56 protein-coding genes and 1 other RNA gene (1 of these 57 running past the window's edge) are annotated in these 56880 nt (G+C 55.0%); 29 read left to right on the top strand and 28 right to left on the bottom strand.

The features are described from left to right. Both dsbC and xerD read right to left on the bottom strand, forming a co-directional pair. Nucleotides 1-688: the 5' portion of a bifunctional protein-disulfide isomerase/oxidoreductase DsbC gene (dsbC, locus tag OMR58_RS04910; protein ID WP_105592332.1), read on the bottom strand. Its footprint begins 14 nt before the window's first position; 688 of the gene's 702 nt are visible here — the first part of the coding sequence; its start codon is at nucleotides 686-688; its stop codon lies off the left edge, out of view. A 45-nt stretch (nucleotides 689-733) separates the two neighbouring features. Beyond that, nucleotides 734-1627 carry a site-specific tyrosine recombinase XerD gene (xerD, locus tag OMR58_RS04905; RefSeq protein WP_264545372.1) on the bottom strand — a complete coding sequence of 298 codons (894 nt, stop codon included), beginning with the start codon at nucleotides 1625-1627 and terminating at the stop codon, nucleotides 734-736. A 100-nt stretch (nucleotides 1628-1727) separates the two neighbouring features. Between xerD and fldB the strand changes: the two genes are divergently transcribed. After that, on the top strand, nucleotides 1728-2246 hold the full coding sequence (gene fldB / locus OMR58_RS04900) for a flavodoxin FldB (RefSeq protein ID WP_200560265.1): 519 nt from the start codon (nucleotides 1728-1730) through the stop codon (nucleotides 2244-2246). A 97-nt stretch (nucleotides 2247-2343) separates the two neighbouring features. Here the strand turns inward: fldB and OMR58_RS04895 are convergent, their stop codons facing one another. Both OMR58_RS04895 and sdhE read right to left on the bottom strand, forming a co-directional pair. Then, nucleotides 2344-2757, bottom strand: a complete 414-nt coding sequence (locus OMR58_RS04895; protein ID WP_264545371.1) for a protein YgfX — start codon at nucleotides 2755-2757, stop codon at nucleotides 2344-2346. Then, nucleotides 2738-3004: an FAD assembly factor SdhE gene (sdhE, locus tag OMR58_RS04890; RefSeq protein ID WP_105592339.1), complete on the bottom strand. Its 267-nt coding sequence runs from the start codon at nucleotides 3002-3004 to the stop codon at nucleotides 2738-2740. The genes OMR58_RS04895 and sdhE overlap by 20 nt, the downstream gene beginning before the upstream one ends. Nucleotides 3005-3214: 210 nt before the next feature. Between sdhE and ygfZ the strand changes: the two genes are divergently transcribed. After that, nucleotides 3215-4201, top strand: coding sequence for a tRNA-modifying protein YgfZ (gene ygfZ / locus OMR58_RS04885; protein WP_264545370.1), 987 nt, complete (start codon nucleotides 3215-3217; stop codon nucleotides 4199-4201). 35 nt (nucleotides 4202-4236) lie between these two features. Here ygfZ and trhA read toward each other — a convergent pair whose 3' ends face one another. After that, entirely contained in the window at nucleotides 4237-4890 is a 654-nt protein-coding gene (gene trhA, locus OMR58_RS04880) for a PAQR family membrane homeostasis protein TrhA (protein WP_200560095.1), read from the bottom strand. Between the two features lie 208 nt (nucleotides 4891-5098). Between trhA and OMR58_RS04875 the strand changes: the two genes are divergently transcribed. Continuing rightward, the gene (locus OMR58_RS04875; protein ID WP_264545369.1) at nucleotides 5099-5707 is read left to right on the top strand and encodes an HD domain-containing protein; all 609 of its coding nucleotides are present in this window, start codon (nucleotides 5099-5101) and stop codon (nucleotides 5705-5707) included. 24 nt (nucleotides 5708-5731) lie between these two features. On the opposite strand, the gene OMR58_RS04870 is transcribed toward OMR58_RS04875, so the two are convergent. The 4 genes from OMR58_RS04870 to gcvT all read right to left on the bottom strand — a co-directional run bounded on the left by OMR58_RS04870 (nucleotide 5732) and on the right by gcvT (nucleotide 11116). Beyond that, nucleotides 5732-6475 (bottom strand): SDR family oxidoreductase, encoded by a 744-nt coding sequence (locus OMR58_RS04870; protein WP_264545368.1) that lies wholly within the window; start codon nucleotides 6473-6475, stop codon nucleotides 5732-5734. A 69-nt stretch (nucleotides 6476-6544) separates the two neighbouring features. Further along, on the bottom strand, nucleotides 6545-9418 hold the full coding sequence (gcvP, locus tag OMR58_RS04865) for an aminomethyl-transferring glycine dehydrogenase (RefSeq protein WP_264545367.1): 2874 nt from the start codon (nucleotides 9416-9418) through the stop codon (nucleotides 6545-6547). Between the two features lie 117 nt (nucleotides 9419-9535). Next, a complete protein-coding gene (gene gcvH, locus OMR58_RS04860) occupies nucleotides 9536-9922 on the bottom strand; it encodes a glycine cleavage system protein GcvH (protein WP_200560098.1) in 387 nt (128 codons plus the stop codon). Nucleotides 9923-10018: 96 nt separating this feature from the next. After that, entirely contained in the window at nucleotides 10019-11116 is a 1098-nt protein-coding gene (gene gcvT, locus OMR58_RS04855; RefSeq protein ID WP_200560099.1) for a glycine cleavage system aminomethyltransferase GcvT, read from the bottom strand. Between the two features lie 1095 nt (nucleotides 11117-12211). Here gcvT and OMR58_RS04850 point away from each other — a divergent pair. After that, nucleotides 12212-12358, top strand: coding sequence for a hypothetical protein (locus OMR58_RS04850; protein ID WP_264545366.1), 147 nt, complete (start codon nucleotides 12212-12214; stop codon nucleotides 12356-12358). A gap of 114 nt (nucleotides 12359-12472) precedes the next feature. On the opposite strand, the gene ubiI is transcribed toward OMR58_RS04850, so the two are convergent. The 4 genes from ubiI to OMR58_RS04830 are packed head-to-tail and all read right to left on the bottom strand — an operon-like array spanning nucleotide 12473 to nucleotide 16815. Beyond that, on the bottom strand, nucleotides 12473-13675 hold the full coding sequence (gene ubiI, locus OMR58_RS04845; protein WP_200560100.1) for an FAD-dependent 2-octaprenylphenol hydroxylase: 1203 nt from the start codon (nucleotides 13673-13675) through the stop codon (nucleotides 12473-12475). Nucleotides 13676-13688: 13 nt separating this feature from the next. Beyond that, nucleotides 13689-14867: a 2-octaprenyl-6-methoxyphenyl hydroxylase gene (ubiH, locus tag OMR58_RS04840; protein WP_264545365.1), complete on the bottom strand. Its 1179-nt coding sequence runs from the start codon at nucleotides 14865-14867 to the stop codon at nucleotides 13689-13691. Beyond that, nucleotides 14864-16180: a Xaa-Pro aminopeptidase gene (gene pepP, locus OMR58_RS04835; protein ID WP_264545364.1), complete on the bottom strand. Its 1317-nt coding sequence runs from the start codon at nucleotides 16178-16180 to the stop codon at nucleotides 14864-14866. Before pepP ends, ubiH begins: the two co-directional genes overlap by 4 nt. 56 nt (nucleotides 16181-16236) lie before the next feature. Next, nucleotides 16237-16815, bottom strand: a complete 579-nt coding sequence (locus OMR58_RS04830) for a YecA/YgfB family protein (protein WP_264545363.1) — start codon at nucleotides 16813-16815, stop codon at nucleotides 16237-16239. A 172-nt stretch (nucleotides 16816-16987) separates the two neighbouring features. Between OMR58_RS04830 and zapA the strand changes: the two genes are divergently transcribed. The 3 genes from zapA (at nucleotide 16988) to OMR58_RS04815 (ending at nucleotide 18223) form a co-directional block, all read left to right on the top strand. Next, nucleotides 16988-17317: a cell division protein ZapA gene (gene zapA / locus OMR58_RS04825; protein ID WP_105592351.1), complete on the top strand. Its 330-nt coding sequence runs from the start codon at nucleotides 16988-16990 to the stop codon at nucleotides 17315-17317. 42 nt (nucleotides 17318-17359) lie between these two features. Further along, nucleotides 17360-17544: non-coding RNA, 6S RNA (gene ssrS, locus OMR58_RS04820), on the top strand. Between the two features lie 91 nt (nucleotides 17545-17635). Continuing rightward, nucleotides 17636-18223 carry a 5-formyltetrahydrofolate cyclo-ligase gene (locus tag OMR58_RS04815; RefSeq protein WP_264545362.1) on the top strand — a complete coding sequence of 196 codons (588 nt, stop codon included), beginning with the start codon at nucleotides 17636-17638 and terminating at the stop codon, nucleotides 18221-18223. A gap of 84 nt (nucleotides 18224-18307) precedes the next feature. On the opposite strand, the gene serA is transcribed toward OMR58_RS04815, so the two are convergent. Beyond that, on the bottom strand, nucleotides 18308-19546 hold the full coding sequence (gene serA, locus OMR58_RS04810; protein WP_105592353.1) for a phosphoglycerate dehydrogenase: 1239 nt from the start codon (nucleotides 19544-19546) through the stop codon (nucleotides 18308-18310). Nucleotides 19547-19891: 345 nt separating this feature from the next. Continuing rightward, complete coding sequence (gene rpiA, locus OMR58_RS04805; RefSeq protein WP_205066014.1) at nucleotides 19892-20551, bottom strand: ribose-5-phosphate isomerase RpiA; 660 nt, start codon at nucleotides 20549-20551, stop codon at nucleotides 19892-19894. Nucleotides 20552-20752: 201 nt separating this feature from the next. Here rpiA and OMR58_RS04800 point away from each other — a divergent pair, with 201 nt between their 5' ends. After that, on the top strand, nucleotides 20753-21652 hold the full coding sequence (locus OMR58_RS04800) for a LysR family transcriptional regulator ArgP (protein ID WP_105592355.1): 900 nt from the start codon (nucleotides 20753-20755) through the stop codon (nucleotides 21650-21652). Between the two features lie 67 nt (nucleotides 21653-21719). On the opposite strand, the gene OMR58_RS04795 is transcribed toward OMR58_RS04800, so the two are convergent. From OMR58_RS04795 to tkt, 7 genes are all read right to left on the bottom strand, one after another. Then, nucleotides 21720-22445 (bottom strand): oxidative stress defense protein, encoded by a 726-nt coding sequence (locus OMR58_RS04795; RefSeq protein ID WP_105592356.1) that lies wholly within the window; start codon nucleotides 22443-22445, stop codon nucleotides 21720-21722. 151 nt (nucleotides 22446-22596) lie between these two features. Beyond that, complete coding sequence (gene argO, locus OMR58_RS04790) at nucleotides 22597-23217, bottom strand: arginine exporter ArgO (RefSeq protein WP_200560105.1); 621 nt, start codon at nucleotides 23215-23217, stop codon at nucleotides 22597-22599. A 243-nt stretch (nucleotides 23218-23460) separates the two neighbouring features. Continuing rightward, nucleotides 23461-24333: a small-conductance mechanosensitive channel MscS gene (mscS, locus tag OMR58_RS04785; protein WP_200560106.1), complete on the bottom strand. Its 873-nt coding sequence runs from the start codon at nucleotides 24331-24333 to the stop codon at nucleotides 23461-23463. A gap of 181 nt (nucleotides 24334-24514) precedes the next feature. Beyond that, entirely contained in the window at nucleotides 24515-25594 is a 1080-nt protein-coding gene (gene fbaA, locus OMR58_RS04780; RefSeq protein WP_105592360.1) for a class II fructose-bisphosphate aldolase, read from the bottom strand. Nucleotides 25595-25676: 82 nt separating this feature from the next. Continuing rightward, a complete protein-coding gene (gene pgk, locus OMR58_RS04775) occupies nucleotides 25677-26840 on the bottom strand; it encodes a phosphoglycerate kinase (protein ID WP_105592361.1) in 1164 nt (387 codons plus the stop codon). Nucleotides 26841-26861: 21 nt separating this feature from the next. Continuing rightward, entirely contained in the window at nucleotides 26862-27908 is a 1047-nt protein-coding gene (gene epd / locus OMR58_RS04770) for an erythrose-4-phosphate dehydrogenase (protein WP_264545361.1), read from the bottom strand. Between the two features lie 559 nt (nucleotides 27909-28467). Continuing rightward, a complete protein-coding gene (tkt, locus tag OMR58_RS04765) occupies nucleotides 28468-30459 on the bottom strand; it encodes a transketolase (protein ID WP_200560109.1) in 1992 nt (663 codons plus the stop codon). Nucleotides 30460-30748: 289 nt separating this feature from the next. On the opposite strand from tkt, the gene OMR58_RS04760 reads away from it, so the two are divergent. Continuing rightward, the gene (locus OMR58_RS04760) at nucleotides 30749-31507 is read left to right on the top strand and encodes a M48 family metallopeptidase (RefSeq protein ID WP_200560110.1); all 759 of its coding nucleotides are present in this window, start codon (nucleotides 30749-30751) and stop codon (nucleotides 31505-31507) included. A gap of 464 nt (nucleotides 31508-31971) precedes the next feature. Further along, nucleotides 31972-33243, top strand: a complete 1272-nt coding sequence (locus OMR58_RS04755; RefSeq protein WP_264545360.1) for an OprD family porin — start codon at nucleotides 31972-31974, stop codon at nucleotides 33241-33243. 75 nt (nucleotides 33244-33318) lie between these two features. Here the strand turns inward: OMR58_RS04755 and speB are convergent, their stop codons facing one another. Then, entirely contained in the window at nucleotides 33319-34239 is a 921-nt protein-coding gene (speB, locus tag OMR58_RS04750; protein WP_200546319.1) for an agmatinase, read from the bottom strand. Nucleotides 34240-34518: 279 nt separating this feature from the next. Between speB and OMR58_RS04745 the strand changes: the two genes are divergently transcribed. The 3 genes from OMR58_RS04745 to OMR58_RS04735 are packed head-to-tail and all read left to right on the top strand — an operon-like array spanning nucleotide 34519 to nucleotide 35570. Then, nucleotides 34519-34821, top strand: coding sequence for a DUF4258 domain-containing protein (locus OMR58_RS04745; protein ID WP_200560112.1), 303 nt, complete (start codon nucleotides 34519-34521; stop codon nucleotides 34819-34821). Further along, entirely contained in the window at nucleotides 34799-35221 is a 423-nt protein-coding gene (locus OMR58_RS04740) for a ribbon-helix-helix domain-containing protein (RefSeq protein WP_200560113.1), read from the top strand. The genes OMR58_RS04745 and OMR58_RS04740 overlap by 23 nt, the downstream gene beginning before the upstream one ends. 1 nt (nucleotide 35222) lies before the next feature. Then, on the top strand, nucleotides 35223-35570 hold the full coding sequence (locus tag OMR58_RS04735; RefSeq protein ID WP_200560114.1) for a hypothetical protein: 348 nt from the start codon (nucleotides 35223-35225) through the stop codon (nucleotides 35568-35570). Nucleotides 35571-35688: 118 nt separating this feature from the next. Here the strand turns inward: OMR58_RS04735 and speA are convergent, their stop codons facing one another. Further along, nucleotides 35689-37665: a biosynthetic arginine decarboxylase gene (gene speA, locus OMR58_RS04730; RefSeq protein WP_105592370.1), complete on the bottom strand. Its 1977-nt coding sequence runs from the start codon at nucleotides 37663-37665 to the stop codon at nucleotides 35689-35691. A gap of 864 nt (nucleotides 37666-38529) precedes the next feature. Between speA and metK the strand changes: the two genes are divergently transcribed. The 8 genes from metK to ruvX all read left to right on the top strand — a co-directional run bounded on the left by metK (nucleotide 38530) and on the right by ruvX (nucleotide 46867). Continuing rightward, nucleotides 38530-39684, top strand: a complete 1155-nt coding sequence (metK, locus tag OMR58_RS04725) for a methionine adenosyltransferase (RefSeq protein WP_105592372.1) — start codon at nucleotides 38530-38532, stop codon at nucleotides 39682-39684. Nucleotides 39685-41102: 1418 nt separating this feature from the next. Beyond that, nucleotides 41103-42500 (top strand): sugar porter family MFS transporter, encoded by a 1398-nt coding sequence (locus OMR58_RS04720; RefSeq protein WP_105592373.1) that lies wholly within the window; start codon nucleotides 41103-41105, stop codon nucleotides 42498-42500. 69 nt (nucleotides 42501-42569) lie between these two features. Further along, entirely contained in the window at nucleotides 42570-43082 is a 513-nt protein-coding gene (locus OMR58_RS04715) for a SprT family zinc-dependent metalloprotease (protein WP_105592374.1), read from the top strand. 120 nt (nucleotides 43083-43202) lie between these two features. After that, complete coding sequence (gene endA / locus OMR58_RS04710) at nucleotides 43203-43916, top strand: deoxyribonuclease I (RefSeq protein ID WP_264545359.1); 714 nt, start codon at nucleotides 43203-43205, stop codon at nucleotides 43914-43916. 82 nt (nucleotides 43917-43998) lie between these two features. Further along, nucleotides 43999-44730, top strand: coding sequence for a 16S rRNA (uracil(1498)-N(3))-methyltransferase (gene rsmE / locus OMR58_RS04705; RefSeq protein WP_105592376.1), 732 nt, complete (start codon nucleotides 43999-44001; stop codon nucleotides 44728-44730). Nucleotides 44731-44849: 119 nt separating this feature from the next. Then, complete coding sequence (gene gshB / locus OMR58_RS04700; RefSeq protein WP_105592377.1) at nucleotides 44850-45794, top strand: glutathione synthase; 945 nt, start codon at nucleotides 44850-44852, stop codon at nucleotides 45792-45794. 90 nt (nucleotides 45795-45884) lie between these two features. Continuing rightward, nucleotides 45885-46448 carry a YqgE/AlgH family protein gene (locus OMR58_RS04695; RefSeq protein ID WP_264545358.1) on the top strand — a complete coding sequence of 188 codons (564 nt, stop codon included), beginning with the start codon at nucleotides 45885-45887 and terminating at the stop codon, nucleotides 46446-46448. Further along, nucleotides 46448-46867 carry a Holliday junction resolvase RuvX gene (gene ruvX, locus OMR58_RS04690; protein ID WP_264545357.1) on the top strand — a complete coding sequence of 140 codons (420 nt, stop codon included), beginning with the start codon at nucleotides 46448-46450 and terminating at the stop codon, nucleotides 46865-46867. The genes OMR58_RS04695 and ruvX overlap by 1 nt, the downstream gene beginning before the upstream one ends. A gap of 99 nt (nucleotides 46868-46966) precedes the next feature. Here the strand turns inward: ruvX and OMR58_RS04685 are convergent, their stop codons facing one another. Next, nucleotides 46967-47959, bottom strand: a complete 993-nt coding sequence (locus tag OMR58_RS04685; RefSeq protein ID WP_264545356.1) for a type IV pilus twitching motility protein PilT — start codon at nucleotides 47957-47959, stop codon at nucleotides 46967-46969. 15 nt (nucleotides 47960-47974) lie between these two features. On the opposite strand from OMR58_RS04685, the gene OMR58_RS04680 reads away from it, so the two are divergent. The 4 genes from OMR58_RS04680 to hemW all read left to right on the top strand — a co-directional run bounded on the left by OMR58_RS04680 (nucleotide 47975) and on the right by hemW (nucleotide 51042). Further along, entirely contained in the window at nucleotides 47975-48685 is a 711-nt protein-coding gene (locus tag OMR58_RS04680) for a YggS family pyridoxal phosphate-dependent enzyme (RefSeq protein WP_264545428.1), read from the top strand. A gap of 8 nt (nucleotides 48686-48693) precedes the next feature. Next, nucleotides 48694-49233 (top strand): YggT family protein, encoded by a 540-nt coding sequence (locus tag OMR58_RS04675; RefSeq protein ID WP_105592381.1) that lies wholly within the window; start codon nucleotides 48694-48696, stop codon nucleotides 49231-49233. A gap of 86 nt (nucleotides 49234-49319) precedes the next feature. Beyond that, nucleotides 49320-49913, top strand: a complete 594-nt coding sequence (locus tag OMR58_RS04670) for an XTP/dITP diphosphatase (RefSeq protein ID WP_264545355.1) — start codon at nucleotides 49320-49322, stop codon at nucleotides 49911-49913. Further along, nucleotides 49906-51042, top strand: coding sequence for a radical SAM family heme chaperone HemW (gene hemW / locus OMR58_RS04665; RefSeq protein ID WP_105592383.1), 1137 nt, complete (start codon nucleotides 49906-49908; stop codon nucleotides 51040-51042). The genes OMR58_RS04670 and hemW overlap by 8 nt, the downstream gene beginning before the upstream one ends. A gap of 99 nt (nucleotides 51043-51141) precedes the next feature. Here the strand turns inward: hemW and OMR58_RS04660 are convergent, their stop codons facing one another. From OMR58_RS04660 to trmB, 3 genes are all read right to left on the bottom strand, one after another. After that, nucleotides 51142-51858, bottom strand: a complete 717-nt coding sequence (locus OMR58_RS04660) for a YggN family protein (protein ID WP_105592384.1) — start codon at nucleotides 51856-51858, stop codon at nucleotides 51142-51144. Between the two features lie 100 nt (nucleotides 51859-51958). Next, nucleotides 51959-52285: a YggL family protein gene (locus OMR58_RS04655; RefSeq protein WP_105592385.1), complete on the bottom strand. Its 327-nt coding sequence runs from the start codon at nucleotides 52283-52285 to the stop codon at nucleotides 51959-51961. Continuing rightward, the gene (trmB, locus tag OMR58_RS04650; RefSeq protein WP_200546307.1) at nucleotides 52285-53004 is read right to left on the bottom strand and encodes a tRNA (guanosine(46)-N7)-methyltransferase TrmB; all 720 of its coding nucleotides are present in this window, start codon (nucleotides 53002-53004) and stop codon (nucleotides 52285-52287) included. The genes OMR58_RS04655 and trmB overlap by 1 nt, the downstream gene beginning before the upstream one ends. Before the next feature lie 299 nt (nucleotides 53005-53303). Between trmB and mutY the strand changes: the two genes are divergently transcribed. From mutY to OMR58_RS04630, 4 genes are all read left to right on the top strand, one after another. After that, nucleotides 53304-54392, top strand: a complete 1089-nt coding sequence (mutY, locus tag OMR58_RS04645; protein ID WP_205066152.1) for an A/G-specific adenine glycosylase — start codon at nucleotides 53304-53306, stop codon at nucleotides 54390-54392. Then, a complete protein-coding gene (locus tag OMR58_RS04640) occupies nucleotides 54392-54664 on the top strand; it encodes an oxidative damage protection protein (RefSeq protein WP_200546306.1) in 273 nt (90 codons plus the stop codon). The genes mutY and OMR58_RS04640 overlap by 1 nt, the downstream gene beginning before the upstream one ends. Nucleotides 54665-54743: 79 nt before the next feature. Then, a complete protein-coding gene (mltC, locus tag OMR58_RS04635) occupies nucleotides 54744-55823 on the top strand; it encodes a membrane-bound lytic murein transglycosylase MltC (protein WP_200560120.1) in 1080 nt (359 codons plus the stop codon). A 448-nt stretch (nucleotides 55824-56271) separates the two neighbouring features. Further along, entirely contained in the window at nucleotides 56272-56880 is a 609-nt protein-coding gene (locus OMR58_RS04630; RefSeq protein WP_264545354.1) for a TetR/AcrR family transcriptional regulator, read from the top strand.

The following is a 56880-nucleotide window of genomic DNA, read 5'->3' as shown; positions in this document are numbered from 1 at the left end:
TCTGGCTGTCGAGGTATTTCTTCATGTCCTGTGGCCCCTGATAGCCAGGGATCATGGCACCGTTTTGCAGCAGAATGGCCGGAGTACCCTGAATACCGAACAGAATGCCGAGCTTGTACTGCTGGCCGATATCCACTTTGCAATCCGCAGGCTGCACTTCTTCACCTTTCATTGCGGCATCAAATGACTTACGGCGATCGGCGGTGCACCAGATCGACTTCATCTCTTTCGCTACCTGCCCGTTCATCCCTTCGCGCGGGAAAGCCAGATAGCGTACGGTAATACCCAACGCGTTGTAGTCGGCCATCTGCTCGTGCAGTTTGCGGCAGTAGCCGCAGGTAATATCGGTAAAGACGGTAATGACGTGCTGCTCTTTCGCCGCCTTGTAGACAATCATGTCCTTGCTCAGCGCTTCGACTTTCTTTTCCAGCAGCTGATTGGTGACGTTGACCGGCTGCGCGCCGCTGACGTCATACAGAGGACCCTGCATAAAATGCTTACCGTCTTCGGTGACGTACAGCACGCCGCTTTCAGACAGAACGGTTTTGAAGCCCGGCAGCGGCGACGGCTGAATTTCCGTTTGCTGCAGGCCAAGACGATTCAGCGACTGCTGGATTGCCGCATCGTCAGCGTGGGCCAGTCCAGCGATCGACGCGATCAGAAAAGAAAGTAACAGGCGGGTCTTCATTTTATATCCTTATAGGCTCCTGAAAGGAGCCATATTGTCAATCACTTAAGCACGCGGGTGATGCTGCTGATGCAGCTGGCGCAGACGTTCTGTCGCCACGTGCGTATAAATCTGGGTCGTTGAAAGATCGCTGTGCCCCAGTAACATCTGTACGACACGCAAATCCGCGCCGTGGTTCAGAAGATGGGTCGCAAAAGCATGACGCAACACGTGCGGCGACAGCTTTTCACTGTCGATCCCCGCCAGTGTGGCGTAATGTTTGATACGATGCCAGAAGGTTTGTCGGGTCATATGCTGCGCGCGGTTGCTGGGGAAAAGCACATCCAGCGCCTGTCCATTTAGCAGCCACGGGCGACCATATTCAATAAACCGTTCTATCCAGTATATCGCCTCTTCGCCCATCGGCACCAGCCGCTCCTTGTTGCCTTTACCGATCACCCGCACCACGCCCTGCCGCAGACTCACGTCGCTCAGCGTCAGTCCCACCAGCTCGCTGACGCGCAGACCGGTGGCGTACAGCAGTTCAAGCATGGCTTTATCACGTAGCTCGATCGGTTGTTCTTCGCCGGGTGCCTGAAGCAGTCGGTCAACCTGTTCCTCCGAAAGATCCTTCGGCAAACGCTGCGGCAGTTTGGGGGATGACAGCAGTGCGCTCGGGTCGTCAGCACGCAGCTTTTCACGATAGAGATACTGGAACAGGCGCCGCATGGCACTTAGCAAGCGTGCCGAGCTGCTGGCCTTATAGCCGCCTTCCAGCCTTTCGGCGAGGAAGCTTTGCAGATTAACGGTATCCACGTCCAGCAGTGTCAGCTGTTGACTGGCGAGCCAGTCGGTCATCGATCGCAGATCGAGCCGGTAGGAGATGACGGTATTTTTCGCCAGATTGCGCTCGATCCATAGGGCATCGAGAAATTGTTCAATCAGATCGCTGTCCTGCACGCTATTTCCTCCAGGTCAGGGTTTACGGCGATTATGCCTTATTGTTACCCATATCTGGTATTATCGCTGCCATGCCTGAAGAAAAATGAGTTTTACTTCCATGAATATTGGTCTGTTTTACGGCTCCAGCACCTGTTACACCGAGATGGCGGCCGAGAAAATTCGCGATTTTATCGGCGAAGATTTGGTGACTCTGCATAACCTGAAAGATGATTCACCGCTGCTGATGGAGCAGTATGATTTGTTAATTCTGGGTATCCCGACCTGGGATTTTGGTGAATTGCAGGAGGACTGGGAAGCGATTTGGACCGATCTGCCAAACCTGAATTTACGCGGTAAAATCGTCGCACTTTATGGCATGGGCGATCAGGGCGAATACAGCGAATGGTTCCTGGATGCGCTTGGCATGCTGCATGAAGTACTGGCTCCGATTGGCGTTCAGTTCGTTGGCCGCTGGCCGATTGAGGGCTACGAGTTTACCAGCAAAAAACCTCTGACCGCCGACGGCCAGCAGTTTGTCGGCCTGGCGCTGGATGATGTGAATCAGTTTGAGTACACCGATGAGCGTATCGCCCAATGGTGTGAGCAGATCCTGACGGAAATGGCCGAACTGCTTTAAGTGCTGCCGAGGGCAAATTTTCTAAACGGTTTGCCCTCGGCCAGGCTACTCCTCCGCGCACGAAAAACGGGGGAGCGTACAAATCTATTTCGCACAGCTAAGTATCAGCCGACTGCCCCGGTATAAGCAGATGCTGCCGCAGCAGACGCCACTCGGCGTTCTCCATACTGTCGATGCCCAGCCACAGCCACTCGCGCTTCACTTCCGCAGAGCGTAATGGCAGCATGATCGCCCAACGCCCAATCCATGGTTTTGCAACGAGAAACCACTGTTGCCGCCGCCAGTGGAACTGTCTTGAGGACAGCAGTTCAATCGGCCCGGCACGTGAAAGGATGCGCCGCTGACTGCGGATACTCTCCATAAGCACCAGCGTCAATAGCACGATCCAAACCAGGGTATAGCTACCGGGCCAGGGGATCAGCAACAGCAGCAAAATCACTACGCCGTGTATCAGCAAAGACTGCCACTGCGCCGCCCAGGAAACTCTCAGTTCACATCGCCACAGGACCACGTTGCTGATTTCTCTCCTGAATCAGTGCCACCATTCGCCTAAGCTCAGGATCGGCCGGCGCTCCATGGTTCATCAGCCAGTTAAACAGGTCAGGATCGTCGCTCTCCAGCAGACGAACGAACACTTTTTTGTCACCGTCGCTCAGCGAATCAAACTCATACTCAAAAAAAGGCATGATTGAGATGTCGAGCTCCCGCATGCCACGACGGCATGCCCAGTGAATGCGTGATTTATTGGTAATATCCATGTTACTCAGCGTCAGTTAATCAAACAGGCTTCCAGTGTACCCCTTTTTACCCCGCTGTTGATGCAGCAATTTATAGCTTGCGAGACATCACGCAAAGCTTGCAGGGTTATCACGCCTTTTGTGCCGCTTTTGCCGGAAACTGGTTGCAAAGCAATGCGTCTCTCTTAACATGAGAAGTATTGTTAATATTTTTCAATTCAGGACTGAATCATGCCAATTATTGCTTTTCCGCCTCGCCAGCCACAGGCATCCGCGCAGCTTCCACTGACGCTGATTTCACTGCAAGAGTGGGCGCTGGTTACCGCCACGGGCCAGGACCGGGTAAGCTATCTGCAGGGGCAGGTGACGCTGGATGTGGCAGCGCTGGGAGCCGATCGCCATCTGCCTGCCGCCCACTGCGATGCGAAAGGTAAAATGTGGAGTACGCTGCGCCTGTTCCATCGCGGAGAAGGCCTTGCCTATATTGAGCGCCGCAGCCTGCGTGATACCCAACTGACTGAATTGAAGAAGTATGCCGTATTCGCCAAAGTGACCCTGGCCGCCGACGATGAGTCGGTGCTGCTCGGTCTGGCGGGTGCACAGGCGCGTGAAGCACTGGCGGAGATTTACGCCGTGCTGCCGGATGCCGATGCGCCGGTCGTCCAGCAGGATGAGAGCACGCTGCTGTGGTTCGATCTGCCCGCCGAACGTTTTCTGCTGGTAACCAGTGAAGGCAAAGCCGCTGAGATCCAGCAAAAGCTGGCCGATAAAGCCGCATTGAACAACAGCAATCAGTGGCTGGCGCTGGATATCGAGGCCGGTTTCCCGATTATCGATGCGGCCACCAGCGCGCAGTTGATTCCACAGGCGACCAATGTTCAGGCACTGAACGGCATCAGCTTTAAAAAAGGCTGCTACACCGGTCAGGAAATGGTGGCACGCGCCAAGTTTCGCGGTGCCAATAAGCGCGCACTTTACTGGCTGGCAGGCAAAGCGGGCAGCGTTCCCGAAGCTGACAGCGCGCTGGAAATGCAGATGGGTGAAAACTGGCGTCGCACCGGTACGATTCTGGCAGCCTGCCAGCTTGAAACGGGCGAAGTCTGGGTGCAGGCGGTGCTGAATAACGATCTGGAAGCCGATACGATTCTGCGCGTACAGGGTGACGAAGGCGGCAGGCTGACCATTCAGCCGCTGCCGTACGAAATTACCGCCGGCTGATTACGTACAGGCTGGCCGGTTCCCGGCCATCCTGTTTACATGACGTAAAGGTAGATAGCGAAGAAGTGGCACAGGCTGCCACCCAGAACAAAACCGTGCCAGATGGCGTGATTGTAGGGTATGCGCTTCGCCACGTAGAAAATCACCCCCAGCGAATAAATCACGCCCCCCGCCGCTAGAAGCCACACGCTGCCCGCAGGCAGTTTCGTCACCATCTGATAGATAACAATCAGCGACAGCCATCCCATCAGCAGATAGGTCACCAGCGACAGCGCCTCAAAACGATGGGCGAAAGCCAGTTTAAATACGATACCTGCCAGCGCCAGGCTCCAGATCACCACCATCAGGCCGTGAGCCAGCGGTGACTTCAGCCCTACCAGCAAGAAGGGCGTATAGGTGCCTGCAATCAGCAGATAAATCGCCGAATGATCGAGTTTTTTCAGCCAGTATTTTGCCCGCTGATGCGGAATGGCATGGTAGAGGGTCGAGGCCAGAAACAGCAGGATCATGCTGCCGCCGTAAAGGCTGTAGCTGGTGATGGCCAGCGCACCGGCACGGCTTTCAATAGCCTGAGTCAGGAGTAAAACCAGGCCGATAATCCCGAAAAGGCAGCCCACGCCGTGACTGATGCTGTTGGCGATTTCTTCCGCCAGCGAGTAGCCACGCGTCAGTATTTTCTGATGAACCATATCAGTTCGTTCTCTCTTATTAATCATCATGCGGCCAGCAAAAGCCGTGGTCGATAAATCATCATCAGCCTAGCTGAGAACAATTTCAGAGTACACATGTAAGCTTAAAAAATTCTGTGAAACCATGTAACACACATTCTCCCGTGTGCCAGGCAAACGTTTCCCTTAAACTATCCGTGAACTTTTATCAGAGAATAAGCGAGTCATTATGTCTGACAGGGTAGCAACCTTAGATTTCGGTGCGATGACCGAAGTCGTGCAGTTTTTAATGGAATTGGACAAGCTTAAAAGCGTTGAGCGCCGCACCCGGCTGCTTGACAATGCGCGGCAGGAGAACTCCGCCGAGCACAGCTGGCATCTGGCGATGGCCGCCATGAGCCTGGCACCTTTTGCCACCGAAACCATTAACGTGCAGCACGCCGTCCAGCTGGCGCTGGTGCATGATGTGGTGGAAATCGATGCCGGGGACGTACTGGTGTATGACCTTGCCGCGCGCGAAGCCGTGCAGGAACAGGAAATGGCCGCAGCCGAGCGCATTTTCGGCCTGTTGCCTGCCGCGCAGAGCCAGCAGTTCCGCGCGCTGTGGAACGAATATGAAGACGGGGACACTGCCGAATCGCGCTTTGCTAACATGCTCGACCGCGCGCTGCCGATTATGCTTAACCTGCACAATGAAGGACAGAGCTGGAAAGAAAACGGCATCCGTCTTGAGCAGGTAAAAGCGCGCAATGTGAAGCTGGCAGAGCAGTGGCCGGAACTGTGGAACCATCTACAACATCATCTGGATAACGCCCACGCCAGAGGCTGGCTGCTGTAGTAACCGGCCCGGCATTGCCCGTATTTATCTGCCCCCTGCCGCGTCAACGATCGTCCCGGTCACATAGGACGCATCGTTGCTCAGCAGCCAGGCGATAATGCGGGCGATCTCTTCCGGCTGGCCGCCGCGCTGCATCGGAATAGCCGACGCCACGCGATCTACCCGCCCCGGCTCACCGCCATCGGCGTGCATCTCCGTGTAGATAAACCCCGGACGCACGCCGTTCACCCGAATTCCCTGCGCCGCTACCTCAAGAGATAAACCTTTGGTCAGCGTATCCATCGCGCCTTTTGAGGCCGCGTAATCAACATATTCTCCCGGTGAGCCCGTGCGAGCCGCGGCGGAAGAGACGTTAACAATCCCTCCCCCCTTACCGCCGTGATGAAAAGCCATGCGTTTAACGGCTTCGCGGCAGCAGATGAAGCTGCCGGTCACATTAGTGGCAAATACCCGGTTGATACGCTCCGCCGTCAGCTGTTCCAACGTCGCCTGCTGAAACAGTATCCCCGCATTGTTGACCAGCGCAGTCAGTTGACCCGGGTGGCGATCGATTTCAGCAAACATCGCCATCACCTGCGCTTCATCGGACACATCGGCCTGGATGGCGAAAGCCCTGCCGCCCTGCCCGGTAATCTGTTCAACCACCTCTTCGGCGGCATCTGCCCGCCGGGCGTAATTAACCGCGACGGTCCAGCCCAAAGTGGCAAGCAGTAAAGAAGTTGAGCGACCGATACCACGGCTGCCGCCGGTAACCAGAGCGATATTCATTGAACCTCCAGAAAGCAAAAGGGACGACTCAGCGTCGTCCCTCAAGGCTATCACATCAGACCATCAGCCTTATTCGTATTCACTCATCGGCACGCAGGAACAGAACAGATTACGGTCGCCGTAAACATCGTCCAGACGCTTAACCGTTGGCCAGTATTTGTTGGCGCTGCCCGCAGGGAACACGGCCAGCTCGCGGCTGTAAGGATGCTCCCAGCTGCCAACGATTTCCATCTGGGTGTGCGGTGCATTAACCAGCGGGTTATCCTCAGCGGGCCACTCGCCCGCCGATACGCGATCGATCTCGGTACGGATGGAGAGCATCGCATCGATAAAGCGGTCAAGTTCGACTTTGCTCTCAGATTCGGTTGGCTCCACCATCAGCGTTCCCGCCACCGGGAATGACATGGTCGGCGCGTGGAAGCCATAATCGATCAGGCGCTTGGCGATATCCAGCTCGCTGATGCCGGTCTGCTCTTTGAGCGGACGAATATCCAGAATACATTCGTGCGCAACATGACCATCGCGTCCGGTATACAGAATCGGATAGGCCGACTTCAGGCGGGTTGCGATGTAGTTAGCGTTCAGAATAGCCACAGAACTGGCCTGCTTCAGCCCTTCTGCACCCATCATACGAATGTACATCCAGCTGATGGGTAAAATAGAGGCGCTGCCAAACGGTGCTGCGGATACCGCGCCCTGTTCGGTCAACATGCCTTCAATCTGAACCACGCTGTGACCCGGTACAAACGGTGCCAGATGCGCTTTTACGCCAATCGGCCCCATGCCCGGACCGCCGCCACCGTGCGGAATGCAGAAGGTTTTATGCAGGTTAAGGTGGGAAACATCAGCACCAATATAGCCCGGCGTGGTGATGCCCACCTGCGCGTTCATATTGGCACCGTCCAGATAAACCTGGCCGCCAAACTGATGAACGATCTGACAGACTTCACGAATGGTTTCTTCATACACGCCGTGGGTTGACGGATAGGTGACCATAATGCAGGAGAGCGCTTCACCCGCCTGTTCGGCCTTGAGACGCAGGTCGTGCAGGTCAATATTCCCCTGACGATCGCAGGCTACGACCACAACATCCATGCCTGCCATCTGCGCGGAGGCCGGGTTGGTACCGTGTGCGGAACTCGGGATCAGGCAGATATTGCGGCCGCCTTCGTTACGGCTTTCATGATAACGACGGATCGCCAGCAGACCGGCATATTCACCCTGTGCGCCCGAGTTGGGCTGCATGCACAGCGCATCGTAACCGGTCAGCTGCACCAGCCACTGGGAAAGCTGGCCGATCATCTGTAGATAACCGGTAGCCTGCTCTGCCGGGCAGAACGGGTGCAGCTCGGCAAACTCCGGCCAGGTAATTGGGATCATCTCTGCGGCCGCATTCAGCTTCATGGTGCAGGAGCCCAGCGGGATCATTGCCTGATTCAGCGCCAGGTCTTTCCGTTCCAGGCTGTGCATATAGCGCATCATCTCAGTTTCGCTGTGATGACGGTTGAACACCGGATGCGTCAGAATGGCATCTTCACGCAGCATCGCTGGCGGAACGGAATGGCTGCCAGCGCTGAGCTGCGCGTCCAACGCCTCAATGTCCAGACCGTGCTCTTCACCCAGCAGGATGGAGAACAGCGCCGCGACATCTTCGCGACGGGTGGTTTCATCCAGGGTAATCCCCACCGCGTGCAGAATATCGGTACGCAGGTTCACGCCGAAGCTCAGGGCGCGTTCCAGCACCGCCGCTTTATCGGCCACTTCCACCGTCAGCGTGTCAAACCAGCTGTGGTGGCGCAGGGTCAGACCGCCTTTTTGCAGTCCGGCGGCCAGAATATCGGTCAGGCGATGGATGCGCCCGGCAATACGCTTCAGCCCGGCCGGACCGTGGAAAACTGCATACAGGCTGGCGATATTGGCTAACAGCACCTGCGAGGTACAGATATTGGAGTTCGCTTTCTCGCGGCGGATATGCTGCTCGCGGGTCTGCATCGCCATGCGTAGCGCAGTATTTCCGGCGGCATCGCGGGAAACGCCGATGATACGGCCAGGCATGGAACGTTTATGTTCATCACGGGCAGCGAAGAAAGCCGCGTGCGGGCCGCCGTAGCCCATCGGTACGCCGAAACGCTGAGCCGAGCCAAAGACGATATCCGCGCCCTGTTTACCCGGGGCCTGTAGCAGCACCAGGGTCATAAAGTCAGCGGCCACGCTGACCACGATCTTTTTGCTTTTCAGTTCGCTAATCAGGCTGCCGTAATCATGCACTTCGCCACCAGTACCCACCTGCTGTAACAGCACGCCGAAGATATCCTGCAGCTCAAGCACTTTTTCCGCTTTATCGACCAGCACTTCGAAGCCAAAGGTTTCCGCACGGGTACGCACCACATCCAGCGTTTGTGGATGTACATCATCAGCCACGAAGAAGCGGTTGGCATTTTTCAGCTTGCTGACGCGTTTCGCCATCGCCATGGCTTCCGCAGCGGCGGTCGCTTCATCCAGCAACGAGGCGGAAGCAATATCCAGCCCGGTCAGGTCCAGCGTCAGCTGCTGGAAGTTAAGCAGCGCTTCAAGGCGGCCCTGAGAAACTTCCGGCTGATAAGGGGTGTAGGCGGTATACCAGCCCGGATTTTCCAGCATGTTACGCAGGATCACCGGCGGCGTCAGAACCGGGGTGTAGCCCATGCCGATATAGGATTTATAACGCAGGTTCTGCGCGGCAATCGCCTTCAGCTCGGCCAGAGCCTGATGTTCGGTCAGCGCATCGCCAATCGGCGGCGGGCTGGGAAGCTGAATATCGGCGGGAACAATCGACGAGATTAGGTCGGTCAGTGAATCTGCGCCGACTGCGTTCAGCATGGCGGCCTGCTGCTCTGGCGAAGGTCCGATATGGCGTTCAATAAACGCGCCGTGATGTTCAAGCTGGCTGAGAGTCTGGGTCATGAGCGGTAAATCCTGCTTCGGGCTTAGTGCGGCAAAAGGGTTACCGGTGATAGCTCACCGGCATCGTCAACGGCGAAGGCGGAAATGGTTCCTCCTCCACCGTGACCGGTTAAGGCATTACTCTTCGATAGACGCCAGGTAGTCGGCGGCGCTGAGCAAATCATCCAGTTCGGACTCATTGCTGGCTTTGATTTTGAACAGCCAGCCGTCGCTGTAGGGATCGCTGTTAACCAGTTCCGGAGAGGACTCCAGCTCGCTGTTAACCGCAATGATTTCGCCACTCAGTGGCGCATAGATATCGGAAGCCGCCTTAACGGACTCCGCTACCGCACAGTCGTCGCCCTGAGCGTAGGTATTTCCCACTTCCGGCAGGTCAACAAACACCATGTCACCCAGCAGTTCCTGAGCGTGTTCGGTGATGCCTACGGTGTAGCTGCCATCGGCTTCTTTGCGCACCCATTCATGGCTGTCACGATATTTCAGATCGGTTGGTACATTGCTCATCGACATTCTCCAAAAAAGATAATTCCGCTAAACGTTCATGCAGCCGGTGCGTTTTTCAGCCCCTGATCAGCACGGACAGGACGGGTAGATTCAGATTTATTTTGTTACCGGTTTACCGGCACGGACAAAAACAGGTTTAGTGACCTGCACCGGCACTTCGCGGTTGCGAATTTGTACAATAGCCTGTTCACCGATTCCGGCAGGAACGCGTGCCAGCGCGATGCTGTAACCCAACGTTGGGGAGAACGATCCGCTGGTGATAATCCCTTCACGCAGGTTGCCGTCAGCGTCGGTGAAGCGCACCGGCAGTTCGTTACGCAGCACGCCTTTCTCGGTCATCACCAATCCTACCAGCTGCTCGGTGCCGGTTTTACGCTGGGATTCCAGCGCTTCACGGCCAATAAATTCCCGGTCGGCAGGTTCCCAGGCAATGGTCCAGCCCATATTGGCCGCCAGCGGAGAGACGCTTTCATCCATCTCCTGACCGTACAGATTCATCCCCGCTTCCAGTCGGAGCGTATCGCGCGCGCCGAGGCCCGCAGGCTTGACGCCTGCCGCCAGCAGCCGTTGCCAGAACGTCACGACCAGGTCGGAAGGCAGGGCAATTTCATAGCCCGCTTCACCGGTGTAACCGGTGGTGGCGATAAACAGATCGCCCGCCTGCACGCCGAAGAACGGCTTCATGCCGCTGACCGCCGCGCGCTGAGTATCATCAAAAAGCGTCTGCGCTTTCTGCTGGGCATTCGGACCCTGCACCGCCACCAGCGCCAAATCATCACGCTCGCGGATTTCGACGCCGTAAGGTGCCGCGTGTTCAGAGATCCACGCCAGATCCTTTTCACGGGTAGCGGAGTTCACCACCAGGCGGAAAAAGTCTTCGCTCATAAAGTAGACAATCAGATCGTCAATCACGCCAGCGGAGGCATTCAGCATGCCGGTGTAAAGCGCTTTGCCCGGCTGAGTCAGCTTGGCCACGTCGTTCGCCAGCAGATAGCGCAGGAATTCCCGCGTGCGGGCACCGTGCAGATCGACAATGGTCATATGCGACACATCGAACATTCCGGCATCGGTGCGTACCGCGTGGTGCTCATCAATCTGCGAACCATAATGCAGCGGCATCATCCAGCCGTGAAAGTCCACCATGCGCGCACCGCAGGCTTGATGCTGTTCGAACAACGGGGTTTGCTGAGTCATAGTCTTCCTGTGCTGTCTGTCCGCCATCCTTGTGGATGCAGGGTGATTGACGCGCCCGTTTACCGCCCGTAAGCGGTCTGACGCAAACGTTATCTTTGCTTTGAACTTACCACCGAAAATGGCAATTAACCATAAGTTAAACGGGGTCGAAATCACAGTTCAGCAATAAAGCCCACGCACTCACTACCAGTATCAATCGCTACTTTTTTAAATAAATGCATACAAAAACAACAATAAATAGCCTTTAACGCAGATGAATCGCAAAGATTCCGCATTCGATGTATAAAAAACCACTCCAAGATTTTTCTTATCGCATTATTAAAAGTAATGCGATTGCGAGCGTTAAATTAGAATAATTCAAACGAAGCACAATGATGGGGCGGCGGGTGCACCATTGGTGCAAGAGTGATAAAAAAAGAGGGAATTCGGCGATCGCTGACCCGCCGCTGCGCCTGCCGGTCGGTCCTCGCGCCACGCTACGCGTGGTACCTTCGGTTACGGCATCCGCCCTCCCGGACCGGCGGAGACGATACATCCATGTACCGACCCCGCCTGACGCCAGCTTCCCTGCTGGCGTCTCCTGGCCGAATGCCTCCACCTCAGCGCTGCGGATTGCCCGTCTGGCCCAGCGGTGGGTCATCTTTCCGGCTATGTGCTGGCTTTTTCATCAGGAATGAAACGATGTTACCCCATTGGAACTAACCAGAGTCTCAATCCGTTATACGAAAACACCGCACTTTTTTAGGCGATGCAGAAGTGACTAAGCGAACCGGCGGCTCCCTCGAACGGGCAATCCGCAGCGCTGAACGGAATGAGGAAGCTCGTATGAGCCAGCAGGACGCTGGCGAAAGGGGCAGCCGGGGCAGGACGCCCCGTCTGCACCGGTACGAAGGCTGACGAGTGAAGTGAAGGCATCGCGCAAAACGCGACGCGAGGACGCCCGGGCGAAGGAGCCGCCGGTTAGCGTGCGCACCGCATCAAGAAAACAACGTGATTACAGCATACGAGCAGCATCAGGCTGACTGCCCATATCACAACAAACCAGAGTCTCGACGCTCTATGCGAAAACACCGGACTTTTTCAGGCGACGCAGAAGTGACTAAGCGAACCGGCGGCTCCCTCGAACGGGCAATCCACAGCGCTGAACGGAATGAGGAAGCTCGTATGAGCCAGCAGGACGCTGGCGAAAGGGGCAGCCGGACGCTGGCGAAAGGGGCAGCCGGGGCAGGACGCCCCGTCTGACCCGCTACGAAAGCTGACGAGTGAAGTGAAGGCATCGCGCAAAGCGCGACGCGAGGACGCTCGGGCGAGGGAGCCGCCGGTTAGCGTGCGCACCGCATCAAGAAAACATCCAGGTTAACGCAACCACTCGGGTAAATCATGCAGCCCCATCGCCTGCTTCAGCAGCTTCGGCTTCACGCCCGGCAGCTTATCCGCCAGCGCCAGCCCGACATCACGCAACAGCTTCTTCGCCGGATTATCACCATTAAACAGCTCGCGGAAACCCTGCATGCTGGCCAGCATCAGCGCAGCGCTGTGCTTGCGGCTGCGCTCGTAACGACGCAAATACAAATGCTCACCAATATCCCTGCCCTGCTGATGCAGGCGTCGGATCTCACCAATCAGCTCCGCCGCATCCATAAAGCCAAGATTCACCCCCTGCCCCGCCAGCGGATGGATGGTGTGGGCAGCGTCGCCCACCAGCGCCAGGCGGTGCGCGGCAAAACTGCGCGCAAAGCGCCCCATCAGCGGGAAGACCTGGCGATCGCTTTCCAGCTCACACAGCCCCAGACGCAGATCAAAATGCACCGACAGCTGCTGATTGAACACCTCTACCGGCATTGATTGCAGACGAGTGGCTTCCTGCGGCGGTAAAGACCAGACAATAGAACAAAGATGCGGATCGCTCAGCGGCAGGAAAGCCAGAATACCTTCGCCGTGGAATACCTGCCGGGCCACCGCATCATGCGGCTTCTCGGTGCGGATATTGGCCACCAGCGCATGATGCTCATAATCCCAGAAGGTAAGCGGGATATCCGCTTTGTTCCGCAGCCACGAGTTCGCGCCATCGGCGGCCACCAGCAGACGAGCGGTCATCATGCTGCCGTCTTTCAGCGTGACAAACGCTTCGTTGTCGCCAAAGGCAACCTGTTGCAGTTCAGCCGGGGAAATCAGGGTGATATCACTCAGGCTCTCAGCCCGCTGCCACAGCGCCTGGTGGATCACCCGATTTTCAATAATATGCCCCAGATGCGACAGCCCCTGCTGCTCATCGTCAAAGGCGATATGACCAAAGCTGTCGCGATCCCACACTTCCATACCGTGATAGGCGCTGGCACGCGTGGCCAGGATGGTACTCCACACGCCAAGATGCTGTAACAGGCGCTCACTGGCGGCGTTAATCGCCGAAACGCGCAGCGCATGAGGCGCATCTGCCGCAGCGGCAACCGGCGCTTCGCGCTCAAGCACCGCCACGCGCAGACCACTCCCCTGCAGGCCACAGGCCACCGCAAGACCGACCATACCGCCCCCGGCGACGATGACATCAAATGTTTGCATTACAGCTTTCTCCTCAACGCTTAACCCAGCCTAACGTGCGCTCGGCCAGCAAATTACGTAACGGCGGCAGATGATCCATCGCCAGCAGCCCCAGGTTGCGCCCCACCGTTAAAGGCAGATAGCGATTGGCAAACAGCCGAACCAGACCATCGGTCACGCCAATCGTGGCCTCAACGTCCGGCTGACGGCGCTGCTGATAGTGATGCAGGGTAGCGAATTCGCCTACGCCCTGCCCGCTGCGCCAGGCGGCGGCCACCGTTTCGGCCAGCGACATTACGTCGCGAATCCCCAGATTGAACCCCTGTCCGGCAATCGGATGCAGCGTCTGGGCAGCATTACCCACCAGCGCAAGGCGGTGAGAAATATGCTGCGCAGCGGTTTGCAGCTGGAGCGGATAGCTGTGGCGCTGACCAACCTGAGTGAATCGCCCAAGGCGCCAGCCGAAGGCGCGCTGAAGCTCACGGAGAAAGCGCTCATCACTCCAGCCGTCTACCGCGCTTTTCTTCGCCAGCGGGTGACACCAGACCAAAGAACTGCGCCCGCCCGACATCGGCAGCAGCGCCAGCGGTCCGTGCTCGGTAAAGCGCTCGAACGCTTGCCCGCCGTGCGGTAGCTGGGTAGAAACATTGGCAATCACCGCCACCTGCTGGTAATCATCGCTGCTCCACTGCATCCCGCAGGCCGCCGCGACCTTTGAACGCGTCCCGTCTGCCGCCACCAGAAGATCCGCATTCAGCACTTCACCGCTGTCCAGAGTCACGCTGACCCGCTGCTGTGTGCGCGCGACGTCCGCCACGGTGTTCGGGCAGCGCAGAGTGATGCCGGGTGCCTGCTTTAGTCGGGCAAACAGCCGCTGCCCGACGTCGTGCAGTTCCACCACGTGGCCCAGCGCGGGAACGCCATAGTCGGCAGCATCCAGTGAAACAAAGGTGGCATGGCCACGATCGCTGACGTGAACGTGGGTAATCGGCGTGGCGCAGGACTCCAGCGCCGACCATAAATTGATTGCGGCTAACTGCTGACTTGTGCCTTCCGCCAGCGCAATCGCCCGCCCGTCGAAACCGGGATGCGCCCGGCTTTCAGGTTCCCTGGCTTCAACCAGCGTCACCGCCAGCTGTCCCTGTGTCAGATGGGAGATCGCCAGAGCCAGCGTCGCGCCGGCCATTCCTCCCCCTGCAATTATTATGCTCATTGCTGCTTCGCTGCCGCCATCAGTGCTTCAATTTCATCGGCATCTTTTACCACCGTATCGGTCAGATTTTCGTTACCGTCCACGGTGATAATGATGTCATCCTCAATGCGAATGCCGATACCGCGATACTGAGCGGGAACATCGGCATCCGGTGCGATATACAGACCCGGTTCGATGGTTAACACCATCCCCGGTTCGAGAAGACGATCGCGATCCACGCCGTAATGGCCGACGTCATGCACGTCCAGACCCAGCCAGTGGCTGAGGCCGTGCATAAAGAACGGGCGATGCGCCTGTTCGGCAATCAGCGTATCAACGTCACCGTGCAGAATGCCCAGATCCACCAGCCCGCTGACCATGATCGACACCACTTCCGCCGTCACTTCACGAATGCTGGTTCCGGGGCGATACAGCGCCAGCGCCTTATACAGCGAAGCCAGTACGATGTCGTAGATCTCGCGCTGCGGCGCGGTGAATTTACCGCCAACCGGGAAAGTGCGGGTGATATCACCGGCGTAGCCCTGATATTCACAGCCCGCATCAATCAGCACCAGCTGACCTTCGCGCATCTGACTTTCGTTTTCGGTGTAGTGCAGGATGCAGCCGTTTTCTCCGGCTCCAACGATGGTGTTGTAGGACGGGAAGCGTGCGCCGTGGCGATTGAACTCATGATGAATTTCGCCTTCCAGCTGGTATTCGTACATCCCGGGGCGTGACTGCTCCATTGCACGGGTATGTGCCAGCGCGCTGATGCGACCGGCCTCGCGCAGTACCGCCTGCTCTTCAGCCGATTTAATCAGGCGCATTTCGTGTACCCACGGACGCCAGTCGGTCAGCGTTGCCGGGGCGGAGAGGTTCTGCCGTGAACCGCGACGCAGTTTCTCCAGGGCGCTAAAGACGATGTCATCCATCTGACCATACTGGCCCTGTGCGTGATACACCACGTCGAGTCCGTTAAGCAGCAGATGAAGCTGTTCGCCTATTTCGCCCCACGGCAGCGCACGATCCACAGACAGCGCCTGCGGTGCCGCATCCTGACCCAGCCGACGCCCAAACCAGATCTCAGCGGTGAGATCGCGCACGCGGTTAAACAGCACGCTGTGGTTATGGCTCTCGTCACTTTTTATCAGGATCAACAGCGCTTCCGGCTCGTTAAATCCGGTGAAATACCAGAAATCACTGTTTTGCCGGTAAGGATATTCGCTGTCATTACTGCGCGTCACTTCCGGCGCGGCAAAAATCAGCGCCGCGCTGCCGGGTGCCATTTTCGCTAACAGCGCCTGGCGACGGCGTAAAAATTCCTGCTGGGTCATTTGCTCTCCTTAAGTTACGGATTCACCGCTTGCAAGCCTTCAGGGCACACTGTTGCTTAATGCAGGGTTGGCTTTTGCACGACCACGTTGGTCGGGGACGAACGGGTAAAGGTATCGTGGCACAGCAGCGCGGCAACGCGCACGTACTCGATCACCTCTTCCAGAGACTGCTCCAGCTCGTCCTGGTCTTCATCTTCGTCGTAGCCCAACTGAGCGATGGTACGCAGATCGTCGATGGCCTCACCGGTTTCACCCTTCACTTTGTACAGCTTAGGCTGAGTCACGCCCAGCCCCAGCAGGAAATGGTTAACCCATCCCGCCAGCGCGTCGGCGCGATCGAATACGGTGATATCCTCATCGTCCGGCAGATAAAGCTGGAACATAAAGCCGTCATCTTCCAGAGAATCGCCAATGGCCTGATGCAGCTCCTGCAGCGGCAGCGACAGCGACTGGGAGAAAGCCATGCCTTCGTTAGTCAGGTCATGAACCAGCGCCTGCCAGCTGCTGTCCTGGTTGCCGCCGCAGAGCAGACCGCTGATCAGACCGTGCATTTCGGCAGGGGTCATACCCACACCCTGCTGTGTAAGTGCTGAAGCCAGAGTGTTGTATCCCGGCATTACGTTAGATAGTGACATTCGTTTTCGTCGTCGTTGGCTGAATAAGTTCGTGTTATGCTACCACCAGGTACCTCAAGGATTCCATTAAAGGGGTTGTTGTTTCTCTCAGGGGTAGTTTATAGTGTCGCCCCTCCCGACCCATTGCGTGGTAAGGGTATTTGCGGGCGCAGTATTCAGTCAGGAAGGTGGCATGTCTGCACAACCGGTAGATCTTCAAATTTTTGGCCGTTCATTAAGAGTAAATTGTCCGCCCGAACAGCAAGATGCGCTGAATCTGGCTGCCGAAGACCTTAATCAACGGTTGCAAGACTTAAAAGTTCGCACTAGAGTCACAAATACAGAGCAGCTGGTATTTATCGCGGCACTGAATATTTGCCATGAACTGGCGCAGGAAAAAGTCAAAACACGTGACTATGCGTCTAACATGGAGCAGCGTATTCGCATGCTGCAGCAGACCATTGAACAGGCATTACTTGAGCAAGGTCGCATTACTGAACGTACTGGTGCGAAGTTCGAATAACACTTTGTCGTTACCTGTGTTACAGTGACGGTGAAGCACAAAATTTCTCTGAGATGTTTGCAAGCGGGCCAGTCCCCTGAGCCGATATTTCATACCAAACAGAGTGTGGCGCTCTGTAACCTGTGTGCATGCCCGGCCCGTCCGGGAAGCCTGATGGTTACGACGGCATACTCACCTTGAACCAAGGGTTCAAGGGTTACAGCCTGCGGCGGCATCTCGGAGATTCCCACTTTTTATCTGCAGTACTCTTCCTTCTGTACGGTTTCTTTTCTACGCTAACGGCACTCAACGGCATCGTTTAACGGAGTCAGCCTCGCGATGAGCCTCAATCTTTCCGACCGTCAGGATATCCGTACCCACGTCCGCCATCTTCGCCGTGCGCTTAGCGATGAGCAGCAGCAGCTGGCCGCGGTGCAGGCTGCGGAACACGCGCTGAGCTTCGCTCCGCTCGAGCGAGCTAAAAATATTGCGCTGTTCCTTTCGGTTGACGGTGAACTGAATACCCGGCCGCTGATTGCCAAGCTGTGGCAGAGAAAGCAGCGGGTTTATCTGCCTGTGCTGCATCCCTTCTCTCCCGGAAACCTGCTGTTCATCCGCTATGACGAAAACACCGAACTGAAAAAAAACCGCCTGCGCATTCCGGAGCCGCCGCTGGATATTCGTCATCTGCAGCCGCTGAGCGAGCTGGACGTGCTCCTGGTGCCGCTGGTGGCGTTTGATGCGCAGGGCCAGCGCCTGGGTATGGGCGGTGGGTTTTATGACCGTACTCTGCAAAACTGGCAGCAGCATGGCTTTTTACCGGTGGGGCTGGCCCACGACTGCCAGCAGGTGGAAAAAATCCCGACGGCCGCGTGGGATATCCCGCTGCCCGCACTGATTACGCCGTCAAAAATCTGGCAGTGGTGAGATAAAAAAAGGCGACCCGAAAGTCGCCTTTTATGTCGTTTACTGCGTCAATCCGTGCCGCGAACCTTCGGCCCGCCAGCGAGATTAGTACAGCAGACGCGCGCGGATAGTACCCGGAATCGCCTTCATCAGCTGCAGCGCTTTATCCGCCACTTCCTGCGATGCATCAACGTCAATCACCACATAACCCATCTGCGGTGTAGTTTGCAGATACTGGGCTGAGATGTTGATTCCCTGATCGGCAAAGATCAGGTTGATCGCCGTCAACACGCCAGGACGGTTTTCGTGGATATGCAGCAGACGGCTAACGCTGGCACCGTGCATTGGCAGCGACACTTCCGGGAAGTTAACCGCGGACAGCGTTGAACCGTTGTCAGAGTATTTCGCCAGCTTACCGGCCACTTCGATACCGATGTTTTCCTGCGCTTCCTGAGTCGAACCACCAATGTGTGGGGTCAGAATCACGTTGTCGAACTCGCACAGCGGTGAGTTAAACGGATCGCTGTTGGTCGCAGGCTCTTCCGGGAAGACGTCGATTGCCGCGCCCGCCAGATGCTTATCGGCCAGCACTTTGCACAGCGCAGGGATATCCACCACGGTACCGCGCGAGGCGTTGATCAGCAGAGAACCCGGCTTCATCAGCGCCAGCTCTTCCGCACCCATCATGTTCTGCGTAGACTGAGTTTCAGGAACGTGCAGGCTCACCACATCGCTCATGTTCAGCAGATCTGAAAGATGCTGAACCTGCGTTGCATTGCCCAGCGGCAGCTTGCTTTCGATGTCGTAGAAGAACACGTGCATGCCCAGACTCTCGGCCAGCACGCCCAGCTGCATACCAATGTGGCCATAGCCGATGATGCCCAGCTTTTTACCGCGCGCTTCAAACGAACCTACCGCCAGTTTATGCCACACGCCACGGTGCGCTTTGGCGTTGGCCGCCGGCACGCCGCGCAGCATCAGCAGCAGCTCGCCGATAACCAGTTCAGCTACGGATCGGGTATTGGAGAAAGGTGCATTAAACACCGGGATACCGCGAGATGCAGCGGCATTCAGGTCAACCTGGTTGGTCCCGATACAGAAGCAGCCTACGGCAACCAGCTTTTCAGCGGCGGCGAAGATCTCTTCGGTAAGATGAGTACGGGAACGCAACCCGATAAAGTGTGCATCGCGAATGGACTCTTTCAGAGCCTCGCTATCCAGTGCACCTTTGTGAAATTCAATGTTGGTGTAACCCGCAGCGCGCAGATTATCGACCGCACTCTGATGTACGCCTTCCACCAGCAAGAACTTAATCTTGTCTTTCTCCAGTGATACTTTTGCCATTTCCCGACCTTTATTTAGCAGACTTCAGATGTGGCTGAATCCCTTTTACCGTTCATTTTGCCACCGCGGCATCGCGAAGCGAGATGAAAAGTGACGGGGATATAAGATTGCCTTCTGTCAAAATAACAAAATTTACGCTGGCAGCAATACAAACGATTGCCTGCCCTACAGCACGGCGGTGCCTTCTGCCAGAACAAACCGATAGAAAATCATGATGCGTTGCATAGCTTCAGGAGGATCGCGCGGCTGAGTCATCTACTGTGACATAAGTCACTAAATTTTGACCGTAAAAGAAAAGATGTTTTTTAGATCAAAATAACAGGCACCGCGCGGGTGCCTGACAGATCATTTGGTAATAGTCTTCACGCCATTTGCAGTGCCGATGAGCGCCACGTCCGCACCGCGAGCAGCAAACAGACCGACGGTCACCACACCCGGCAGCGCGTTAATAGCGACTTCCAGCGCAATCGGGTCAAGGATCTTGAGGTTGTAGACATCCAGAATGATATTACCGTTGTCGGTGACCACATCCTGACGGTATTCCGGCAGGCCGCCCAGCTTCACCAGCTCACGGGCAACGTAGGACCGCGCCATCGGGATCACTTCGACCGGCAGCGGGAATTTACCCAGCACGTCAACCTGCTTGGTGGCATCGGCAATACAGATAAAGCGTTCAGCCACTGCCGCAACGATTTTTTCGCGGGTCAGCGCGGCGCCGCCGCCTTTGATCATCTGCATCTGGCCGTTAATCTCGTCGGCGCCATCAACATACACCGCCAGCGAGTCAACTTCGTTAAGATTGAAAACGTGAATGCCTAAGCCTTTCAGCTTCGCGGTAGAAGCTTCAGAGCTGGAAACCGCGCCCTCAATCTGGTGTTTAATCGATCCCAGTGCATCAATAAAATGCGCGGCGGTAGAGCCGGTCCCTACGCCAACAATGGTGCCGGGAGTCACGTAGTCGAGCGCTGCCCAGCCAACGGCTTTTTTCAGTTCATCCTGCGTCATGATATGTTTAAACCTGTGAGTCACTGTGTGCGCGTAGTATAAAGCAATGACTGCAAAAATAATCGCCCATGAGAGTGACAGATGAGCAGGAATGGAAGCTGGCCCACAAAGTGGTTGATTCACAAAGTGACGTTTGCCCGCGCAAAAGATAAAAACTGTGGCATAGTGCTTAGACCACACCTGAGAAGAGTATAACGATTAATGAAACGTCCCGATTATCGAACGCTTCAGGCGCTGGATGCAGTGATTCGTGAACGCGGCTTTGAACGCGCCGCACAAAAGCTCTGTATTACCCAGTCAGCTGTTTCGCAGCGCATCAAGCAGCTGGAAAATATGTTTGGCCAGCCGCTGCTGGTGCGTACTGTTCCGCCTCGCCCAACCGAACAGGGGCAAAAGCTGCTGGCGCTGTTGCACCAGGTTGAGCTGCTGGAAGAAGAGTGGCTGGGTGATGACAGCGGTGGTACAACGCCACTATTGCTGTCACTGGCGGTAAACGCCGACAGTCTGGCAACCTGGCTGCTGCCGGCGCTGAAAACCGTGCTGACCGACTCTCCGGTCCGCCTGAATATTCAGGTTGAAGATGAAACGCGAACCCAGGAACGTCTGCGCCGTGGCGAAGTAGTTGGCGCGATCAGTATACAGCCACAGCCTTTGCCGAGCTGCCTGGTCGATCAGCTGGGCGCGCTGGATTACCTGTTTGTCGGGTCGAAAGAGTTTGCCGCGCGCTACTTCCCGAACGGCGTCACCCGCTCCGCGCTGCTGAAAGCACCGGCGGTGGCGTTTGACCATCTGGATGATATGCACCAGGCCTTCCTCCAGCAGAACTTCGATTTGTCACCGGGCAGCGTCCCCTGCCATATCGTGAACTCGTCGGAAGCCTTCGTGCAGCTGGCACGTCAGGGCACCACCTGCTGTATGATCCCGCATCTGCAAATTGAGCGCGAGCTGGCGGAAGGTGAGCTAATCGATCTGACGCCGGGCCTGTTGCAGCGCCGTATGCTCTACTGGCACCGCTTCGCCCCGGAAAGCCGCCTGATGCGCAAAGTTACCGATGCACTGCTGGCTCACGGCCATCGCGTTCTGCGTCAGGATACGGTTTAGGCGGGAAACGTTTTGAGTCAGCTGCGGGCGGGCCAGTTGTTCTGGTCCGCCCGCAGTGCGTTATGGCTTACGGGTTGCGCTGCAGCTCAAAGACCACATCAACCTGATCGTCGAAATGAATACTCTGCTGTTCATAGGTTTGTGCCGCAGAGGTCATCGGCGCTGCATCCGCCGATTTATACATCCGCGCCATTGGCATCGGCTGGTAGTTAGCAACGTGATAGCGCACGCTGTAAACCGGTCCAAGCTTGCTGCCAAAGCCCTGTGCTAACTCGCCCGCCTGCTTAATCGCATCATCAATTGCCGCTTTACGCGCCTTCTGACGATACTGCTCAGGATCGGCCACGCCCAGCTCGACGGAGCGGATTTCGTTCAGGCCGTTCTTCAGCGCGCCGTCCAGCAGCTCGTTGAGCTTATCCAGCTGACGCAGCGTAACCTGCACCTGGCGCACGGCGCGATAGCCCTTCAGAACCGATTTGCCATCTTTCAGGTAATCGTACTCCGGCTGAGTACGCAGGTTGGCGGCATTGATATCTTTCTTCTCAATGCCACTTTTATTCAGGAAATCAAAATACTGCTGAACGCGGGTATCGGCCTGCTTTTTGGCTTCAGCAGCATCTTTCGCGGTGATATTAACTTCAATCGCCAGGGTAGCAATATCCGGCGCGGCGTCCACGCTGGACTGGCCTGAAGTGACCACGTGCGGGCCGGCAGGCAGTTCATCAGCCTGCGTCACCAGCGGTAAACTACCCAGAACAATCATTGCGGCCAGAGCCAGTTTAGTGAGCTTCACTGCGTCCTCCATGGGGGTGTCATATGCATCGGATCGGGCGCTGCCGGAGCCGGGTGCTGCGGCAGCGTAATGTTCCGTCTATTCGTCACGATACAGTGTAGAGCGCCGTATCCCGTCACGCTATGACCTGAATTCTGGAAGTGAGTTCCCGTTAATAGAAATGCAGCGCCTGCATCGCCAACTTCAGCGCAATCACCCACATTACGCCACCGACCAGCAGATTGATAATGCGCTGCGCGCGCGGCGTGTTCAGTACCGGAGCCAGCCAGGCGGCTAATATCGCCAGGCCAAAGAACCAGACGATTGAGGTACTGATCGAACCAAAGGCGAACCAACGCCGCGCCTCTTCCGGCAGTTGCCCTCCCAGGCTACCCAGCAGCACGAAGGTGTCGATGTAAACGTGCGGATTGAGCCAGGTTACGGCGATCATAGTGACAATAATCCGCCAGCGGCTCTGCTTCATCGCCCCGGCGGCAGCCAGTTGGACATCCCCGCTGAACGCGGTGCGCAGCGCGCCCCAGCCATACCATAACAGGAACGCCACGCCCGCCCAGGTGACCAGATTCAGCAACAGAACTGACTGGCTGAGCAGCGCGCTGCCGCCAAAAATACCGCCGCAGATTAGCAAAATATCGCTCAGCGTGCAGAGCGCGGCGGTCATCAGATGATACTGGCGGCGAACACCCTGGTTCATCACAAATGCATTTTGCGGCCCCAGCGGCAGGATCAGCGCCGCACCCATTGCAACACCCTGAAAATAAACGGATAACATAAAAAAAGACCTCATCTACACTCGATTTGCGGCAAGTGTATAGCGGCTTCATCATTAGGGGAAACTTTATAATTTAATGCCCCATCACTTTCGCTAATAGCCAGTAATGGCGGATGGCAACACGGCGTGAGAGTGAAAGGCCGCAGTCATGGTCGTCAGGTTTAAAGGCGCTGTCGGCTGTGCGGCGTTGTGGCAAAAAAAAAGCCCCCACCAGCGGCTGGCAGGGGCTTGATATGGAAATAATTACGCCTGCTTAGTCAGATCGACTTCCGGCGCTTTGGTCTGATGCAGGTGAACATCCATCTGCGGATAAGGGATGCCGATTTCTTTCGCATCCAGGGCGTTTTTAAACTCTTTCATCAGATCCCAGTAAACCTGCTGGAGATCACCGGCTTTGCTCCAGCAGCGCACGACGAAGTTCAGCGAAGATGGCGCCATCTCGTTCAGGCCAATCTGCACGCCGCGTTCCTGCAGCACACGAGGTTCCGCCTCAACGATACCGCGCAGCAGCGTAATCACTTCATCCACATCCGCATCGTAGGCCACGCCGATAATAAATTCATTGCGGCGCTCCGGCTCGCGGGAGAAGTTAGTGATATTACCGGCGATGATTTTCCCATTCGGCACCACGACAATTTTGCCATCGGCGGTTTTCAGCGTGGTAGAGAAGATCTGTACGTTCTGAACCGTTCCCAATACGCCAATATCAATAAACTCACCGGTGCGGAACGGGCGGAAGGTGACCAGCAGCACGCCTGCGGCCAGGTTAGACAGCGAGCCCTGTAGTGCAAGGCCGATGGCCAGACCGGCGGCACCGAGCACGGCAATGACTGAAGCGGTCTGCACGCCCACACGGCCCAGTGCAGCAATCAGTGTAAAGGCGATAATGCCGTAACGCACCAGCGCAGAGAGGAAATCAGCCACCGTCGCGTCAAGGTGACGGGCACGCATCAGACGGTTTAAGGTATTGGAAACAATGCGCGCAACGAGCATCCCGATAATAATGATTGCTATCGCTGCCACAATGTTTACCGCATAGCTCAGCAGCAGAGCCTGGTTGCGCACCAGCCAGCTCCCCGCATTGCTGATGCCATCGACCACGTTTAAATCTTCCATTTTCCCATCCTGTTGTTTGCCCAAAAGAGGCGTTCAAAACTCTGCCGCCTGGCGGCAGCCTGAGCATTAAGGGTAAGCAACAGCGCAAGAATCTGCCAGGTTTCTGGCGTAATTAGCTGGAATTTATGGGAAAGTTGCATAAAAAAAGGCCCTTTCGGGCCTTTTTTGCACAGCGGACAAATTACAGAACGTCGATTGCGTTCAGTTCTTTGAAAGCCTGCTCCAGACGAACAACCATGGACGCCTGAGCTGAACGCAGCCACACGCGTGGGTCATAGTATTTCTTGTTCGGGCTATCCACGCCATTTGGGTTACCCAGCTGGCCCTGCAGATAGTCTTCGTTCTTTTTGTAGTACTGCAGAATACCGTCCCATGTTGCCCACTGGGTATCGGTATCGATGTTCATTTTGATCACGCCGTAGCTGATTGATTCTTCGATTTCAGCAGCGGAAGAACCGGAACCACCGTGGAACACGAAGTCCAGGGAGTTGTGCGGCAGGTTGTGTTTCTTGCTAACGTAATCCTGAGAGTCGCGCAGGATAGTTGGGGTCAGCTTCACGTTGCCTGGCTTGTACACGCCGTGTACGTTACCGAAAGAGGCAGCGATAGTGAAACGCGGGCTGATTTTGCTCAGCTCGGTGTAAGCGTAATCAACGTCTTCTGGCTGAGTGTACAGCGCAGATGCGTCCATATGGCTGTTGTCCACGCCATCTTCTTCACCGCCGGTGCAGCCCAGTTCGATTTCCAGAGTCATGTCGAGCTTCGCCATGCGAGCCAGATATTTGCTGGAGATCTCGATGTTCTCTTCCAGAGACTCTTCAGACAGATCGATCATGTGAGAAGAGAACAGTGGCTTACCGGTTTTGGCGAAGTGAGCTTCACCCGCGTCCAGCAGACCGTCGATCCACGGCAGCAGTTTCTTCGCGCAGTGGTCGGTATGCAGGATAACCGGCACGCCGTAGTGCTCTGCCATCAGATGCACATGATGTGCACCTGCGATCGCACCAAAGATTGCAGCTGCCTGCGGCTTGTCAGATTTCAGGCCTTTACCAGCGATAAAAGCAGCACCGCCGTTAGAGAACTGAACGATGACCGGAGATTTTACTTTTGCAGCAGCTTCCAGCACGGCGTTGATTGAGTCGGTACCGACGCAGTTAACCGCTGGCAGAGCGAATTTGTTCTCTTTCGCTACTTTGAAGATCTTCTGCACGTCATCACCGGTGACAACGCCTGGTTTTACGAAATCAAAAATTTTAGACATGTTAGCTTGTCCTGTTTCTTCGGTCGTATTAAAGGATTCTGTTCTCACGCGGAGCCTTACGCGGCTCCGCCCCGAGGTTTAATTACTGCTTAGCACGCTCTTGCAGCATAGCTACTGCTGGCAGAGTTTTGCCTTCCACGAATTCCAGGAAAGCACCACCGCCGGTAGAGATGTAGGAAATTTTATCTTCGATACCGAACAGGTCGATAGCGGCCAGCGTATCACCACCGCCTGCGATGGAGAATGCTTCGCTGTCTGCAATCGCTTTAGCAACGATTTCGGTACCTTTACGGAAGTTCGGGAATTCGAACACGCCAACCGGGCCGTTCCACAGGATGGTTTTGGCTTCTTTCAGCAGCTTAGCCATCGCCAGTGCGGTTTCGTCGCCGAAGTCCATGATCTCTTCGTTATCCTGAACTTCGCTCACTTTCTTCACGGTTGAAGGTGCGGTTTCAGAGAACTCGGTACCCACGCGTGAATCGGTAGGAACCGGGATTTTGAACTCGTCGCGCAGTTTTTTCGCGGCTTCAACGAAATCTGGCTCGTACAGAGATTTACCGACTTTGTTGTCAATAGCCACGAAGGTGTTAGCGATACCGCCGCCGACGATCACGGTGTCGGCAATTTTCACCAGAGAGTTCAGCACGTCAAACTTAGTGGAAACTTTAGAACCACCGACCACGGCAACCATTGGGCGCGCCGGGTTAGACAGAGCTTTACCTAATGCTTCCAGTTCGGCTGACAGCAGCGGGCCTGCACAGGCAACTGGGGCAAATTTGCCCACGCCGTGAGTAGAGGCCTGCGCGCGGTGTGCGGTACCGAAGGCGTCCATCACGAAGATGTCGCACAGCGCGGCGTATTTTTTAGAGAGGGCTTCGTCGTCTTTCTTCTCGCCTTTGTTAAAGCGAACGTTTTCCAGCACTACCAGCTTACCGGCTTCCAGCTCAACGCCGTCCAGGTAATCTTTCGCCAGGGAGACGGTGTCCGCACCCAGCTTATCTTTCAGGTAGTTAACCACCGGCAGCAGGGAGAACTCTTCGTTGTATTCACCTTCAACCGGACGGCCCAGGTGGGAGGTAACCATCACTTTTGCGCCCTGCTTCAGAGCCGCTTCGATAGTCGGCAGAGAAGCACGGATACGTGCATCAGACGTCACTTTCCCTTCTTTTACCGGCACGTTCAGATCGGCACGGATCAGAACACGTTTACCAGCAAGATCCAGATCGGTCATCTTAATTACAGACATGGTGAACCCTCTCGTTGATTCTCAAAGTTTTACAGACGCTGCTGCGTCCTGACTGAAACCGATATCGGCCATCGCTAACGTGGTATCCAGCATTCTGTTAGCAAAGCCCCATTCGTTATCACACCAGACCAAGGTCTTAATCAGGTGCTGACCACTGACCCGCGTCTGCGTGCCGTCAACGATGGCACTGTGCGGGTCGTGATTAAAATCAATAGAGACTAACGGTAATTCCGTGTAGTCAACTATACCACTAAAAGCCCCTTCTGACGCACTTTGCAGCAGGGCGTTGACCTCGCAGGCCTTGACCGCATCCCGCACGCTAACGCTCAGGTCAATCGCCGTCACGTTTATCGTCGGCACGCGTACGGCAATCGCTTCGAAACGGTCATTAAATTTCGGAAAAATACGGGTGATGCCAGCAGCCAGACGCGTATCAACTGGAATAATCGACTGGCTTGCCGCACGGGTACGCCGCAGATCGGGATGATAGGCATCAATCACCTGCTGATCGTGCATCGCTGAGTGGATGGTGGTTACCGTACCCGACTCTATCCCCCACGCATCATCCAGCAATTTGATTATCGGAATAATACAGTTAGTGGTGCAGGACGCATTTGATACCAACAGATGTTCCGGCAGCAGCTCTTTCTCATTCACACCGAAAACGACCGTGGCGTCCAGGTCATTGCCTCCAGGATGGGAGAACAACACTTTTTTTGCCCCTGAAAGCAGATGCGCTTCGCCGTCGGCACGGCTGCCGTAGACGCCGGTGCAGTCCAGCACGATATCCACATTCAGCTCGCGCCACGGCAGCGAGGCAATATCGGCGTGATGCAGCAGGCGGATAGTGTCATCGCCAACCGACAGCAGGTCGCGCTCCTGACGCACATCCCAGGCAAAGCGGCCATGGCTGGTGTCGTATTTCAACAGATGAGCCATTCCGGCGGCATCAGCCAGCTCGTTAATGGCAACCACCGTAATTTCAGCACGACGTCCGGTTTCGTACAGCGCACGCAGAACATTGCGCCCGATGCGACCGAATCCGTTAATGGCAATGCGAACCGTCATATTACTCCTGCATCAGAATTCTCTATGAAATCGGACGATTAGCCTGAGCCAGACGCCGCGATTTGTACAGGGAATTCTTGCGTCCCCCCCGCGGCAGGCCAGCGGCTGCATCGGCGGCGACAATCAAACTGAAACGCTTCAGCTAGAATAATAGAAGAGAGGAATAATAGGAATGACTACGATCAATTACCGCGCTTAACTTTCGATCTGCGTCACAAAATTACGCAAAAAACGGCACATTTTGGCGCATAATTATCCACCCCACCGCTTGTCCCGATGAAATTTTAGACGAATACCACTTTATGTAAACCGCCTCCCAATGAAGCGCTTAATCGGTAGTTACACGCACCAATAACACCACTAAACCAAGGGGTATCATCCTTTCGGACAACACTTCAGAGAATGATGAAATTTCATGCCGTACATTGCTGAAAGGAACCGGGGCGAGAATTTGTAGAAATTGAACATCGCCAGTCACGATCGGCGAGCGAAAAAAAAAGCACCGCCAGGCGGTGCTTTTTTCGGTAAACCAGCCCGATTAAGGGCCGGTTGGAAAGGATTACAGCAGGCCTTTCGCTTTAGCGACAACGTTGTCCACGGTGAAGCCAAACAGGTCGAACAGCTGCTCAGCTGGTGCAGATTCACCGAAGCTGGTCATGCCAACGATAGCGCCGTTCAGACCGGTGTATTTGAACCAGTAGTCAGCGATACCCGCTTCAATCGCTACGCGAGCGCTAACCGCTTTCGGCAGCACGGATTCACGGTAGGCAGCATCCTGCTTGTCGAAGGCATCGGTAGACGGCATAGACACCACGCGAACTTTGTGGCCTTCCGCAGTCAGTTTGTCGAATGCGCCAACCGCCAGCTCAACTTCTGAACCGGTCGCAATCAGGATCACATCAGGGGTGCCCGCGCTGTCTTTCAGCACGTAACCACCGCGAGCGATGTTCGCCAGCTGCTCAGGGGTACGCTCCTGCTGTGCCAGGTTCTGACGGGACAGGATCAGTGCGGTAGGACCGTCATGGCGCTCGATACCGTATTTCCAGGCCACTGCGGATTCAACCTGGTCACATGGACGCCATGCGCTCACGTTTGGCGTAACGCGCAGGCTGGCCAGCTGCTCAACAGGCTGGTGAGTCGGGCCGTCTTCGCCCAGACCGATAGAGTCGTGGGTGTAAACCAGCACCTGACGGACCTTCATCAGTGCCGCCATACGTACCGCGTTACGCGCGTATTCCACAAACATCAGGAAGGTTGCGGTGTAAGGCAGGAAACCACCGTGCAGGGTGATACCGTTAGCGATCGCGGTCATACCGAATTCGCGCACGCCGTAATGGATGTAGTTACCCGCTGCATCTTCGTTGATTGGCTTAGAACCGGACCACATGGTCAGGTTGCTTGGCGCCAGGTCAGCGGAGCCGCCCAGGTATTCCGGCAGCAGTTTACCGAACGCTTCGATCGCATTCTGAGACGCTTTACGGCTGGCGATTTTCGCCGGATTAGCCTGCAGCTGCTCAACAAATTTCTGCGACTCTTCTGCCCAGTTAGCCGGCAGCTCGTTGCTTACGCGGCGTTTGAACTCGGCTGCCAGCTCAGGGAAGGCTTTCGCATAGGCGGCAAATTTCTCATCCCATGCAGATTCTTTCGCCTGGCCTGCTTCTTTCGCATCCCACTGAGCATAAATGTCCTGTGGAATTTCGAACGGTGCATGAGTCCAGCCCAGCTGCTTGCGAGTCAGTTCAATTTCAGCATCGCCCAGCGGTGCACCGTGGGAATCGTGAGTACCGGCTTTGTTCGGTGAACCGAAGCCAATGATGGTTTTGCACATCAGCAGTGAAGGCTTGTCGGAAACCGCTTTAGCTTCTTCTACTGCTTTTTTAATCGCTTCAGCGTCGTGACCGTCAACGCCGCGCACCACGTGCCAGCCGTAAGACTCAAAGCGCTTCGCGGTATCGTCGGTGAACCAGCCTTCAATGTGACCATCGATAGAGATGCCGTTGTCATCATAGAACGCCACCAGTTTGCCCAGCTTCAGCGTACCCGCCAGTGAACAGACTTCGTGTGAGATGCCTTCCATCATGCAGCCGTCGCCCATGAACACGTAGGTGTTATGGTCAACAACGTCGTGGCCCGGACGGTTGAACTGTGCAGCCAGAGTGCGCTCGGCAATTGCAAAACCAACGGCGTTAGCAATACCCTGGCCCAGCGGACCGGTAGTAGTTTCTACGCCTGCGGTGTAACCGTATTCTGGGTGACCTGGGGTTTTGGAATGCAGCTGACGGAAGTTAGCCAGTTCGCCGATTGGCAGATCGTAGCCTGTGAGGTGCAGCAGGCTGTAAATCAGCATTGAGCCGTGGCCGTTAGACAGCACGAAACGGTCACGATCGGCCCACAGCGGGTTAGACGGGTTGTGGTTCAGGAAGTCGCGCCACAGCACCTCAGCGATATCAGCCATACCCATTGGGGCACCCGGGTGGCCGGATTTGGCTTTCTGTACCGCATCCATACTTAATGCGCGAATGGCGTTGGCAAGCTCTTTACGAGAAGACATTTTCTACTCCAGGTCGGATTTAACGCTTCGCCGTACTTAACCTATTGTAATTAATGAGTTATCAGGCAAAGCCGAAGGAAAGTCGACCATCAATGTACATGAAATATGGGTAACATGTACATGCCGCAGGATGTAAAAATAATCACATAAGTTGCACTTTGGGAATCTCCCGACTAGGCAAAGACGGCAGCAGAGGCTATAACTCAACTATCTGGCGGGTTATTAACCACCCTTCCACTCGCTAACTTAATGATTTATTTACCTTGTTACTAATAATGGATAAACCGGAATGAAGAAACGCATTTCTTTAGCTGCCCTGGCACTGGCAACCCTTATTTCTGGCTGTCAGAACTTCGACAGCAATGGACTGATGCAGTCCGGCGCACAGGCGTTTCAGGCTGCCACGCTGAGCGATGCGCAGGTAAAAGAGCTAAGTGACAAATCCTGCCAGCAAATGGACAGCACCACACCAATCGCTGATGCCAACAGCAGCTATACCAAGCGTTTAAACAAAATTTCTGCCGCACTGGGCGATAACATCAACGGCACGCCGGCAAACTACAAGGTTTACCTCACCAAAGACGTCAATGCCTGGGCGATGGCAAATGGCTGTATCCGGGTTTACAGCGGCCTGATGGATATGATGACCGACAATGAAGTTGAGGCGGTTCTGGGCCATGAAATGGGCCACGTTGCGCTAGGACACTCGCGCAAGGCTATGCAAGTGGCCTACGCGACAACGGCCGCTCGCACCGCCGCTGCATCTGCCGGTGGCATTGCCGCTTCTCTTTCCCAGTCGCAGCTTGGGGATATCGGTGAAAAACTGGTGAATTCACAGTTCTCGCAGCGCCAGGAGTCGGAAGCAGATGATTATTCCTACGATCTGCTGCGCAAACGCAACATAAACCCGGCAGGACTGGCCACCAGCTTTGAAAAGCTGGCGAAGCTGGAAGCCGGCCGCCAGAGTTCAATGTTTGACGATCACCCTGCCTCTGAAGCGCGAGCGCAGCATATTCGTGAGCGGATGGCGGCAGACGGAATCAAATAAACTCAAAGCGGGCTAACCGTCACTTCCAGCGGATAGCCCGCATTACAGATGGACAATGAGCACCAAACTCAGGTTGACAGTCCACGCATTGAAAACAACGTTGAAGATAGTTCGATTAATAATAAACATAGATTATAAATTTAATACAAAAGATATTAACAAAGCATAAATTTCCGACTGAATCGCACGACGTGTTAATTATTCAAATTACAATTCAGACTACCGACAGTTTCATCTCCGCCAGAAATTATAAAAAATCATAACCCATCCATTTATGCACTTTATTTCACCTTCATTAAGAAATCCCAAAGCAAACATTGCAGGAAATTCAATTACAAAGTTCTTGCATAGCGCTCTGAGCCTGGGCCTAATAGGTATTTAACGATTGCAATCGCTTAACCTGTGGTGAATACCATCAGGGTAAAATTTATATTTCATATTATTCAGCAAGAGAATTAACTCCAGTGAAAAAAGAACTATTATTAATTACATTAAACTTATGTGCCGTAATACCGACCATCGCCAGCGAGCAAGCAGACAGCAAAGGTTTTATCGCAGACAGCCATTTAGACCTGCTGTTACGTAACGCTTATATTGACCGTGATTACCGCAACGGCGTGCAGGATAAAGCCGAATGGGGCCAGGGTGCTATTACCAAATTCCATTCAGGCTATACCGAAGGGCTGATTGGTTTCGGTGTTGATGGCATCGCGCAGTACGCCGTTCGCCTTGACGGCGGTCGCGGTCGCAGCGGCGCCAGCGGCATCGACTTCTTCAAACAGGGGAACGACGGCGGTCGGGCTAAACACAATCTCGCAAAATTTGGCGCTACCGCCAAAATGCGCATTTCGAACACCGTACTGAGCTACGGTAATCAGTACCCCATTTTGCCCATTCTCTATGCCGATGACTCACGCCTGCTGCTGGAAACCTATACCGGAACAATGCTGAACTCGAAAGAAATTACCGGGCTGGAGATCAACGCCGGTTACTTCACGGACGAGCAGCGTAAAAGCGATGACCGCCACAATAGTGGCCTGAAAAGCCTGTCATTCGGCGGTGCCAGCTATCAGTTCAGCGATCGATTCAGCGGCTCGGCCTATGCTTCCGATGTTAAAGACGTGCTTAAAAAACAGTATCTTGGCATGACCTACAATCAGCCATTCAGCAATGAACAAAAGCTGATACTCGACTTCAATGGCTATAACTCGCGTCTTGATTCCGACTATGCGCGCAGGCTCGATACCGGCCGCAATAATACCATCTGGAGCCTGGCGGCGAGCTACATCTGGGATGTTCAAACCTTCGAACTGGCTTATCAGCACAGCAGCGGCAGTACCGGTTATCAATACGGCGGCTATCGCAATGCTGGTGGCACAGGCGACGGCGGTAACACTATCTGGCTGTCCAACTCCTACTGGTCGGATTTTGATGGTGAAGGCGAGCGTTCATGGCAGGCTTCTTACGGGCTGGATTTTTCCGGTATTGGCGTGCCGGGAATGAGCTGGACCACCGCTTATGTTCGCGGAGACAACATTAAAACCGCTGAAACCCGCAACGGCAAGGAACACGAGTGGTTTAACCAGATTCAGTATCAGGTGCAAAACGGTCCGGCGAAAGACCTGAAGCTGACCCTGCGTTATTCCATACTGCGGGTATCCAGCAACGCCAGTGATTATAACGTCGGGGGTAACGAGGTTCGCGTATACGTTGATTACCCGTTTAGCGCGTTTTAACGATGTTATTTCATCGCTAAATGACAGAAGAAAAGACGACTGCCGCACGCCACTGTGCGGCAGTCGTTATCGGGCTTAGCCTTTGTTAGCCGCCTGAACGTGCAGCATATCTAACGCCAGCGTTGCCGCTGCCAGAGCAGTGATATCCGACTGGTCGTAGCCTGGTGCCACTTCGACCAGGTCCATTCCCACAATGTTCATTCCCTGCAAGCCACGGATCAGTTTGGTGGCTTTATCGCTGGTCAGCCCACCGATAACCGGCGTACCGGTCCCCGGCGCGTGAGCCGGATCGAGGCAGTCGATGTCAAAGGTCAGATAGATTGGCAGATCGCCGACGATCTGTTTCACCTGAGCAAGAATGTCGTCGACGCTGCGATCGTTAACCTGCGCCGCATCCAGCACGTTAAAGCCCAAAGAGCGATCAAATTCGGTGCGGATACCGATCTGCACCGAATGTTCCGGCGAGATCAGGCCCTCTTTCGGCGCGGTATAGAACATGGTGCCATGGTCGAAAGTTGGGCCGTTGTCATAGGTATCGGTGTGGGCATCGAAGTGCACCAGCGCCATCTTACCGAAGGTTTTCGCATGCGCGCGCAGCAGCGGCAGTGAGATATAGTGATCGCCGCCGAAGGTCAGCATGCGTTTGCCGTTCGCCAGCAGCTTTTCTGCATGCGCCTGCAGCTTGTCGCTCAGATCCTGTGAATCACCGAAGGCATACACCAAATCACCGCAGTCAATCACGTTAAGACGTTCGCGCAGATTGAACTGCCACGGCCAGCGGCAGCCTTCCCACGCCAGATTGGTCGAGATCTGACGAATAGCGCCCGGCCCCAGACGGCTGCCCGGGCGGCCGGAAGTCGCAGCATCAAAAGGTACGCCGGTAATCACCCATTCGGCATCGCTGTCGTACGGCTGGAAGTTGACCGGGAAACGCATAAATCCAAATGCATTTGAAACCAGAGAGTTATCATACTGATTACCCAAAGTGTTGTGCATAACGGCTCCTTAATTGACTGTTCAGCCAGCGCTGACGGCTCGCTACAGATGAAAAAAAATCCCCGCCGCGTCGTTAGGCCCGACGAGAAAGGGATTTGAGGTTGGTGAACGAAATATCACACCAGATTATGCCTCTATTTTAGCATGTTCAGGGGAATGCGTGTGAAGCGCTTACCCCATTCAGTCCTAAAAAATCAGCCTCCGATCAAAATAGTCAAATTTAGACTATTGACGAAATCAAAAAGTGACCTCATGCTCTTTTCATCACCTGGAGGCGCTATGAATCTGACACGACATGCTTACAAACGAATGAATGAGAGATGTATTCAGCAGGCTTTGATTGATATCGCACTTAAATTTGGTTCAGATTCAGGCGATGGAGAAAAAGTTATTCTGGATAAAAAAACAATTACCGCGATGATGGGGACATTATCTGGTCTTCTCCAGCAACTCGAAAAACTGAAGGGCCGAGGTGGACTGACAATTGTTGAAGTGAACGAGATGCTTATCACTGCTTACTATAATAATTCGTTCGATGTTAAAAAGAGAAAAAACAGCCATGAAAAACATTACGATAAATGAAGAACATTTTGGGCAGGGATCTTTAGGCCAGACAAAAAGCACCCCGACTAAATTAAACATAAAAATCAATAAAGTTGACCTGGCGATTCTGGATGAACTGGCTGCACTGACCGACGATACGCGTTCTCAGGTCGTTAATGCAGCTATTGAAGCTCTTGTCTATAAATTCTTCAATCAGGATGTTGAAAATTTCGATACTCGCTACCTGCTGGCATCAGAGGCAGATAAACGTAATCCTGAATTAAATAATTCATTATCCATTGATAAAAGCTGGCTATACGAAATCGATCCTAATGGACAAATCGGTCAGGTGGAAAATAAATATTACCAGCAACAGAATTTTTACTCTCAAGAACATGATGATATCAAATCAATTCTTTCTTCAAGTGTGAAAAAATAAAATGAAAAAACTTTCTCAGGTTATCAATGAACGTTTGGCTAACAGCAACAGCAGTGAATATGTCACTATCAGCTATCGACCGAGCCATAAAATTGCAGCCATGATCGATGTGATGTGTGATGTTTATGGTCAGAACAAAGCAAATTTGTTTTACGATAAGATCGGTGAACTGCTGTCAGAATACCTTCTTACTTCGAAGGAAAGCATTCCACTGATTAAGAAAACTGCCGAGGAGTACAGCGAGGACGAACTTTCTCGTTCATGCCTTGGAGCATTAATGGAAAGAGGTACTCTCTCTGTAGACTGGCCCCAGGATGAAAAATTCACCAACCGTTTATTGAAGCTTTAGCTCATCCATAATATCGCTATCGTTTACAACAGGATGTTTTTTAATAAAAGCTACAGACTCTCATGTCATATAAAGCTCAGATAAGGCTGAACCGATAACCGTTCAGCCTTATTATTACTTACTCATCTTCTAAGTAAGTATAGCCGTACAGGCCCGCTTCGAACTCTTCCAGGAACTGCGCGCGCAGCTCCTCATCGAGATCGCTTTCTTTAATCTGGTTGCGGAAATGCGTCAGCAGCTCGGCAGGATTCAGCTGCACGTACTCCAGCATATCCGCTACGGTATCCCCTTCGTCAGACAGCTGAACTTCCACGCTGCCGTCGGAGAAGGCAAACACGTCTACCGCTTCGGTATCACCGAACAGGTTATGCATGTTGCCGAGGATCTCCTGATACGCACCGACCATAAAGAAGCCCAGCATCGGTGGGTTATCCACGTCGTACTGCGGCATCGGCATCGTGGTGGCAATTCCGTCACCGTCAACATAGTGATCGATGGTGCCGTCCGAGTCACAGGTGATATCCAGCAGCACCGCACGGCGCTCCGGCACTTTGTTCAGCCCTTCCAGCGGCAGTACCGGGAACAGCTGATCGATACCCCACGCATCCGGCATTGACTGGAACAGTGAGAAGTTGACGTAAATCTTATCCGCCATCCGCTCCTGTAGTTCATCAATAATCGGACGGTGCGCGCGGTTGCTCGGGTCCAGGTGCTGCTGAATATAGTTACAGATGTTGAGATACAGCTGCTCGGCCCAGGCGCGCTGAGTCAGATCGTAGGTGCCCTGCGAATAGCCGGTATGGATATCGTGCAGATCCATCTGGCTGTCATGCAGCCATTCGCGCAGCGAACGGCGGTTGTTCGGCTCGTGCATCTCCTGCCAGGTATCCCACATGCTGACAATCGGGCGCGGTGCATCACCGGCTGGCGGTTGTGGGGTACTGAACTCATTGCGCTCAACGCCGATGATATTGGAAACCAGCACGGTGTGATGCGCGGTCACCGCACGGCCGGACTCGGTGATCACCGTCGGGTGCGGCAGGTTATGCTCTTCACAGGCATCGCCAATCGCCCAGATAACGTTGTTGGCGTATTCGTTCAGGCCGTAGTTCACCGAGCAATCGCTCTGGGAACGCGTGCCTTCATAGTCAACGCCCAGACCACCACCGACGTCAAAGCACTGAATATTCACACCAAGCTTCGCCAGCTCAACGTAGAAACGCGCCGATTCACGAACGCCGGTGGCGATATCGCGAATGTTGGCCATCTGCGATCCCAGATGGAAGTGCAGCAGCTGCAGGCTTTCCATCCGCCCCGCTTCGCGCATGATCTCAACCAGCTTCAGCACCTGAGTCGCCGACAGACCGAACTTCGATTTCTCTCCGCCGCTAGACTGCCACTTGCCGGAACCCTGTGAAGCCAGGCGCGCACGGATACCGAGGCGCGGCACGACATTCAGGCGTTCCGCTTCTTCCAACACCAGCTGGACTTCGGTCATTTTTTCCAGCACCAGATAGACCTTGTGGCCCATCTTTTCGCCGATCAGCGCAAGGCGGATATATTCACGGTCTTTATAGCCGTTACAGACGATCACTGAACGGGTCATCCCGGCGTGCGCCAGTACCGCCATCAGCTCTGCCTTGGAACCGGCTTCCAGACCCAGCGGTTCGCCGGAGTTGATCAGGGATTCAATGACACGCTTATGCTGGTTAACCTTAATCGGATAGACCAGGAAGTAGTCGCCGCGATAGCCGTAGGATTCGCGCGCACGCTTGAAGGCCGCGTTAATTGAACGCAGGCGATGCTGCAGGATCTGAGGGAAGCAAAACAGCGCCGGTAAACGCTGGCCGTTGGCTTCGCGTTCTTTTACCAACTTCGCCAGGTCAACGCGCGCTTCAGGGACGTCGGGGTCCGGGCAAACGCTGATGTGGCCCAGTTCGTTGACGTCATAGTAGTTATTGCCCCACCAGGCAATATTGTAAGTACGCAGCATTTTGCTGGCTTCTTGATCGCTCATGGCCACCTCCTGCATGGAGCGGAGAACACCCTGTTCGCCCGCTGACGAACCCATTACATTCTTTATGTCGTCAGACATTGCGAACCTCAAATTGTAGTAAAGCAAAACGGCAAGCCGCCGCAGAATTAACCTGTGACGATAACCCATCAATTACCGGGATGTTCAGCCTGGCAGACTGAAGTACCGCTAAAATCGGTTTCTGAAGTATAACATTGTAAAACACGTCGCGGACTCCGTATAACGGGTCAGAAAACCAATAGAGACAACTCTCAGGTAAATCTGAGAGAACCTGGTCACAACGTCAGAAGCAGATTAACCGGCGCTGGTGTCGGGATTGTTACCAATGCGCACAAAGTTTCGGCAAGTAGTACAGGAAGTCGTACCGCATGAAGGGATATTGAACACGCCGGAACGGCGTAATTGAACGAGTGAAACACCGTGGTTCATTACTGTTGTCACCTCCACACACACCGACCGGTGCGTGGAAAAACCAAAAACTGCGGGTGAATACCAGCGCGTATTTTTTCATTGCTGGCGGGTCAGTTGCGTGCCTCAAATCATGCTCAAAGGCAGCGCCGTTTTATACAGCTACGTGACTAAAATTGCAAAATCTAAATGTGCCGGTTGGGATATCTGTCAGGATAATTTTCCACTTTTTACAAATGATAAAACTCTCCCCGGTAAAAAATGCTGGCAATCCGCTTAACGTGTAACCTAAAATAGCCATCCAGATGTTAATCCATCTATACTGGTTAACTTCTAAGCGTCTTTGATTTACCTCCGTTACTACGGGGGCGATATCCCTGAAAAGGATAATCACTGCTCATGGCTTTGCCTGAGGGGGGCGCTAAGAACAGATATCTGTCCTGAATTTCAGGCTAATCTCCAGTTTTTGCGCTATGCAGTCGATCTTCAACCCGTATTAGTAAGGTAAAGAATATAATGGCTAAACACCTGTTTACTTCCGAGTCCGTATCAGAAGGACATCCTGATAAAATCGCCGACCAGATTTCCGATGCCGTGCTTGATGCAATTCTCGAGCAGGATCCGAAAGCACGCGTGGCCTGCGAAACCTATGTAAAAACCGGCATGGTGCTGGTTGGTGGTGAAATTACTACCAGTGCATGGGTTGATATCGAAGAGATCACCCGTCAAACCGTGCGCGATATCGGCTATGTTCATTCCGATATGGGCTTTGATGCCAATTCCTGCGCCGTACTGAGCGCAATTGGTAAACAGTCTCCTGACATCAACCAGGGCGTTGATCGTACCGATCCGCTTGAGCAGGGTGCCGGTGACCAGGGCCTGATGTTCGGCTACGCCACTAATGAAACCGACGTGCTGATGCCCGCTCCGGTAACTTACGCACACCGTCTGGTGCAGCGCCAGTCTGAAGTCCGTAAAAGCGGGAGCCTGCCGTGGCTGCGCCCGGATGCGAAAAGCCAGATCACCTTCCAGTACGATGACGGCAAAATTGTCGGTATCGACGCAGTGGTCCTGTCTACCCAGCATTCCGAAGACATCTCGCAGAAAGATCTGCAAGAAGCCGTGATGGAAGAGATCATCAAGCCGGTTCTGCCCGCTGAGTGGATCAATGCCAGCACCAAATACCACATCAACCCGACCGGCCGTTTCGTTATCGGTGGCCCAATGGGTGACTGCGGTCTGACCGGTCGTAAAATCATCGTTGATACCTACGGCGGCATGGCTCGCCACGGCGGCGGTGCATTCTCCGGTAAAGATCCATCAAAAGTTGACCGTTCAGCGGCGTACGCTGCGCGTTACGTAGCGAAAAACATCGTGGCTGCCGGTCTGGCCGACCGCTGCGAGATTCAGGTCTCCTACGCTATCGGCGTTGCAGAGCCAACTTCCATCATGGTGGAAACGTTCGGCACAGAGAAAGTCTCTACCGAGCAGCTGACTCTGCTGGTGCGCGAGTTCTTCGATCTGCGCCCTTACGGCCTGATTCAGATGCTGGATCTGCTGCATCCGATCTACCGCGAAACTGCGGCCTATGGTCACTTTGGTCGCGAACATTTCCCATGGGAAAAAACCGACAAAGCCGCTCTGCTGCGCGATGCTGCCGGTCTGAAATAAGTTTTCTGCCGCTGTGCTGAGGGTGCTTTCGGGCTGCCCTCCAGCGTGATTAAGCCGCCGTCTTTTAGATGGCGGTTTTTTTTTGGTCTGTGGGTTGGGTTGGCTGCTCGCTGTGAGTAGGTGCCCAGCCTCTGCCGCGGATACCGGGCGTCCTCATATCTTCGCTGTATCGTGTGTGCGAGGGTGCCCAGCCTCTGCCGCGGGTACCGGGCGTCCTCGCGCCACGCTTCGCGTGGTGCCTTCGGCTTCGGCATCCGGCCTCCCGGACCGGCGAAGACGGGCGTCCTGCCCGGCTTCGCCTGACGCCAGCTTCCCTGCTGGCATCTCCTGGCCTGCTGCCTACGCCTCAGCGCTGCGGATTGCCCGGTACCCGCGGCAGAGGCTGTTCTCTATTACCTTCAGAGTCGCGGTTTTACAAACAACTATTCCCTTCAGAACGTTTATTGCAGGTGTTCAGGCATATCTGGACTGCAACCTGCCCCCCTCCATCGAGCGTCGTGCTCACTGTTTTTCGCATCTGGCATATATTACGGAAGCATCACAGCAGGCTGACTGGCCCCCGTCCGGATAATCCGCAGCGCTGAGCGGAGAAAGGAAGCCAGGATTTAAATCGCCCACGTTTATTCCCTTGAGAACGTTTGTTGCTGGCGTTCAGACATATCTGGACACCAACTGGTCCCCTCCATCGAGCGTCGTGCTAGCTTTTTTCACATCCGGCATGCATCACGGAAGCAGCACAGCAGGCTGACTGTTCACCCGACCGGATAATCCGCAGCGCTGAGCGGAGAAAGGAAGCCAGGATTCGGCCGCATGGACGCGGACGAAAGACAAAGCCGGGCCATGGACGGCCCGTCTTTGGCGGTCCGACAGGCAGACGAACGTAGTGAAGGCACCACGCAAAGCGTGGCGTGAGGACCATCCGGGCGAGGGAACAGCCAGCCAGCGCAATCTCCATAGTAACCTACGTCCATCAGCCCATCAGCCCATCAGCCCATCAGCCCATCAGCCCATCAGCCCATCAGCCCATCAGCCATTTTCAACATCCACAAACACATTCCGCAACCAAAAATTAACACCCGCACAACTAGCTACACTCTAAGTAACCCAATGCGCTAAATTGGTATCGGTTACACAAACAAACACTCTATATTTCCTATATTTAAGACATCAGCTCATTGCCATAAATATTCAAAATATTATATTTTCAGAAACATCCGGCAACCATTAATCACAGTGAGAAAAAATACAACAAAACATCGTTAAATACAGATTAAAAGGCCGGTTTATGCACCTTGCCTAAGCTTTAACCTAACACAGCAAGTGTAACCGATTACACTGATGTGACATAACGCACAGTCTGATGGAAGCAGGTTGTCTAACATTGATAGCAATACAAAGCAGTCATTAATGGAGGCATCATGCCTGGAACAAAAACTCACAGCAGAACCTCGAACAAGGCTATGACCCTTTTCGTCTGTTTCCTTGCTGCCCTGGCCGGCCTGCTGTTTGGCCTGGATATCGGCGTGATTGCCGGTGCCCTGCCGTTTATCTCGAAAGATTTCAACGTCACCGCTCACCAGCAGGAGTGGATCGTCAGCTCCATGATGTTTGGTGCCGCCATCGGTGCCATCGGCAGCGGCTGGCTGTCGTCTTATCTTGGCCGTAAAAAAAGCCTGATGATCGGCGCCGTACTGTTTGTTATCGGCTCGCTTTGGTCCGCACTGGCACCTAACCCGGAAATGCTGATCGTTGCCCGCGTTCTGCTTGGCCTGGCCGTTGGCGTTGCGTCTTATACCGCTCCGCTGTATCTGTCTGAAATCGCGCCGGAGAAAATTCGTGGCAGCATGATCTCGCTCTACCAGCTGATGATTACCATCGGTATTCTGGGTGCGTACCTGTCCGATACTGCATTCAGCTATAGCGGCGAATGGCGCTGGATGCTGGGTGTGATCACCATTCCTGCCCTGCTGCTGCTGGTTGGCGTGTTCTTCCTGCCAAACAGCCCGCGCTGGCTGGCGGCGAAAGGTAACTTCCGCGATGCGCAGCGTGTGCTGGATCGCCTGCGTGACACCAGCGAACAGGCAAAGCGCGAGCTGGATGAAATCCGTGAAAGCCTGAAAATCAAGCAGTCCGGCTGGGAACTGTTTAAAGACAACAGCAACTTCCGCCGCGCGGTGTGGCTCGGCATCCTGCTGCAGGTAATGCAGCAGTTCACGGGCATGAACGTGATCATGTATTACGCGCCAAAAATCTTTGAAATTGCCGGTTTCGCCAACACCACTCAGCAGATGTGGGGGACGGTTATCGTCGGCCTGATCAACGTACTGGCGACATTTATTGCTATTGGTCTGGTAGACCGCTGGGGCCGTAAGCCAACGCTGATCCTCGGCTTTATGGTGATGGCGCTGGGTATGGGCATTCTGGGGACCATGCTGCATATCGGCATTAACTCCGCAGCGGCGCAGTATTTTGCGATTGGTATGCTGCTGATGTTTATCGTTGGTTTTGCGATGAGCGCTGGTCCGCTGATCTGGGTACTGTGTTCTGAAATTCAGCCGCTGAAAGGCCGCGATTTCGGTATTACGGTTTCCACCACCACCAACTGGATCGCCAACATGATCGTCGGGGCCACCTTCCTGACCATGTTGAATACGCTGGGTAACGCCAACACCTTCTGGGTGTATGCCGCACTTAACCTGTTCTTTATCGTGCTGACGCTGTGCCTGATCCCGGAAACGAAAGGCGTTTCTCTGGAACATATCGAGCGTAACCTGCTGAGCGGTAAAAAACTGCGTGATATCGGTTCCCGCGACTGATCATCCTACGGCCGGAGCAATCCGGCCGTCTTATTGCTTCTCTCTTCCCGCCACCGTATTCTCTGCGCTATGAAATCCCAACGACTCCCTATCGCCCTGCAGCAGTCCGTTATGCGCACGCTGCGTGAAAAACTGCAGCTGGCGAATCAACGGCTGGAACGCAATTATCCCGAACCTCGGCTGGTTTATCAGCAGCGCGGCACGGCAGCCGGCACTGCCTGGCTACAGGACTGGGAAATCCGCCTTAATCCGGTACTGCTGCTGGAAAATCAGCAGGCATTTATTGATGAAGTGGTTCCACATGAGCTGGCGCATTTACTGGTCTGGAAGCACTTTGGCCGCGTAGCGCCCCACGGCAAAGAGTGGAAATGGATGATGGAGAGCGTACTGGAGGTTCCGGCCCGCCGCACGCATCAGTTCGCTATCGCTTCAGTGCGCAGCCAGGCCTTCCCCTATCGCTGCCGCTGCCAGCAGCATCAGCTGACCATTCGGCGACATAATCGCGTGGTTCGCGGCGAAAGTGAGTACCGCTGCCTGCACTGCGGTGACATTTTGCAGCCGGGTGAATTTAAAAGCGCTTAAAAGTGCGAAAACCGAGCAAACACCCGACAGTATCAGGCTAATTTATAAGCTAATTATTCGTTATTATTGGAACTTCTGTTACTCTCCGGGCTTTCTCACGGATCACAGAATTTCTGGAATATGTCTCGCAAAATTTTGGCCTCACTGGCTTTTTCACTGTTGCTTCCCGTCTTTTCTTCACAGGCGCTGAGCCTGGACAACTATCATCAAAATAACTTCAGTCAGGCAAAAGCCTATGCGGCACAGATCAACGCCGATGCGCCTGGCTCTTTCTACTGCGGCTGCAAAATCACCTGGCAGGGCAAGAAAGGCGTTCCCGACCTCGCCTCCTGCGGCTATCAGGTTAGAAAAAACGCTAACCGGGCCGAGCGCATCGAGTGGGAACATGTGGTTCCAGCATGGAGCTTTGGCCACCAGCGCCAGTGCTGGCAGGATGGCGGACGCAAAAACTGCGCAAAAGATGATGAATACCGCCGGATGGAAACCGATCTGCATAATCTGCAGCCCGCCATTGGTGAAGTTAACGGCGATCGTGGCAACTTTATGTACGGGCAGTGGAACGGCGGCGAACAGCAGTACGGCCAGTGCGCCATGAAGGTCGACTTCAAAAACAAGCTGGCAGAGCCGCCCGCTCGCGCCCGTGGTGCGATTGCCCGCACCTGGTTCTATATGCGCGATACCTATAAGCTGCAAATGTCACGACAGCAAACGCAGCTGATGGCCGCCTGGAAAAAGCTTTATCCGGTTAACGCATGGGAATGCGAGCGCGACAATCGGATTGCCCGCGTGCAGGGAAATCACAACCCCTATGTACAGCAGGCTTGCCAGCGGTAAAATCACTGACCTAAACTGCACAACAGCCGTTCTTAAGGGGCCGGATAGTGAGGCTCCCACTTTTACAGGATTATCGATTGCTATGCGAGTACCGCGCATTTATCACCCCGAGCCGCTACAGGCAGGAAGCGAAGTTGCCCTCTGTGAAGATGCGGCGAACCACGTTGGCCGCGTACTGCGCATGGGACCGGGCCAGGCCGTGGAGCTTTTTGATGGCACTAATCTGACTTTTTCTGCTGAGATTATCCATGCGGATAAAAAGAGCGTGCGCGTTAAAGTCACCGAAAGCCGCGCGGACAGCCGCGAATCCCCGCTCCATCTGCATCTGGGCCAGGTCATGTCGCGTGGCGAAAAGATGGAATTCACCATCCAGAAAGCCGTTGAGCTGGGCGTTAATGTCATTACCCCCTTGTTTTCTGAACGCTGTGGCGTAAAGCTGGATGCGGAACGGCTGGCGAAGAAAATCCAGCAGTGGCAGAAAATTGTCATTGCCGCCTGCGAACAGTGTGGCCGCAATAGCGTACCTGAAGTACGCAACGCGATGACGCTGGAAACCTGGTGTGCAGAGCAGGACAGCGGCCTGAAGCTAAATCTTCATCCGCGTGCGGAGCACAGCATTAATACGCTGCCGCTGCCGGTTGAACGCGTACGCCTGCTGATAGGCCCGGAGGGCGGTCTTTCTGCTGATGAAATCAGCATGACGACAGGCTATGGCTTTACCGATATTCTGTTAGGACCGCGCGTGCTGCGCACCGAAACGACCGCCCTGACGGCAATTACCGCGCTACAGGTTCGATTTGGCGATCTGGGCTAAGCCCATTGTGCTTAACAACCGCGGTATCGAAACCGATATCCTGGCGAACCTGCAAGCGACAATGACGCTGCAGAGCCGAAAACTATGACACGGCACGTTAGCTACCACTGGAGAGAAGAATGATTAAGCTTGGCATCGTGATGGACCCGATCACCTCCATCAATATTAAAAAAGACAGCAGCTTTGCGATGCTGCTGGAAGCACAGCGCCGTGGTTACGAAATTCACTACATGGAGATGAACGATCTCTATCTGCGCGGCGGCGAAGGCCGGGCGCGTACCCGTCTGCTGAGCGTTGAGCAGAATTACGACAAATGGTTTGAATTCGGCAGCGAGCAGGATATCGCGCTGGCCGATCTGAACGTGGTGCTGATGCGTAAAGATCCGCCGTTTGACACCGAGTTTATCTACGCCACCTATATCCTTGAGCGTGCGGAAGAGAAAGGCACGCTGATCGTGAACAAACCGCAGAGCCTGCGCGACTGTAACGAAAAGCTGTTCACTGCGTGGTTTGCCGAGCTGACACCGGACACGCTGGTCACCCGCAACGCCAGCCAGATCCGTGAGTTCTGGCAGCAGCACGGCGACATCATCCTCAAGCCGCTGGACGGCATGGGCGGTGCATCGATTTTCCGCATCAAGCAGGAAGACCCGAATCTGTCGGTGATTATCGAAACGCTGACCGAGCACGGTAACTTCTACTGCATGGCGCAGAATTATCTGCCAGCGATTAAAGACGGCGACAAACGCGTTCTGGTGGTGGACGGCGAGCCTGTGCCTTACTGCCTGGCGCGTATTCCTAAATCCGGTGAAACACGCGGTAACCTGGCTGCCGGTGGTCGCGGTGAAGCACGTCCGCTAACCGAAAGCGACTGGGAAATTGCCCGCCGCGTAGGGCCAATCCTCAAGCAGAAAGGCCTGATTTTTGTCGGTCTGGACATTATCGGCGACAAGCTCACCGAAATTAACGTCACCAGCCCAACCTGCATTCGTGAAATTGAGTCAGCGTTCCCGATTTCGATTACCGGAATGCTGATGGATGCCATTGAAAAGCGTCTGGCCTGACCGCCACGCCGGGGCAGGATGCCCCACGGCTCACCCATTAACCATCCGACGGCAGCAGCGGATGGTTAATCCAATAACAGAATATAAAGTATGAATTTACAGCATCATTTTTTGATTGCCATGCCAGCCTTACAGGACCCTCTGTTTAAACGCTCCGTCGTCTATATCTGCGAGCACAACGATGATGGCGCGATGGGGCTTATCGTCAATAAACCGATGGAAAACCTGACGGTTGATGGCATTTTGCAAAAATTAAAGATTATGCCTACACCGCGTGACCCAGAGGTCAAACTGGATAAACCGGTTTTTTCCGGCGGCCCGCTGGCGGAAGATCGCGGTTTTATACTGCACTCGGCACAGACCACTTTTGCCTCCAGCATTCGCGTTTCCGATAACACCATCGTCACCACCTCGCGTGATGTACTGGAAACCCTCGGCACGCCGGATCAACCTGAACAGGTACTCGTTGCGCTTGGCTACTGCTCCTGGGAGAAAGGCCAGCTTGAAGACGAGCTGCTGGAAAACGCCTGGCTGACTGCTCCGGCGAACAGCAATATTCTGTTCCGCACGCCAATTGCCGAACGCTGGCGAGAAGCGGCCAAAAGCATTGGCATTGATATTTACAAAATGACCAGCGAAGCAGGACACGCCTGATGAGCACAATGACGCTACTGGCGTTCGACTTCGGCACCAAAAGCATTGGCGTAGCCATTGGACAGCAGCTGACCGGCACCGCCCGTCCGTTGACCGCGCTGAAAGCGCAGGACGGCATCCCTGACTGGAACAAAATTGAAGCGCTGCTGAAAGAGTGGCAGCCGGACCGCGTTGTCGTTGGCCTGCCGCTGAATATGGACGGCACCGAACAGCCACTGACCGCCAGAGCACGCAAGTTTGCCAACCGCCTGCATGGCCGCTTTGGCATGCAGGTCGATCTGCACGATGAGCGCCTCAGCACGGTGGAAGCCCGCGCCGAACTGTTCGAACGCGGCGGCTTCCGCGCGCTGAACAAGGGCAGCGTGGATTCACTTTCAGCGGTGATCATTTTAGAAAGCTGGTTTGAGAATAACTATTAACCCGCCTTCACAGCCCCTGAACATCATCCAGGGCAGAGCATCCGGCTGCCGGCAATGCTGGTGCTGATGCTGATGCTGAGAATGACGCTGAAGCGTACTCTACTCCGGTAATAGCCCCTGCCGCCGCCGCTCCGCCAGGCTTTGTTCAAAGGTTTGCATTCCCTGCTGGCTGCCGGTTTGTAACAGCGCGGGCAGCTGGTGCGTTTTCCCTTCGCGGATCAGATTGGCCGCGGCCGGGCAGTTCACCATCACTTCAAACAGTCCCACCCTTCCCCGCTCCGCCGCCACCAGCCGCTGGGCTATTACGGCTTTCAGGCTACCTGCAAGTTGGCTGCGGATCAGGTTTTTCTCCTCACCGGGAAAGACGTCCACCAGCCGCTCAACCGCCTGTGCTGCACCGCGCGCGTGCAGCGTGGCCAGAACCAGGTGACCGGTTTCCGCCGCCGTCAGTGCCAGCCGGATGGTCTCACTGTCGCGCAGTTCACCCAGCAGAATAACGTCCGGATCTTCACGCAGCGCAGCCCGCAGCCCGTCGGCAAAACAGGAAAAGTGCGCTCCCAGCTCGCGCTGCTGGATCAGCGAACGGCGGCTGGTATGTAGAAACTCAATCGGATCTTCCAGCGTCAGGATATGGCGCTGCTGCTGCTGATTGATACTGTCAATCAGCGCTGCCAGCGTGGTGGATTTACCGCTGCCCGTCGCACCGGTGATCAGGATAAGCCCCTCGCTCTGCTGTTCCAGCGAGGCAACCACCGCAGGCAGATGCAGCGAAGCGCTACTCGGGCACTCACTGGCAATCAGTCTCAGCGCCAGCGACAGCCCGCTGCGCTGGCGAAACAGGTTGGCGCGCAGTCGAACTCCGGCCTGCGTCAGTGCAAAATCCAGCTGGCCTTGCTGAGTCAGCTCCTCCCTCTGCGTTTTGGTCAGGGTCGTTTCCGCAAACTTTTCCAGGCTGGCATTGCTGACTTCTGCCCAGTCGCTTAACGGTTCCAGCAGCCCATGCTTTCGCCAGAATGGCGAATAGCCACTACAGAGATGCAGATCTCCTGCATTATGCTTTACACTAAGGGCCACAATTTCTTCAATATCCATATTTTTTCCCTGACTATGACTTCGATTGAGCGCAACTTACAGCAAGTCCGCCAGCGGATCTCAGCGGCGGCAAGCCAATGCGGCCGCGATCCACAGGAAATTACGCTGCTTGCAGTGAGCAAAACCAAACCTGCGAGCGCCGTCGCAGAAGCCGCCGCGGCCGGGCAGCGCTGCTTTGGTGAAAACTACGTGCAGGAAGGGGGGGATAAGATCCAGCTGCTGGCCGATCTCAATCTGGTATGGCACTTTATCGGTCCCCTGCAATCCAACAAAAGTCGGCTGGTAGCGGAGAATTTTGACTGGTGCCATACGGTCGATCGTCTGCGCATTGCCACCCGACTGAATGAACAGCGACCTGACAATGCCGAGCCGCTGAACGTGCTGATTCAGGTCAACATCAGCGATGAACAAAGTAAGTCCGGGATTACCCTGGCAGAATTACCGGCGCTGGCACAGGCCGTGGCACAATTGCCGCGCCTGCGCCTGCGTGGGCTGATGGCCATCCCCGCACCGGAAGCGGAGTACGAGCGTCAGCTGGCGGTGTGCCAGCAGATGGCGGCAGCGCTCAAAGAACTACAAAGTGATTATCCTGAGGTGGATACACTTTCTCTGGGAATGAGTGACGACATGGACGCCGCGATTGCGGCGGGCAGTACCATGGTGCGTATTGGCACCGCAATCTTCGGCGCGCGCGATTATGGCAGCGTCGCTAATCACAACAACTGAGGAACCTCATGCTAGCGTTGATTTTTCTGGTAACAACGGTGATTGCCATATACATCAAAGTGTTGTTACTGCGCATCTGGATGCAGTGGGCGCGATGTGACTTCTATAACCCATTTTCACAGTTTGTGGTGAAAATCACTCAACCAATTATTAAACCGCTGCGGCGCATTATTCCGTCCATCGGACCGATTGATACCGCCTCGCTGCTGGTTGCCTATATCATTAGCGTCCTGCTGGGGCCGCTGGCACTGCGCCTGTTCTACCCGGACCCAATCTTCCTCTACCTGGGCCTGGTGATTCTGGTGAAGGCCGCAGGCGTACTGGTGTTCTGGGTGATTATTATTCGTTCCCTGATGAGCTGGTTCAGCCAGGGGCGCAACCCGGTTGATTTTGTGCTGATGCAGCTGACCGAGCCGCTAATGGCACCGTTCCGCCGCATTATCCCGCCGATGGCCGGTATCGATTTCTCGGCGATGGTGGTGATTCTGATCCTGTATGCGCTGAACTTCATCGGTCTGGAATATATTCCGGGCTGGGCGCAGTTCTGATTGAGTCTGCAACGCTGATGCTACCTGCTACCGGCAGCATCAGCGCCTCCGCTTTGATAGTTTCTGATTAATTTTCTGGATGTAATATGCAAAAAGTCGTACTCGCCACCGGCAACCCCGGTAAAGTTCGTGAGCTGGCCCATCTGCTGGCTGAGTTTGGCCTGGATATCGTGGCACAGACGGAACTGGGCGTGGAGTCAGCCGAAGAAACCGGCCTGACCTTTATTGAAAACGCCATTCTTAAAGCACGCCACGCGGCGGAAATCACCGGCCTGCCGGCGATCGCCGATGACTCCGGGCTGGCGGTAGATGCCCTTGGCGGCGCGCCCGGCATCTATTCCGCGCGCTACGCGGGCCTGGACGCCAGCGACCAGCAAAATCTTGATAAACTGCTGGTTGCGCTGGAAAACGTGCCGGACGGGCAGCGCCAGGCGCAGTTCCACTGCGTGCTGGTTTACGTGCGCCATGCGGCCGACCCGACGCCGCTGGTGTTTCACGGCAGCTGGGCAGGTGAAATTGCACGCAGCGAAGCGGGCCAGGGTGGCTTCGGCTACGACCCGATTTTCTATGTGCCGGAGCTGAGTAAAACGGCAGCAGAACTGAGCAAGGACGAAAAGCGGGCGGTTTCTCATCGCGGTAAAGCGTTGAACCTGCTGCTGGACGCCATGAAGAATGGCTAATCTCCCACCGCTGAGCCTGTATATTCACATTCCGTGGTGCGTACAGAAGTGTCCCTACTGTGATTTCAACTCCCATGCGTTAAAGGGTGAGGTGCCGCACGAAGAGTACGTGCAGCACCTGCTCAACGATCTGGATGACGACCTGCCGCTCACCTCCGGACGTGAGGTTGGCACCATCTTCATCGGTGGCGGCACGCCCAGCCTGCTGAGCAGCGAAGCGATGCAGATGCTGCTGGACGGCGTGCGTGCACGTCTGCCGCTGTCGCCGACGGCGGAAATCACCATGGAAGCCAACCCGGGCACCGTTGAAGCCGACCGCTTTAGCGGCTATCAGCGCGCCGGGATTAACCGAATTTCCATCGGCGTGCAGAGCTTTAGTTCGCAGAAACTGGAGCGGCTGGGGCGCATTCATGGCCCGGGCGAAGCCAAACGTGCGGCAAAGCTGGCCGAAAGTCTGGGCCTGCGCAGTTTCAACCTCGACCTGATGCACGGCCTGCCGGATCAGTCGCTGGAAGAGGCGCTGGACGATCTGCGCCAGGCAATTGAGCTGAATCCGCCGCATCTGTCGTGGTATCAGCTGACCATCGAGCCGAATACGCTGTTCGCCTCACGGCCGCCGCGCCTGCCGGACGATGACGACCTGTGGGATATTTTCGAGCAGGGCCACCAGCTGCTTAGCGCGGCGGGCTATCAACAGTATGAAACCTCGGCCTATGCCAAACCCGGCTATCGCTGCGAGCACAACCTCAACTACTGGCGCTTTGGCGACTATCTGGGAATTGGCTGCGGCGCGCACGGCAAGCTGACCCAGCCGGACGGCACAATTATCCGCACCACCAAAACCCGCCATCCGCGCGGTTTTATGGCCGGTAAATATCTGGATAAGCGCCACGACGTAGCGGATGCCGATAAGCCGTTCGAGTTCTTTATGAACCGCTTCCGCCTGCTGGAAGCCGCACCGCGCGCGGAGTATCAGCGCTATACCGGCCTGCCGGAAAGCAGCGTGCGCGCGCAGCTGGATGAGGCGCTGGCGAAAGGCTATCTGACGGAAACGGCGGAATACTGGCAGATTACCGAGAAAGGAAAGCTGTTCCTGAACTCGCTGCTTGAGCTGTTCCTGGCGGAATAATTTCTTCAGGAAAAATGATGGATACCCGCGCATCCAACGGCGGGTATCCATGCTGATGCTGGCCGGGCAAAGACTTTCGGTCAACCTGCCCGCCAACGGTTAGTTCAGCGCGGCCACCAGCGACTTGCGCTGCGTTTCCAGACTGGTGACGCGATTACAGACTTCATGACCGAAGTTCTGGAAATCCTGCTCCTGATTGCTCCATTCGGCCTGAATCGCCTGCTGTAAGCCCCCCAGGTTGCCCATAATCGCCTGTAACGGGTTGTCGTTGCCGCTGGCCTGCTTGCGGCCCATTTCATTCAGGCTGTCCTGCACCACGCCGCCCATCGCGCTCTGTACCAGCCGCTCGCCGTCCTGGCGCACCTGCTCAATCGCCTGATGGTGGAAAGTCAGACCGTCGCTGCGATGCTCAATAATACGGTTCATCTGTTGCTTAAGCTGACCATCCAGCGTGGTCAGACGCTGGCGCACGTTGCTGTTTTGTCCCAGTTTTTCCACAATCACCCGATCCAGCGCCACGCGGCCTTTCTCAAGACGCTGCTTCGCACCATTATCAATCCACGGCAGGTCGCGGCGCAGCGCATTCTGGTAATCAATGGCTTTCTGACGGGTGGCATTATCCACGCTGACCGGCTGGCCGTTGCGCTGTACCTCGCCCTGCGGCGTAATCACCAGATTTCCATTGGCCCCGACTACCTGCACCTGCGCAGGCGAGATAACAACATCATCCTGAGGATTAACGCTGCACTGATAATCCGCCTGCGCCTGACCGGCTGCCAGCAGCAGTAGTGCGCCGCCAATTAGCGTTTTTCGCATGAATTTTGCTCCTTAAATGACAAAGGGCGACCGGTAAACGCGATCGCCCTTGATTCGATGAGCGATGTTATCCGCCCGTCGTTTGGTTAACCCTGATCTTTTAGTCCCACCAGACGTCGAAAAGTTCGGTGACTTTCACGTCATTCAGCTTACGCGCTTCCAGCCAGTTACGGACCAGCTCGCGGTGCTCATCGGTGCATTTACCGATTTTCTGCAGGCAGATCAGACCTTCCCACTGCAGATAGCCGCTGCCGTCAAACGCCAGGCCGTTAGGTTCGATCACTTCTTCGATCAGGGCATCAACGGTGCTGTCGATGCTCTCTCCGCTGGTCCCTTCTGCGAAGCTGAAGCCCACGGAGAAACCTAACTCCTGGAACTCATCAATGTGCATTTTCTTACGAAGACGACGACTGCGTTGTGTAGCCATTATTTAACCCTCTCGAACATCAGATCCCACACACCGTGGCCAAGACGCTGGCCGCGCTGCTCAAATTTCGTTAGCGGACGTGACTCCGGGCGTTCCACCCAGTTAGCCGTTTCCGACAGATTCTTATAACCGTCAATACTGCTCATCACTTCCAGCATATGCTCGGCATAGGCTTCCCAGTCGGTCGCCATATGGAACACACCGCCCAGCTTCAGCTTGCGCATTACGCGCTCGGCAAACGGTACTTGCACGATACGGCGCTTGTTGTGGCGCGCTTTATGCCACGGGTCCGGGAAGAACAGCTGCACCATGCGCAGGGAGTTATCCGGGATCATATTTTCCAGCACTTCCACCGCATCGTGACACATCACCCGCAGGTTCGTCACGCCAGCCTCTTCCGCCGTCGCCAGACAGGCGCCAACGCCGGGTGAATGCACTTCAATACCGAGGAAATTCTGATGCGGGTTACTCGCCGCCATACTGACCAGCGACGCCCCCATACCAAAACCGATTTCCAGCACGACCGGCGCATCGCGACCAAACAGAGTGGTGAAATCGATCGGCTCCGGCTGATATTCCACGCCCATTACCGGCCACAGCGTATCCAGCGCCTGCTGCTGACCTTTGGTCAGGCGGCCCTGGCGGCGCACAAAGCTGCGGATACGGCGCATTGCGCGGCCATTTTCATCGAATTCCGGTGAGATAACATCATTTTTCATCGTTCTGCCTGCCGCTGTGCACTTTGGAAAGCGGGCATTATGCCTTCAGCGGGTGAAAACATAAAGATCGCCCTGCCAACGGAACGGTATTGCCCGAATGGCTGCCAGTATAGCTGCTGCCAGCCTTTCAGCCAGTGGAGATCGCCCGGTGAAGGCGCTTCGTTTCGCTTAAGGGCAAGAAAGTGGCACAAAGCCCCTGTCCAATAACAAAATGCAGCGATTATCCGGTTTACACACCCTTTGGTCTGTGCTGGAATTCCTGCCTGATTTAACTGAAACAAGAGATCGTGGTTTACATGATGCAAGCGTCGCAGTTCGCACAGCAGGTACTGGACTGGTATCAGCTCTATGGCCGTAAAACCCTGCCGTGGCAGCTGGATAAAACCCCTTATACCGTCTGGCTCTCTGAAGTGATGCTGCAGCAGACGCAGGTGGCCACGGTGATCCCCTACTTCGAGCGCTTTATCGCGCGTTTCCCCACCGTCAGCGATCTGGCCGCCGCGCCGCTGGATGAGGTCCTGCATCTGTGGACCGGCCTCGGCTACTATGCGCGCGCCCGCAATCTGCATAAGGCGGCAAAAACGGTGGTGGAAAAACACGGTGGTATCTTCCCGCAAACCTTTGAGGAAGTCGCCGATCTGCCGGGCGTTGGCCGCTCCACCGCCGGGGCGATCCTTTCCCTTTCGCTGGGCAAACACTTCCCCATTCTCGACGGCAACGTGAAGCGCGTGCTGGCACGCTGCTACGCCGTTGACGGCTGGCCGGGTAAGAAAGACGTGGAAAAACGCCTGTGGCAGGTCAGCACCGAGGTGACGCCAGCGGTCGGGGTCAGCCAGTTTAATCAGGCGATGATGGATCTGGGCGCGATGGTCTGCACCCGTTCCAAACCCAAATGTGAGATCTGCCCGCTGAAGAACGGCTGCATCGCCACCGCCCACGGCAGCTGGGCAAAATACCCCGGTAAAAAGCCGAAACAGACCATCCCGGAACGCACCGGCTGGCTGCTATTGATGCAGCAGGGCCAGCACGTGTGGCTCGAACAGCGCCCACCCGTCGGTCTTTGGGGCGGGCTATACTGTTTCCCACAGTTCGCCACCGAAGAAGAGCTGCGCAAGGCGCTTCGCCTGCGCGGCATTGACGATCGGCATCTGCGCCAGATGATCGCCTTCCGCCATACCTTCAGCCATTTCCATCTGGATATTGTGCCTATGTGGCTGGATCTGCCATCGCCCCGTGCGGCAATGGATGATGGTCCGGGTCTCTGGTATAACTTAGCGCAGCCGCCCTCCGTAGGGCTGGCCGCGCCGGTAGAGCGCCTGCTACAGCAGCTGCGCCAGCCACAACAAATGGTGCTGAGTGCTCGCGCTACAGAAGAAGAGGAAGAGTAATGAGCAGAACTATTTTTTGCACGTTCCTGCAACGTGACGCCGATGGGCAGGATTTCCAGCTTTACCCGGGCGATCTGGGTAAGCGCATCTATAACGAGATTTCAAAAGAAGCCTGGTCAAAATGGATGGCCAAGCAGACCATGCTGATCAACGAAAAGAAACTCAGCATGATGAATCCTGAAGACCGTAAGCAGCTGGAGCAGGAGATGATCAAATTCCTGTTCGAAGGTAAAGAAGTGCATATCGAAGGTTACACACCGCCAGCAGAGTAACGCAACCTGACTGGCGAAGCAGGCATACGTTGGGCCTTGATGATGAGGCCCTTCTACATTGTGGGCAATACACTGAAAGATGAATAAAAAACTCCTGAGTTTGCTGATTATCGCACCGCTGCTGGTCTCCTGCTCCGGCAAAAAGCAGAATGCTTACCATGAAGAATGGGTGAAAGACACCAACGGCTTTGATATTTTGATGGGACAGTTTGCCCACAACATCGAAAATATCTGGGGTATGAATGAGGTGCTGATCGCCGGTCCGAAAGACTACGTGAAGTACAGCGATCAATACTACACCCGCAGCCACATCAACTTTGACGCCGGTAGCATCACCATTGAGACGATCGCCGGTACCGATCCGATGGCCAGCCTGCGCCAGGCGATTATTACCACCCTGCTGATCGGCGACGATCCGGGTAATGTCGATCTCTATTCCGATGCCAACGATATTCAGATCAGCCGCGAGCCGCTGCTTTACGGCCAGGTGCTGGATAACACCGGCCAGCCGATCCGCTGGCAGGGCCGCGCCGGAAACTTCGCCGACTATCTGTTAAAGAACAAACTCCAGCGCCGCACCTCGGGGCTGCACGTGATCTGGTCCGTCACCATTCCGATGGTGCCGAACCACCTCGATAAGCGTGCACACAAATACCTGCCGCTGGTGCGTCAGGCCGCTGAAAAATACGGCGTTGATCAGTCGCTGATTCTGGCGATTATGCAGATTGAATCGAGCTTCAACCCCTATGCGGTCAGCCATGCCGATGCGCTGGGACTGATGCAGGTGGTGCAGCACACCGCGGGCGTTGACGTGTTCCGCATGAAGGGTAAATGGGGTAAACCAAGCCGCAGCTACCTGCTCGATCCGGCCAACAACATTGATGCCGGTACGGCGTATCTGTCACTGCTGCAGGGTAACTACCTTGCCGGTATCAGCAACCCGACCTCGCGCCGCTATGCGGTTATCACCGCCTATAACGGTGGCGCGGGCAGCGTGCTGCGGGTGTTTTCCAGCGATAAAGACACCGCCTTCAGCAAGATCAACAACCTGTCGCCGTCGGACGTTTATCAGCAGCTGACTACCAACCACCCTTCCGCTGAGTCTCGTCGTTATCTGTATAAAGTGAATAACGCGCAGAAGAGCTATCACCGCTACTAGCCTTATCCCACGGGGCGCACGCTGCTGCGCCCCGCACTCCTTACCGTCGCCTGTCGCTACCATCAACTCTTCGCATTAAATCACCAAATTTCGTTAATATCCCTCATGAATTAAATGTATTTTTCGTGCGCCATTTTCTCATTTTCATTTTTAGAAGACGCCATTTAGATTAATAACGAATTGATTAAACTGAATTAAAAAACTTAAATAGCAATAAACAGATAAAGATGGCCTGATTGACACTTTCATCGGGTCTTAAAATATTGTTAAATCAATCGAATGAAACTGAGATACTCATAACGTATTGATAATCCATAACGATCGTGAGGAATGGCACGCTCCTCAGACTGTTTACGCCGGTTCACGGTACGGTTTGCCGCCCGGTCCAATATTAGGCAGGTTTATACCAAGAGATGAGGTTACTGTGGAGCAAAGGGATTCCGCCGGGATGTTAGGACTAACATCTACACGCGCAAGAACGCGTCGCTTACTGATTGAAACTGCTATGCGATTATTTGATAGCGGTGCATTCCCTTCTATTACCGAAGTCGCCCATGAGGCGCAGCTTTCGCGGGCAACCGCCTACCGCTATTTTCCTACTCAGAGTGCGCTGGTGTCGGCGATTGTTTCCGAGACGCTTGGCCCGATTAAAAACTGGCAGCCGACCCGACAGGATGCCACCGGGCGCATTGATGAGCTGTTCAGTTTCGCCTTCCCCCGCATGCTGCAACACGAGGGTACACTCCGCGCTGCGCTTCACCTGTCGCTAACCCAGTGGGCGCAGGAACAGGCTACCGACACCTTTCCGGTTAAGGAGAAGCTGGTGCGCGGCAACCGCAAAGCTATTCTGGCTCAGATGGTGAAACCGCTAAACGATGAACTCCCGCCGGAGCTGATGGATCGGGTTATTCGCTCGCTGTCGCTGGTTTATGGCTCAGAGATTTTCGTGGTAATGAAGGATATCTGGGGCTGCCATAATGACGAGCTGGAGGATATTGGTAAATGGATTGCTAAAGCGATTGTGCGCCAGGCGCGGGAAGATGCGCAGGTAGTCTGA

Source organism: Erwinia sp. INIA01 (genome assembly GCF_025947915.1).
GTDB classification, from domain to species: Bacteria; Pseudomonadota; Gammaproteobacteria; order Enterobacterales; family Enterobacteriaceae; genus Erwinia; species Erwinia coffeiphila.
The sequence above is the reverse complement of the archived record's forward strand: the minus strand, read 5'-3'. Positions and strand labels throughout refer to the sequence as shown.

Coding starts and splice junctions, on each gene's coding strand:
- fldB (WP_200560265.1), top strand. CDS start 1,728: ATGAATATTGGTCTGTTTTACGGCTCCAGCACCTGTTACACCGAGATG.
- sdhE (WP_105592339.1), bottom strand. CDS start 3,004: ATGGATATTACCAATAAATCACGCATTCACTGGGCATGCCGTCGTGGC.
- ygfZ (WP_264545370.1), top strand. CDS start 3,215: ATGCCAATTATTGCTTTTCCGCCTCGCCAGCCACAGGCATCCGCGCAG.
- trhA (WP_200560095.1), bottom strand. CDS start 4,890: ATGGTTCATCAGAAAATACTGACGCGTGGCTACTCGCTGGCGGAAGAA.
- OMR58_RS04875 (WP_264545369.1), top strand. CDS start 5,099: ATGTCTGACAGGGTAGCAACCTTAGATTTCGGTGCGATGACCGAAGTC.
- OMR58_RS04870 (WP_264545368.1), bottom strand. CDS start 6,475: ATGAATATCGCTCTGGTTACCGGCGGCAGCCGTGGTATCGGTCGCTCA.
- gcvP (WP_264545367.1), bottom strand. CDS start 9,418: ATGACCCAGACTCTCAGCCAGCTTGAACATCACGGCGCGTTTATTGAA.
- gcvH (WP_200560098.1), bottom strand. CDS start 9,922: ATGAGCAATGTACCAACCGATCTGAAATATCGTGACAGCCATGAATGG.
- gcvT (WP_200560099.1), bottom strand. CDS start 11,116: ATGACTCAGCAAACCCCGTTGTTCGAACAGCATCAAGCCTGCGGTGCG.
- ubiI (WP_200560100.1), bottom strand. CDS start 13,675: ATGCAAACATTTGATGTCATCGTCGCCGGGGGCGGTATGGTCGGTCTT.
- ubiH (WP_264545365.1), bottom strand. CDS start 14,867: ATGAGCATAATAATTGCAGGGGGAGGAATGGCCGGCGCGACGCTGGCT.
- pepP (WP_264545364.1), bottom strand. CDS start 16,180: ATGACCCAGCAGGAATTTTTACGCCGTCGCCAGGCGCTGTTAGCGAAA.
- OMR58_RS04830 (WP_264545363.1), bottom strand. CDS start 16,815: ATGTCACTATCTAACGTAATGCCGGGATACAACACTCTGGCTTCAGCA.
- zapA (WP_105592351.1), top strand. CDS start 16,988: ATGTCTGCACAACCGGTAGATCTTCAAATTTTTGGCCGTTCATTAAGA.
- OMR58_RS04815 (WP_264545362.1), top strand. CDS start 17,636: ATGAGCCTCAATCTTTCCGACCGTCAGGATATCCGTACCCACGTCCGC.
- serA (WP_105592353.1), bottom strand. CDS start 19,546: ATGGCAAAAGTATCACTGGAGAAAGACAAGATTAAGTTCTTGCTGGTG.
- rpiA (WP_205066014.1), bottom strand. CDS start 20,551: ATGACGCAGGATGAACTGAAAAAAGCCGTTGGCTGGGCAGCGCTCGAC.
- OMR58_RS04800 (WP_105592355.1), top strand. CDS start 20,753: ATGAAACGTCCCGATTATCGAACGCTTCAGGCGCTGGATGCAGTGATT.
- argO (WP_200560105.1), bottom strand. CDS start 23,217: ATGTTATCCGTTTATTTTCAGGGTGTTGCAATGGGTGCGGCGCTGATC.
- mscS (WP_200560106.1), bottom strand. CDS start 24,333: ATGGAAGATTTAAACGTGGTCGATGGCATCAGCAATGCGGGGAGCTGG.
- fbaA (WP_105592360.1), bottom strand. CDS start 25,594: ATGTCTAAAATTTTTGATTTCGTAAAACCAGGCGTTGTCACCGGTGAT.
- pgk (WP_105592361.1), bottom strand. CDS start 26,840: ATGTCTGTAATTAAGATGACCGATCTGGATCTTGCTGGTAAACGTGTT.
- epd (WP_264545361.1), bottom strand. CDS start 27,908: ATGACGGTTCGCATTGCCATTAACGGATTCGGTCGCATCGGGCGCAAT.
- tkt (WP_200560109.1), bottom strand. CDS start 30,459: ATGTCTTCTCGTAAAGAGCTTGCCAACGCCATTCGCGCATTAAGTATG.
- OMR58_RS04760 (WP_200560110.1), top strand. CDS start 30,749: ATGAAGAAACGCATTTCTTTAGCTGCCCTGGCACTGGCAACCCTTATT.
- speB (WP_200546319.1), bottom strand. CDS start 34,239: ATGCACAACACTTTGGGTAATCAGTATGATAACTCTCTGGTTTCAAAT.
- OMR58_RS04745 (WP_200560112.1), top strand. CDS start 34,519: ATGAATCTGACACGACATGCTTACAAACGAATGAATGAGAGATGTATT.
- OMR58_RS04740 (WP_200560113.1), top strand. CDS start 34,799: ATGAAAAACATTACGATAAATGAAGAACATTTTGGGCAGGGATCTTTA.
- OMR58_RS04735 (WP_200560114.1), top strand. CDS start 35,223: ATGAAAAAACTTTCTCAGGTTATCAATGAACGTTTGGCTAACAGCAAC.
- speA (WP_105592370.1), bottom strand. CDS start 37,665: ATGTCTGACGACATAAAGAATGTAATGGGTTCGTCAGCGGGCGAACAG.
- metK (WP_105592372.1), top strand. CDS start 38,530: ATGGCTAAACACCTGTTTACTTCCGAGTCCGTATCAGAAGGACATCCT.
- OMR58_RS04720 (WP_105592373.1), top strand. CDS start 41,103: ATGCCTGGAACAAAAACTCACAGCAGAACCTCGAACAAGGCTATGACC.
- OMR58_RS04715 (WP_105592374.1), top strand. CDS start 42,570: ATGAAATCCCAACGACTCCCTATCGCCCTGCAGCAGTCCGTTATGCGC.
- endA (WP_264545359.1), top strand. CDS start 43,203: ATGTCTCGCAAAATTTTGGCCTCACTGGCTTTTTCACTGTTGCTTCCC.
- rsmE (WP_105592376.1), top strand. CDS start 43,999: ATGCGAGTACCGCGCATTTATCACCCCGAGCCGCTACAGGCAGGAAGC.
- gshB (WP_105592377.1), top strand. CDS start 44,850: ATGATTAAGCTTGGCATCGTGATGGACCCGATCACCTCCATCAATATT.
- OMR58_RS04695 (WP_264545358.1), top strand. CDS start 45,885: ATGAATTTACAGCATCATTTTTTGATTGCCATGCCAGCCTTACAGGAC.
- ruvX (WP_264545357.1), top strand. CDS start 46,448: ATGAGCACAATGACGCTACTGGCGTTCGACTTCGGCACCAAAAGCATT.
- OMR58_RS04685 (WP_264545356.1), bottom strand. CDS start 47,959: ATGGATATTGAAGAAATTGTGGCCCTTAGTGTAAAGCATAATGCAGGA.
- OMR58_RS04680 (WP_264545428.1), top strand. CDS start 47,975: ATGACTTCGATTGAGCGCAACTTACAGCAAGTCCGCCAGCGGATCTCA.
- OMR58_RS04675 (WP_105592381.1), top strand. CDS start 48,694: ATGCTAGCGTTGATTTTTCTGGTAACAACGGTGATTGCCATATACATC.
- OMR58_RS04670 (WP_264545355.1), top strand. CDS start 49,320: ATGCAAAAAGTCGTACTCGCCACCGGCAACCCCGGTAAAGTTCGTGAG.
- hemW (WP_105592383.1), top strand. CDS start 49,906: ATGGCTAATCTCCCACCGCTGAGCCTGTATATTCACATTCCGTGGTGC.
- OMR58_RS04660 (WP_105592384.1), bottom strand. CDS start 51,858: ATGCGAAAAACGCTAATTGGCGGCGCACTACTGCTGCTGGCAGCCGGT.
- OMR58_RS04655 (WP_105592385.1), bottom strand. CDS start 52,285: ATGGCTACACAACGCAGTCGTCGTCTTCGTAAGAAAATGCACATTGAT.
- trmB (WP_200546307.1), bottom strand. CDS start 53,004: ATGAAAAATGATGTTATCTCACCGGAATTCGATGAAAATGGCCGCGCA.
- mutY (WP_205066152.1), top strand. CDS start 53,304: ATGCAAGCGTCGCAGTTCGCACAGCAGGTACTGGACTGGTATCAGCTC.
- OMR58_RS04640 (WP_200546306.1), top strand. CDS start 54,392: ATGAGCAGAACTATTTTTTGCACGTTCCTGCAACGTGACGCCGATGGG.
- mltC (WP_200560120.1), top strand. CDS start 54,744: ATGAATAAAAAACTCCTGAGTTTGCTGATTATCGCACCGCTGCTGGTC.
- OMR58_RS04630 (WP_264545354.1), top strand. CDS start 56,272: ATGTTAGGACTAACATCTACACGCGCAAGAACGCGTCGCTTACTGATT.